The following is a 56,607-nucleotide window of genomic DNA, read 5'->3' on the forward strand; positions in this document are numbered from 1 at the left end:
CGCGCGCAGCAGACCGCTCAGATCGTGGTGACCGCGGATCCGAAGCAGTGCTCGTTCCAGGGCAGCCCGATCGCCCGCGAGATCGACTTCCGCAGCTCGTGCGATATCGCCAAGCGTACCCTGGCCCAGTCGTCCGCCAGCTATGAGGTGGTGGAAGCCCCGGCCGGCACGATGGCGACGGTCAAGATCGGCGACAAGGAAATCAAGGCCTTCGACGCCAAGCTGGCCAATGGCCACAGCTTCGACGACGCCAGCAAGGCGCAGATCGCGGCGTTCAAGAAGGAGGTGAGCGGCGCGATGTCCGCCGCCGGCTACCCGGCCAAGGCCGACCCGGCGCAGATGAACACGATCATGGTGCTGGTGATCCTGGTCATCCTGGTCATCTACGTGACCATGGTCTACGGCCCGATCGCCGCCATGCTGGTGGAGCTGTTCCCGACGCGCATCCGCTATACCTCGATGTCGCTGCCCTACCATATCGGCAACGGCTGGTTCGGCGGCCTGCTGCCCACCATCTCGTTCGCGCTGGTGGCCCAGAACGGCAATATCTACTACGGCCTGTGGTACCCGATCATCATCGCGGCCATCACCTTCGTGATCGGTGCGCTGTTCGTGCGGGAAACCAAGGACGTGGATATCTACGCCCACGACTGAACGGTCGACGGGACGAAACCGTGACCACGACGGCAGGCCGCCCGGCCTGCCGTTTTTTCATGGGTGCTGGTGTCCCGAAAAAACTTCGCACGGGGGTGTTGACAGTGCCGAAAGCCCCTGTATAATCTCAGTCTTCGTTGGCGAATTAGCTCAGTCGGTTAGAGCGACGGAATCATAATCCGCAGGTCCGGGGTTCGAGTCCCTGATTCGCCACCATCTATTTGAAAAGCCGCGTTCTCGCAAGAGAACGCGGCTTTTTGCTTTGGATTGCCAGGCGCGCTGCCGGCACCTCTCGATGCCGGAAGCGTCACGCCCTACGGCTGCGTCAACAGGAACTCATGCCGGCTGGTATCGAGCCGCGACACGCGGTACTCGATCCGCTCGTCGTGGTAGGACGAGGCCACGCGCAGGATCTTCAGCAACGGACTGCCCACGGCAACGCCCAGCAGCTGGTGGTCATCTTCGTCCGCCAGCGCGGAGCGCAGCCGCTCTTCGGTGCGGATGATGTTGATGCCGAAGCTATCCTGGTAGAAGTTGTAGAGCGTATTGGGCCGCTCGCGCAATTGCTTCTCCGTCAGGCCCTTGAAGCGCTCTTCCGGCACGGTGATGGCATCGATCATCATCGGCGTGCCTTCCAGCGACAGGACGTTGGCGAAGCGGAACACGGGTTCACCGACGGCCAGCCCCAGGGCGGCCGCCTCGTCCTTGTCGGCCTTCGCGCGCCGGAACCTGGCCAGGCGTACGGTCGGATATTCGCGATGGCCATCCTGGCGCACGATACGGAAGAAGCGGAAGAAGTGATCCTCCTGCCGGTGCGTGGCGACGAAGGTGCCGCGTCCCTGGTGCCGGATCATGATGCCTTCGGCCACCAGTTCGTCGATCGCCTTGCGCAACGTGCCGATCGACACGCCAAAGCGCTCGATCAGCTTGCGCTCGGACGGAATGGCTTCTCCCGGCTTCCACTCGCCCTCCGCCAGCGCGGAGAGAATGGCCTGCTTGACGTCCTTGTACAGGACGCCGCCGATCGCACTGGCGGCATCAAATCTGGCACCCACGTTGAAATCCCTGTTCGCTGGCCCGCGCCGCCTTGACGGCTGTGCACAGGCCGATTCATCTAGATAAGCCAGATCATACCGGAGGCCATCTTGTGCCTATCGGCGCTGTCGCGGCCAGCCGGTGCTATTCGGCGCGGATGTGTTTCTCTTCGATCAGCCTTGCCCATCGCGTCACCTCGCCGTTGAAGTATTCGGCGAAGGGGCCGCTGGTCTGCGGCGCCGGGCTGAAGCCGGCCGCCACAATGCGCTCGCGCATCGCGTCGGACTGCAGCATGCGCGCCACCGACGCGGCAACCTTGTCGACGATCGGCCTGGGCGTCCCCGCCGGCATCATCAGGCCGGTCCAGTTCTCGACGATCAGGTCGGGATAGCCCGCCTCGGCCACGGTCGGCACGTCGGGCAGCAGCGGATGCCGTTCACGCGTGGTCACCGCCAGCGCGCGCAGCTTGCCGCCCTTCACATAGGCCAGCGACTCCGGAAAATTGGAGAACACCACATCGATCTGGCCGCCGATCAGGTCGGTCATCGAAGGCGCCCCGCCCTTGTACGGCACATGGGTCAGGTTGGCGCCGGTCAGGCTTTCGAACAGCGCCAGCGTCAGGTGCGGCGGCGTACCGTTGCCGCTGGAGCCGGCATTGAGCTTGCCCTTCTGCGCCGCGGCGGCCAGGTCCTTCAGCGACTTGACCGGAGAACTGGCCGGCACCACCACCAGCATCGGCGACGAGGCGATGCGCGCTACCGGCACCAGGTCTTTCTGCATGCTGAACGGCAGCTTGGGGAACAGCGTCACATTGGAGGCATGCGTCAGCGTGACCGCGAGCCAGGTATAGCCGTCGGCGGGTGCCTTCGCGACCTGGTCGGCGCCGATGTTCGCGTTGCCGCCGGGCTTGTTGTCGACCACCACGGGCCGCTTCCACTCTTCCGCGAGCTGGTGCCCGACCAGCCGCGCCATGATGTCCGTCAGGCCACCGGCCGCGAACGGCACCACGTAGCGGATCGGCTTGCCGGGATAGTCATGGGCGGGCACCGACGCCTGCGCCGTGCCCTGTGCGGCGGCCGGCGCCGAAGCCAGGCCGGTGAGCGTGGCTACTGCGGACAACGCGACAAGCGCGCCGGCCCCATACCTGAGCGCGGTGCGAATCAAACCTCGATACATGGTGTGTCTCCGTTTTGTGGTCGCTGGCCCGTTCTTTGCCGGGTCCGGTTTCGTGGTGGGAATCGAATCGAAAACGCTAGGCCTTGCCCTCCTGCACCTCTTCCGCCAGTTCGCCCGCCAGTTCGCGCAGCTCACTTAGCAGGGCCTCGGGGATGTCTATGCCATGGGCCTGCGCGTCGGCCTGCGCGGCATCGCGCCGCGCGCCTGGCAGGCGCGTGCCCTCGTCATCCAGCATTGCCTGCAACAGGGCTTCGACACGTCCGTCATAGGCGTCGGAGCCCGCGAACGCGCCCGGGTCCAGCGCCATGAAGAGCTGGCCGATGCGCGGCCGGTTGCCGGCGTCCGTGAAAAAGGAATCCGCTTCGGCGCCGAAGCTGGCACCTGCCAGCGAGGTCACCAGCAGCTCGACCATCAACGCCAGCATCGCGCCCTTGACGCCGCCGGCGGGCAGCATCGAGCCGCGCAACGCGGCCTGCGCATCGGTCGTCGGCTGGCCGGCTTCGTCCAAAGCCCAACCCAGGGGAATCGGCTTGCCCTGCTTCGCCGCCACCATGATCTTGCCGCGTGCGACTTCGGACAACGACAGGTCGATCACGATCGGCGCGTGGCCCCGGCGCGGAAACACCGCGGCAATGGGATTGGTGCCGAACAGCGGGCGCCGTCCTCCCCAGGCAGGCATTGCTGCGGGCGAGTTGCCCATGGCGATGCCCACCATGCCCGCGCGCGCCACCGGATCGAGCGGCAGCGCGGCCGCGCCGAAGTGGTAGCTATTGGTGACTGCCGCGACACCGACACCGGTCTCATAGGCCCGGCCCATTGCCTCGGCAATCGCCAGGTCGCATGCCGGGAAGGCGAAGCCGCACCCCGCATCGACCAGCGCCGCGCTGGCGCGTGCGCGCCGCACCGTGGGCGTCGCGCGGCCGTCGACACGATCCGCGCGCAGGTGCGCCACATACATGGGTACCCGCGATACACCGTGCGACGCCAGCCCCGCCGCATCGGCACGCACCAGCGCCGCGGCCGTTGCGTCGGCCTGCAGCTGGCTCGCGCCCGCACGCCGAAGCGCGGCGTTGGCGATCCGCTCCACTTGCGTCATCGGCACCCGGGTCATGTCATGTCCTCCAGCGTCTGCCGCACTTGTTGCGCGATCATCATCGATACCCGTGCATTGGCCTCCTGCGTCACGCCGCCGATATGCGGCGTCAGGATCAGGTTGGGCACGTCGGCGAGCACGCTGCCTGCGGGCAAGGGCTCGTGCTCGAAGACGTCAAGCGCGGCGCCACCGAGATGTCCGTCGCGCAGCGCCTGCGCCAGCGCGGCCTCGTCGACCACGCCGCCGCGGGCAGTGTTGATCAGCACCGCGCCACGCTTCATGCCGGCGATCCGCTGCGCGTCGAGCAGGTGCCGCGTGGCGGCGACCAGCGGCACATGCAGGCTGACCGCATCGGACTGCGCCAGCAGCGTGTCGAGCGCGACGCTGCGCACGCCGGTCCGGGCCCAGACCGGGTCGTCCGCGGCCAGCATCGGGTCGAATGCCGCCACCTGCATGCCGAACGCCTGCGCCAGCGCGGCGGCCTGCCTGCCAATGTCGCCGAAGCCCACCAGCCCCAGCGTCTTGCCCAGAGCTTCCCTGCCCTCCGACAGGCGTGCGCGCGGCCACTGCCCCGCGGCCACTTGCGCGCTGCTGCCATAGGCGCCGCGCAGCAGCAGCGCCGCGGTGGTGACCACATACTCGGCCACCGAGCGCGCATTGGCCCCGGCCGCGGGGATCACGCGGATGCCGCGCTCGCGGCAGGCCTCAACATCGATATTGTCGAGGCCGACCCCGAGCCGCCCGACCACGCGCAGCGACGGCGCACCGGCCAGCAGCGCCGCGTCGACCTGCGTGCGGTTGCGCACGATCAACGCCTGCGCGCCGGGCAGCGCATCGAGCAGTTCGGCGCGGCGGTCGACCCAGCCCGGCTCGTAGCGCAGGTCGAAGCCCGCGCGCAGCGCCTGCACCGCGGCATCGTCCATGAACTCGCTGATGCAGATGCGCTTCATCATGCCGACTCGTGGATGCGGGTCAGCACGAATTCGCGGTGGCCGAGCGCCTCAGCCGCGGTCCAGCGCCCGTTGACCGTGGCCAGCATGCACTCGAGCAGCTTGTCGCCGGTCTGGTCCAGCGTCAGCTCGCGCTGCAGCAGGCCCGAGCAATCGACATCCATATGCTCGCTCATCAGCCGCACCGTGCGCGGGTTGGCACACAGCTTGATCACCGGCACGATGGGGTTGCCGATCACGTTGCCCTGCCCGGTCGGGAAGAAATGCACCACATAGCCGGCGGCGGCGCACAGCGTGACCATCTCCGCCGCGGCCGACGACGAATCCATGAACCACAGGCCCGGGTGAGTCGGCTCCTCGGCCTTGTCGAGCACGCCGTCGACCGTGCACTTCTTGCCGATCTTCTGGATATTGCCCAGCGCCTTCTCCTCGATCGTGGTGAGGCCGCCGGCGATATTGCCCTTGGTCGGCTGCGACTCCGACAGGTCCGAGGTCTTCCAGCGGTCGATCATGCCCTGGTAGCGCTCGAACATGGCCATGAACTGGTGGCGTACTTCGTCGTTGGCGCAGCGCGCCGCCACGATATGTTCGCCGCCGGTCAGCTCGGAGGTCTCGCCGAAAACCAGCGTGGTGCCGAGCGGGTGCAGCTTGTCGAAGGCATTGCCGACGGTCGGGTTGGCGCCGCAGCCGGACGTGGTATCCGACTCGCCGCACTTGGTCGACACCCACAGCTCGCTGATCGGGCATTCCACCCGGTGCAGCGCGGTGGCGTACTGCACGTACTCCTTAGCCGCCTTCGACGCCCGCATGATGGTGTCGTGGTCGCCATGGCCCTCGATGCCGAAGCCGACCACCGGCTTGCCGGTCTTGGCGATGCCGTCGACCACCTTCTTGGTCCAGCCGTCCTCGATGCCGATCACCACCACGGCGGCGACATTGGGGTTGCTGCCCGCGCCGATCAGCGTGCGGAAGTGCAGGTCCAGGTCCGGCCCGAACTGCAGGCGGCCATACGGGTGGGGAATCGCCATGGTGCCCTTGATGGCGACGGCAACCGCCTCGGCGGCGGCGTTGGACAGGTCGTCCAGCGGCAGGATGATGACGTGGTTGCGCACGCCGACGCGGCCGTTGTCGCGGCGGTAGCCCCAGAAGGTGGTGTTTTGATCGATCACGGACATGGCTTGGGTCTCGGGTATGAGTGGGGAGATGAGTGGCGGACGGGGCGTGGCTTACCAGCGCTTGGTCTTGATGTTGTGAACGTGGGCGTGTTCGCCTGCCTTGATCGGCGCCACCACCTTGCCGATGTCGATGCCGTACTTGTAGACGGTGTCATCGGGATCCATGTCGCACAGCGCTACCTTGTGGCCGATGGGGATCGGCTGCTGCGCGGTCACGGTCACGATCTTGTCCTCATCCATGATCCAGGCGTTCAGCCTGGTGCCAGCCTGGATCCCTTCCACCACGGCCACCGCCACGGTGTCCTTGGCGTCGTGCAGCACTACGTGAATCATCGTTGTCTCCTCTGTGGGTCGGTTGTGCGGGTTGTCGGTGAAACCATCTTAGGCAAGCTAAAGATCCATGTCAACTAACTCATATATATCACTTAGTTGAATGTGAATCGGCGCATGAGGGACGCTGGGGACCGCAGCAGATCATTGGCGACCTGCGGCTCGTCTTGCGGCAGTGCTAAGGGGGAGGAGTTGCTGGCGCTGCGACGGCCTGTTCAAGGCCGCCGCCAGGGGCATCGACGTGCCCGGTCAACTAATCAGTCGCCGGCGGTGACGACCTGCCGGGGGGTTACCAGTAGCGTACCCGGCCCGTATCCAGGTGTACGAATTGCTCGCCCTGGTAAAAACCGACACCCCCGCCCTTCAACGTCTTCGCGGCATCGCGCAGGTCACCGAGCGGCACGCCGGCGACGCGGATGTCGATGGCCTTGCCGTCCATGTGGAGGCTGTGCCTGGCGACCCCGCCGCCACGCGAGGTTCGCAGGCGCGAATTTGTGGCCGGACTGCGATAGCCCGAGATGACCTGGAACGGTTCGTTGGTACCGAGTTCTCGGCGCAGCTGGTACAGCAGGTCGAACAGCTGCGGATCGATCACTCCAACCTGGCCCGAATAATGGTCGCGCAGGAAACCATTGAGCGAAGTAAGTGCCTCGGGCACAAAACTGTCGCCCACGGCATAGACGAGCTTGATGCGCTCACCCGTATGAGTGTGGTCAAAGGCCAGTGTGCGCGCATCGGGCAGGCTGGCAAGCGCCTGGCGCGGCGCCAGGGGCATCAGTCCGGCAGCCAGCGCCAGGCCTCCGGTGGTATGTAGAAAGCGGCGGCGTGCCTTGCGCGTCGCATCATTCATGGTACTTCCTCTGCTTGTGCTGGGCGCGCCTCACTGCCTGGCAGCAGCGCGCGCGATGGCTGGCGGCGAGGGGCGCCCGGTGCGTTGCCGCAGCGCCTTGTCCAGCAGTTTGTCGTGACCGTAGATGTCAGGCAGGAAGGATACACGACCATCGGCCCGGGCGATGACCGTGCCATAGGCCAGCACCACCGGCAGCGGTTGCTGCAGCCGCACCGTGTTCGACTTCCCGCGCGCCATCGCCTCGCGGATACGCGCCTCGTTCCAGTCTGGCATATCCTGCAGCACGAACTGAGCCAGTGCCACTGGGGATTCCACGCGGATGCAGCCGTGGCTGAAGTCGCGCCGGTCGCGCTTGAACAGCTGCGGCGTCGGGGTGTGGTGCAGGTAGATGTTTTCGTTGTTGGGGAACATGAACTTGATGTCGCCCAGCGCGTTCATGGGGCCGGGGCGCTGCCGGATGCGCATGCGGCCATTGAGCACGGCTTCCAGGTTGTCCTCGGACAGCGTGGTCACGGCCTTGCCGTCGCCGGTCACGAACTCGAAGCCCTGCTGGTTGAAATACGCCGGATCGCGTCGCAGCCGGGGCACCGTCTCGCGCTTGGCGATCGACGGCGGCACGTTCCAGTACGGACTGAACTCGATGTAGCGCATATCTTCCTCGAACAACGGCGTGCGCGTATCCAGCGCCTTGCCGACGATCACCTTCATCTCCAGCTTGATGTCGAGCTTGCCGTCGCGGATCTCGTAGGCGCGCAGCATGAACTCCGGCACGTTGACCACGATCATGCGCGGGCCATCGAGCGGGGTCCAGCGCATCCGCTCCATGGTCAGTTCGATCTGCCGCACCCGGCTGGCCATGGGCAGATTAAGTTGCGCCAGCGTCCCGGTGCCGATCACGCCGTCGGCCTGGAGCCCGTGCCGCGACTGGAACGCCTTGACGCCATTGACGAGTGCGCCTTCATAGCGCGCCGGCGGCTTCGTGCCTGCCGGCAGGTCGCCCAGTGCCACCAGGCGCGCCGTCAGCGCCGCAGTGCCCGCCCACGGCTGCCCCGGCGTCAGCTTGCCCGCGGGCAGCGCCGGCAGCGGCTGCACCCAGACCGGCAGCGCGGCGATCTCGCGGTAGCGGGCCAATGCCTCGCGCAGCGTGCCATACAGGGGGAAAGTGGGCGCGGCCTGGCGCACCGCGTCCGGCAGGCGGTGTTGCGCGACCGCCTCGCGCAGCACCGTGGCGGCGTCATACGGGCGTTCTTCCTGTGGCGCGAAATCGGCGCGGACCGCACGGGGATTGATACGGCCGCCGTGCAGGTCGGCCAGCATGCGCTCCATCGCGGCGGTCAGCGCGGCGTCAAGACGGGCGGCGGCATCCGTTGCGAGCACCGGCCCGGTGGCCGCCTGGTGCACTGCCTGACGCAGCGCCTCGGCATCGTAGTCGCCCGGATCGAGTCCATCCGCAGCCGCGTTGGACAGCGCGTCGACCGCCTGCCTGGCTTCCGGTACGGGCCTGCCCTGGGCGAACCATAGTGGTCCCTGAGGTGCCGGAGCGGCTTGTGGCGCCGACGCTTGTGGCGCTGGTGGCGCTGGTGGAGTCTGGGTCGTCTGAGGCGCCTGGGCCAGGACCGGGGCTCCGGCGGCGCCCGCCAGCAACAGTGCGGCGAGCGCTAGCTTCATTTTGCCGGGACGGTGGCCGCTGACGTGACGCGCGGCCAGGCAAAGCGCAAGGAGAGCAGCCTTGCCTGCGGCAAGACTGGCGCCGGTCAGGCGCATGGCGGCTGTCGGGAACGAAGGCATCGTGGGGATGGGCTCGTTTCGTGGCACACGCCCACAGTCTACCCGTGTTGGGGAAGCGGCGTCAGGACCGCACAGCGGGCCGCTTCGCGACCGCCAGACCACATCGAACAACGCAAGTCACGGGTCCGGCAAGGTCACCAGGCAAATTCGGCCGATTCACGCAGCTTGCTCGGAAGTTTCACACGGTGGGCGTATCGCCATATTCCTACACTGGGCCCCGTTCACAAGGCAATTCCGATGTCCGGATGCAGCCGCTGCCTTGGAACACTTGCGTGCCACGGCAATCGTGCGGGCACGTCTTCCACAACCAAGAGACCCAACATGAAATTCGCATTTGCACCGGTGGTAATTGCCGCCGGCATCGTCTTCGCGTCGCAATCCGCGCATGCCGCCGACGGCACCATTACGTTCAACGGCAACATCTCCCCCACCTCGTGCGAGATCAATGGCAACGGCACCGGCTCGAAGTCGTTCACCGTCACGCTGCCGACCGTGTCGGCAAAGACGCTGAACACCGCTGGTGCGCGCGCCGGCCGCACCCCGTTCACCATTGCACTGAGCTGCGATGCGGATACCGGCGCGGTCCATACCTACTTCGAACCGGGACCGACCACCGACGCCAGCACCGGCAACCTGGTGATCAACAGCGGCACCGGCACGGCAAGCAATGTGCAGATCGGGCTGCTCAATGCCGACTTCTCCCAGATCAAGGCCGGCTTTGCGGACAGCGCCCAGAACTCGCTGCCCATGCAGCTGACCGGCGGCACGGCCACCCTGTCCTACTTTGCCGAATACGTCGCCACCGGCCAGGCCACCTCGGGCGTGGCCAATTCCAGCGTGATGTACACCATCGCGTATCCGTGACGCCAGCGCGTTCCTGAGATTTCCCTGAAGGGCAAATCCGATTCCGGACCTGGCGCTCACGTGGCGCAGTCCGGTGCGTCGGCACGCGCCATGTTGGCGGCGCGTGCCGCCTCGTTTCCCCCTGCTGTGCTTGCCGGTCCTGCCGACTGGTTCTTCAAGCCCTGTTTTACGGCCTCAACATGCTGTCCACATCCCTGCGAAACTTGCTGGCTGCCCCCATGGCCGCGCTGGCACTGTCTTGCGTATTGCCCGCCAACGCCTCCGTCATCGTCGGCGGCACGCGCGTGGTCTACCGCGCCGCGGACAAGGAAGTCACGCTAAAACTGACCAACGAAGGGCAATCGCCCGCGCTCACCCAGGCGTGGGTCGATGCCGGGACGGCGACCCCGACGCCGACCTCGATCGAAGTGCCCTTCACGATCACCCCGCCGATCGCGCGCATCGACCCGGGCAAGGGCCAGACGCTACGCATTCTCTATACCGGCGAGCCGCTGCCGCAAGACAAGGAGTCGCTGTTCTGGCTCAACGTGCTTGAAATCCCGCCGAAGCCGTCCGCCGATGAAGCTGGCGTCAACTCGCTGCAAATGGCATTCCGTTCGCGCTTCAAGCTGTTCTTCCGCCCCGCCGGCCTGCCGGGCAGCGCCACGGAGGCGCCGGCTGCGTTGCGCTGGGAACTTGGCAGCCGCGACGGCAAACCCGTGCTGCTGGCGCATAACCCAACGCCATACCATGTGTCGCCGGTCAGCGTCGAGGTCATTGCCGGCGAGCACCTCGCCAAGGCGACAGACCCGGACATGATTGCGCCTGGCGCCACTGCAACCTTCCACCTGGACAGCGAAGTCCGCAACCCTGCCGGCGCCACGGTGCGTGTGCACTGCATCAACGACTTCGGCGGCAGAGACAAATTCGGCGCGCCGCTGAACGCCTCCGGCTCTCGCTAGCCCTCTTCACTCTTCAACCCACGGTCCGTTACGCCCTTCGGCAGCCGCCGGCTGCCGATGCCTGCGTGCGGCCATCGTCGACACGCCGGTCCCATGCTGACACTCTCTCCCCGTCACGTCCCGTTTCGCCTGCGCCCGCTTTATGCCGTGTTGCTGACCTTGTTCGCCAGCAACGCAGGCGCAGCCGGGCAACCCGACGTCGGCCCGATGCCTGTCCGCTCCGCGCAGGACGTGGAGTTCAGCGATATCTTCCTGCAGGGTACGGCGGGCGGCGTTGCGGACCTGAGCCGCTTCAGCAAGGGCAATCCGGCGCTGCCCGGCCACTACCGTGCCGAGTTGTATGTCAACGAAATCTGGCTGGGTCGCGCCGGCGTGGAGCTGCGCCAGTCCGGCGACCCCGCCGCCCCGGCGGTGCCGTGCTTCGATCGCAGCCTGCTGGAGCGCATCGGCGTCGACCTGGCCAGGCTGACGGCCGCCGCATCGCTGGACGGCGACGGCTGCCAGCCGCTGCCAGCGCTGATCGCCGATGCCACCGCGAGCTTCGACAACGGCGAGCAGCGGCTCGACATCAGCGTGCCGCAGGCCGCGATGGTGCGCCGCGCACGTGGTTACGTCAGCCCCGAGAACTGGGACAACGGTGTTCCGGCGGCGCGCTTGCAGTACAACGCCAACGTCTATCACTCCGACGCATCCAGCCTGTCGACCACGCAGGCCTATGTGGGCTTGAACGCCGGCCTCAACCTGGGACCATGGCGCTTCAGCCACCAGGGCAGCCTGAACCACGATGAACGGCAGGGCACGCGCTACCAGAGCGTACTCACCAACCTGCAGCGCGCCATTGCGCCCTGGAAAAGCCAGTTGGTAATCGGCGATGCGTTTACCGACGGCACGCTGTTCGACAGCATCGGCTTTCGTGGCGTGCGCCTGGCCAGCGACGAGCGGATGTATCCCGAATCGCTGCGCGGCTATGCCCCGATCGTGCGCGGTATCGCGCGCAGCAATGCCCGCGTGCAAGTCCGCCAGCAAGGCAACATCCTCTACGAAACCACGGTGGCACCCGGGCCGTTCGAGATCGATGACCTGTACCCCACCGGCTACGGCGGCGACATCGAAGTCGTGGTTACCGAGGCGGATGGCAGCGTGCACGTATCGACGATGCCCTACGCCGCCGCGGTGAACGCCTTGCGCGCCGGTCAGAGCCGCTACAGCGTCACCGCGGGCCAGTACCGCAACACGGTACTGCAAGGCTCGACGCTGCTGCTGCAGGGCACTTACCTGCACGGTTTCAGCAACACCGTCACCGGCTACGGCGGCTTTGTGGCCGCGCAAGGCTATGGGGCAATCGCCGCTGGTGCCGCGCTGAATACCGACCTGGGTGCCTTTGGCGCCGACATCACGCATGCCAGCACGCGGCTGCAGGGTCAACCGGACCGCAGCGGCCAGAGCGTGCGGCTGAGCTACAGCAAGCTGGTTGCACCAACCAATACCAATTTCTCGGTTGCGGCATACCGCTACTCCAGCCGGGGCTACCTCGGCCTCGCCGATGCCATGTCCTGGCTCGCGCTGGACCAGGCGGGACGGCTGCCAAGCCTGCCCACCGCGCGCGGCAAGCTGCAGCTGAGCATCAACCAGGCCCTGCCGGCCGGCTATGGCAACTTCTACCTGACCGGCTCGGTGCAGAGGTACTGGCAGGGCGGCAGCACCGTCAGCCAGTTCCAGGCCGGCTACAACAATACTTACCGCGCCATCGCCTATGGGGTGTCGGCGTCGCGGCAACTGAATGTCGCCACGAGCAAGTGGGACACGCGCGTGATGCTGACCGTCGGCCTGCCGCTGGGCAAGTCGCCACGGGCACCCTACTCGCTGACCAGCGTCCAGCGCGGCTCCGACGGTTCCTTCACGGCACAGGAGACCGTGACCGGCACGCTCGGCAGCGACAATGCCTTCAGCTATGCCCTCAATGCTGGACATACCGGCGGCGGGTCCGGCAGCGCCAACAGTATCGGTGGCAGCGTCTCCTATATCTCGCCGTTTGCGACGATGACCGCCAACGCGTCCAGGAGTACCGCATATACGCAGGCCGGCGCGGGCATTTCCGGCGGCATCGTGGCCTACGCGGATGGCGTGGCGTTCTCGCCGTCCCTTGGCGATACCGTCGCTGTGGTCGAGGCCAAAGACGCCGCAGGCGCGCGCCTGGCCAACGGCGCCGGGCTGCGTGTCGACCCGTGGGGCCATGCCGTGGTCTCGAACCTGGTGCCGTTCGCGCGGAACGAAATCGAGCTCGATCCGCAGGGCCTGCCGCTGGAAGTCACTCTCAAGTCGACGCAGCAGCGGATCGCGCCCACCGCGGGCGCGGTGGTGCGGGTGCGCTTCGAAACCGAGAATCCCGGCCGCGCGGCAATCCTGCGCACGCGCCTGCCGGATGGCGCGCCAGTGCCGTTCGGCGCCGAAGTGTTCAGTGCAGACGGCAAGCCGGTCGGGACCGTGGCGCAGGCAGGCCGCGTGCTAGTACGCGGGCTGGCAACGGACGCCGGCACGCTGACGGCACGGTGGAGCCAGGCCAGTGGCGATGCCTGCACGCTGCACTATGACCTCGGCAAGCCTGGCAACCAGGCGGCGGCAATGGTGGCCAGCGATGCACCGTGCACGCGCTGATGCAGCCGTTCACCACACCAGCTGGTGGCGACGCGCATAGTCGACCATCTCCACCAGCGAGCCGACATTGAGCTTGGCCATGATGTTGGCCTTGTGCGTGCTGACCGTCTTGCTGCTGATCAGCAGCTCCGCGGCGATCGCCTTGTTGGAATGACCGCGCGCCAGGTATTGCAGGATGGTGATTTCGCGATTGCTGAGCCGCGGGATGCCGGAGTCGAGCGCTTCGCCGAGCTGGCGCGCGGCTTCCAGCGTGTACATGGGGAACACCAGGTAGCCGCTCAGCACGCCGCGCGCGGCCTGCAGCACCTCGGGCACGCCGCGATGCTTGACCACGAAGCCGTGCGCGCCGGCGCGCAGCGCCCGCACCGGGGCGGCGGTGGCGTCGGTGCAGGACAGCACCAGCACATGTACCGTGGGAAAGGTTGCCGACACGCGCCGGACGAAATCGACGCCGGGATTGCCGAAATACTCGACATCGACCAGCACCAGCCCGGGGCGGTGATCGCGCACCAGCCGGAACGCATCGCGCACGCCGTCGGCTTCCAGCACTTCGGCGGCCTCCAAGGCCGCCGCCAGTTGACCGGACAGCGTAGTGCGGAACCGGGAAGGCTCGTCGACGATCAACGCGTGTTGCAATTGGAACTCCTTGACAGCTTGGGGGAACTGCCAAGATTAAGGGCCATGCTGCGTGCTGAAGCGCGGAATACTCGCTGCGCGGGAGCAGCAGAATCTGCGCGGCGGCCGGGCAATTCCGCAGGGGTGCACAGCCAGGCGTAGCCGGGCCGGCCTGCGCGTCAGGACCTGGCGGCGTCCAGCACTTCAGTCAGTTTGCGGCTGGCGTCCAGCGCCGCTGGGAAACCGCAGTAGACGGCGCTGTGCACCATCAGTTCGCGCAGTTCCTCGGGCGTGACGCCGTTGGCCAGCGCGCCGCGCAGGTGGCCGGCCAGTTCCTGCGGCCGGTTCAGCGCGATCAGCATCGATACCGTGGCCTGGCTGCGCTGCTTGCGATCCAGCCCTTCGCGGGTCCACACCGTGCCCCATGCAAACTCGGTGACCAGCTGCTGCAGGCTGGTGTCGCCCTGCTGTGCGGCGGCATCGAGCGCGCGCTGCACGTGCGTCGGGCCAAGGACCTCGGTGCGGACTTCGAGGCCGGTGGCGAACGCGGGGGTGGGCGTGTAGTCGGCATTCTGGCTGGGTTCGGCCATGGCATCTGTCTCCGGTATCAGGTGGTGACAGATCTTAGCCGAACCGGCCGCTCACTCCGTGCCGGCGGGCAGGAAGCGCGGCGCCGGCGCCGAGCGTGGCACCTCGCGCTCGCCCTGCCGGAACATCCGGTAGGTGCCGCGCGCCTGGTTGTGCGGATGGCAGGCGGCCTCTTCCAGAGTCAGCACGCGCGCGAAGCAGACATCGGTGCCGCCCAGCAATGCCTCCCAGTGCTTGCTCGGCTGGGCGGCGATGCACGCGGCGATGCGCGCCTTCAGGGCGGGCCACTGGGCGCGGTCGTATTGCGTGGCGGGATCGACGTCGGTCAGTTCCAGCCGTTCGAGCAGTTCGCGGTAGAACTGCGGCTCGAGTGCGCCCAGCGTGATGGCGCGGCCGTCGGCGCAGCGGTAGACGTCATAGAACGGCGAGTCGTGGAACGGGCTGGGCTGGGGTCCGCCGAGCGTGCCGGCGGCCCGCGATACCTGCACCAGCGAGCCGAGCATGGCAACGATGTCGGTGATCGCCGCATCGACCACGCAGCCCTGGCCGCTGGCACGCGCGCTCAGGATGGCGCTGGTCAGGCCGAAGGCCAGCCCGAGCGCGCCGGTGGCGTCGCCCATCACGGTCGGCGGCACCATCGGCAGCGCATCGTCGCGCGCGGCCATCGACAGCAGGCCGGTCAGCGCGATGTAGTTCAGGTCATGACCGGCGCTCTGCGCCAGCGGGCCGCTCTGCCCCCAGCCGGTCATGCGGCCGTACACCAGGCGCGGATTGCGGGCATGGCAGGCCTTGGGGCCCAGGCCGAGCCGCTCCATCGCGCCGGGGCGCAGCCCTTCGATCAGCGCATCGGCGCCTGCCACGAGGTCGAGCGCCGCGGCGACGCCATCGGGCGCCTTCAGGTTCAGCTGCACCACCTGCTTGCCGTGCTCCAGCTCCATCTCCGGCGGCACGGCCTGGCCGCGCAAGATGCGGCGCGCGTCAGGGGCGACCGGGCGGGTCACCAGCGTTACCTCGGCGCCGAGGCCCGCCAGCATGGCCCCGCACAGCGGGCCGGGGCCGATGCCTTCAAATTCCACCACCTTGATGCCGCGCAGGGGCAGCAGCTTGCCATGCTCACTCATTTGCTTGTCTCCGGTTGCCGTGCGCCGGGGTCCGAGGTCGGGATCCGGGCCAGCCTGGGTGGGATATGTAGTGCGCCGCGTCAGTACGGCCTCCTGCCGGCCTGTCACGGCGCTCGCGAGCCATGCTACGCGCCACGGCGCCTGGGCGGCAATGGCCGAAACAGCCAGCCGGGTTGACGGATTTGCCATGCGGCCGGTTATCGCACGCGAGGCCGTGGTGGCATCGTAGTTTTCCGAACCAACTTGATCTAAATCGGGTCACAGCGGGAAACTTGCTGCGATGATGGTTTCAGATGGCGCCGGCGCCCCGCGGCGGCAGCGTCAGGAGGTGTTCTTCAACCTGGCTCGTCCCGACAATCCCCAACGACAGCCCCCAATCCAGGAGATTCCCGTCATGACCAATATCGTGCTCGCCACCGATGGCTCGGCCTTCAGCGATGCCGCGGCGCGCTTTGTTGCCGAAGGCAAGCTGCTGCAGACCGGCTTTACCGTGCATGTCGTGCATGTGGCCCCGGAAGTGAGCGGCCAGGTGCGCGCCTTTGTCAGCAAGGAAACCATCGACGACTGGCACAAGGAGGCCAGTGACAAGGCGATGGCGGGTGTCAGCGAGATCCTCAAGACGGCCGGCGTGCCGTTCGAGCAGCATGCGCTGCACGGTTTTGCGCCGGAACGCATCGTGGCCTATGCGCGTTCGGTGAATGCCGAAGCCATCGTGATGGGCACGCATGGCCGCGGTTCCTTCTTCGATGCGGTGATCGGTTCGGTGGCCGGACGCGTGCTGGCGCAGGCGGATTGCCCGGTGCTGCTGGTCAAGGCGCCGGAAAAGAAGGGGTAACTGAACAAAAGAGCCGGCAGGCTAACGTTTGAGGTGCTCCCAAGCCACCCCGAGCTAGCCTAAGCAAGGTGTTCTCCCTCTCCCGCAAGCGGCAGAGGGGAGTTGCAGCAGCCGTCAAGCGCCCCACAGGGGCGCTTCGTCCATCAGGGCCACCTGTTCGCGCAGTTCAAGAATGCGATCCTGCCAATAGCGCGCGGTGCCGAACCACGGGAACGCGGCCGGGAAGGCAGGGTCGGCCCAGCGGCTGGCCAGCCAGGCGCTGTAGTGCAGCAGGCGCAGGGTGCGCAGCGCCTCCACCAGCCACAGTTCGCGCGTGCGGAATTCGGCGAAGTCCTCATAGCCGGCCACAATGTCGGCCAGCTGGTCCTGCATTGCCGCGCGGTCGCCCTCCAGCAGCATCCAGATGTCCTGGATCGCCGGCGCCATGCGGCTGTCGTCGAAATCCACAAAGTGCGGGCCGGGCGCTCCGAGGCTGCCGCCGCGCGCATCGTCTTCGTCGATCCACAGCACGTTGCCGCGGTGGCAGTCGCCATGCACGCGCAGCAGCGGCACGTCGCCGGCGCGTTCGTAACAGCGGCGCACGCCGTCCAGCGCGAGCTCGGCGACCGACTGCCACGCCGGCAGCAGGTCGACGGGGATGCAGCCGCTGGCCAGCAGCCAGTCGCGCGGGGCAATGCCGAAGGTGTCGATATCCAGCGCGGGCCGGGCCTGGTAAGGCTGTGCCGCGCCGGTGGCGTGGATACGGCCGATAAAGCGGCCGAGCCAGGTCAGCGTGTCCTTGCGGTCGAGCGCGGGCTCACGGCCGCCGCAGCGCGGGAACACCGCAAAGCGAAAGCCGGCGTGGTAGCGCAGCGTGCCGGCATCCGGCGCACCGGCCGGCAAGAACAGCGCGGGCACGGCCGGGATCTCGGCATCGGCCAACTGCTGCACGAAGGCGTGTTCTTCCAGGATGGCCGCGTCGGTCCAGCGGCCGGGGCGGTAGAACTTGGCGATGACCGGCGCGGCGTCCTCGATGCCGGCCTGCCACACCCGGTTCTCATAGCTGTTGAGTGCCAGCAGCCGCCCGTCGGGGCGCAGGCCCGCGCTTTCGAGCGCGTCCAGCATCCGCTCAGGCGTCAGGCCGGCATAGGGAATACCGGAATCGGCCGGGGCGGTGAACGCTGTCATGGTGTCAGTCGCGGTTGCGGTTGCCGCCGAGCAGTGCGGCCTGCGGCGCCGGGCGGCGGTTGCGCACGGGGGCCGGGGCCGCATCGTGCTGCTGGCGCGCCGGCTGGGCGGCGCGTTGCTGGCCGCGTGCCGGCTCCTGGCTGCCCTGGCGCGGTGCGCCGCCGCGTGCGCCGCCATTGCTGCCACCATTGCCGCCACCATTGCCGCCGGCGTTGCCATTGCCGTTGCCGCCGCCGCGGCGCTGGCCGCCTTCGGCCTGCCGCTGGCGCGGTTGGCCGCCCTGGCCCTGGCGCGGTGCATCGTGGGCCTGGCGCGGCGCGCGCGCGCGTTGTGCCGGCTCGCCGTCGGCGTTGGCCGGGCGTGCCTGGCTGCGGCCGCGGCCCTGCCCTTGCCCCTGCCCCTGCCCGCCGCCGCGTTGCTGGCGGCCCTTCTGGATCGGCTCGGGTGCGATGCTCGGGTCGACTTCAAACCCCGGCAGCACGGTCTGCTCGATCTTGCGCTTGATCAGGCGTTCGATATCGCGCAGCAGCGCATGCTCGTCCACGCAGACCAGCGAGATCGCCTCGCCCTCGGCGCCGGCGCGGCCGGTACGGCCGATGCGGTGCACGTAGTCCTCGGGCACGTTGGGCAGGTCGAAGTTGACCACGTGCGGGAGCTGGTCGATATCGATGCCGCGCGCGGCGATATCGGTCGCCACCAGCAGCCGCAGCGTGCCGGCCTTGAACTCGGAGAGCGCGCGCGTGCGCGCCGACTGGCTCTTGTTGCCGTGGATCGCCAGCGCCGACAGGCCGTCCTTGGTCAACTGCTCGGCCAGGCGGTTGGCGCCGTGCTTGGTGCGGGTGAACACCAGCACCTGGTGCCAGTCGTGCTGGCGCACCAGGTGCGCCAGCAATTCGCGCTTGCGTTCGCGGTCGACCGGGTAGACGCGCTGGTCGACGGTCTCGGCGGTGGTGTTGCGCCGCGCCACCTCGATCGAGGCGGGGTTGTTCAGCAGGCGGTCGGCCAGCGCGCGGATATCGTCCGAGAACGTCGCCGAGAACAGCAGGTTCTGGCGCTTGGCCGGCAGCACGTTGAGGATCTTGCGGATATCGTGGATGAAGCCCATGTCGAGCATGCGGTCGGCTTCATCGAGCACCAGCAGCTCTACCTGCGACAGGTCGACGGTGCGCTGGGCCACGTGGTCGAGCAGGCGGCCCGGCGTGGCCACCACGATATCGACGCCGCGCTTGAGCTGCTCGATCTGCGGGTTGATGCCGACGCCGCCGAACATCACCATGGAGCGCAGGCGCAAATACTTACCGTAGTTGCGCACGCTTTCCTCGACCTGCGCGGCCAGTTCGCGAGTGGGCGTCAGCACCAGCGCGCGTACCGGCGGCTTGCCGGCGCGCGGCGCATTGCCGGCGGCTCGGGCCGCGGCGGACTCGGACAGCAGGTGCAGCATCGGCAGGGTGAAGCCGGCGGTCTTGCCGGTGCCGGTCTGGGCGCCGGCGAGCAGGTCACCGCCCTTGAGGACGGCCGGGATCGCCTGCGCCTGGATGGGAGTCGGTGAGGTGTAGCCCTGTTCGGCCACCGCACGCACAATCTTTTCGGACAAGCCGAGTTCGGAGAAAGACATGAATTGCTGCTTTGGCCATCCCTGCGCACGCGGTGCGCGGATCGCGGGATGGCTCGTGTAATCGATGTTCGGTATCGGTAACAGGAGCGGCCGGAAGGCCGGCCCGGCAGGCCAGTGGCCCGCCCGCGGGAAAGGTCGCTAGTGTACCAGTCCGTCGCGAGCCGGTTCTGCACATGCGGCAGCGCCGCATGCGCGACAGCACACATCGGCGCGGCCAGGTGACGCTGCGCTATCATGAATGGCTCCGCAGGCGGCCCGCCCTCAAGGCGCCGCAGTGGCGCCTGCCCATCCTGACTGCCCCGGCCCCCTGCTGCGCCCCGGAGCCCGCCATGCGCTTGCGTTTCCTCGAAGACCAGGAAGTCACCCTGTTTGCGGCCATCCCGGTCGGCATCGTGGCGGCCATTGCGACCACGCTGTTCAAGGAGGCGCTGGAAGGTGCCGGCGTGGTGCTTTTTTCCAGCCATGCCGACGTGGTGGTCGTCTTTGCCGCACTGGCGCTGGGCTGGCGCGTGGTGGTACCCGCGGTGGGCGGTGCGCTGGCCGGCGCGCTGCTGGTCCTGTCCAACCGGCTGGCCAGCAGCCACAGCGGCGCAACCGACTATATGGAAGCGGTGGCAAATGGCAGCGGCCGGCTGCCGGTGCGGATCACGCTGCTGCGGGCCATGTCCTCGTTCTTCTCCATCGTCAGCGGCAGCTCGGTCGGCAAGGAAGGCGCGATGATCCAGCTGGCGGCGCTGTGCGGCTCGCTGTTTCCGACCACCCGGCTGGAGCGCGGCGGCGGCTCGAACATGCGCCGGATGCTGACCGCCTGCGCCGCCGCGGCGGGCCTGGCGACCGTCTATCACACCCCTTTTTCCGCCGCCGTTTTCGTCGCTGAAGTGGTGTTTGGCGCACTGGCAGTGCAGCGGCTGATGCCCCTGTTCCTTGCGTCGGTAGCCGGCGCCATGGTCAGCCAGTGGCATGGCGGACTGCAGCCGCTGTATCCGGGCCTGGTTATCGCGCCGGACCTCCGCCCGCATATCCTGCTGGCGGCAGCCGGACTCGGCGTGGCGGCCGGCATCGTCGGCGCGCTGTTCCTGCGCGCATCTGGGTTCGCCCGCAGCCGCTTCGCCGCGGTGCCGGGCGGGCCGGTGGCGCGGCTGGCGCTGGGCGGCGCGCTGGTGGGAGTGCTGGCGATGGCAGTGCCCGAGGTCGTGGGCAACGGCTACCACACCATCCAGACCATCCTGCAGGAACAGCCGCTGAGCGTGCCGGTGGCCGGGGTGCTGCTGGCCAAGCTGGTGGCCACGGTGATCAGCATGGGCTCCGGCGCGGTCGGCGGGGTGTTCACCCCGTCGCTGTTCGTCGGCGCGGCGCTGGGGCAACTGCTGGCGCTGGCCATGCATGGCGTCGCCGACGGTGCCACGCCGCTGCTGCCGCTGGTCGGCATGAGCGCGTTCCTGGCGGCGACCAGCCAGGCGCCGCTGATGTCGGTGCTGATGGTGTTCGAAATGACGCTGGCGCCGGCATTGCTGCTGCCGTCGATGATCGGCGCGGTGGCGGCGTACTACACGGCATCGCGCTGCCAGACGCTGTCGCTGTACAGCGTGATCGCCGAGCGCGCACAGGCGTCGGCCGCGGCCGAGCACGCCCGCACCATGACGCTGGCGGGGCTGTGCGACCCGACCGCCACCGTGCTCGACCCCAACGCCAGCCTGGCCGAGGCCGCCGACAAATTCGCCGAGACCGGTACCCGCTATCTCTACCTGGTGCAGTTCGACGGGCGCCTGCTGGGCGCACTGTCGATCCACGCCGTGCAACGCGCCCAGCGCGAAGGCTCGCAGCAAGGCGTGCTGGAGCTGGCCGAGCGCGACTTCCCGTCGCTAACGCCCGATTCGCGCCTGCGCGATGCGCTCGAGGTGTTCGCCGAACACGGCATCAACCGGATCCCGCTGGTGCGGGACAGGGTCGACCGTGAGCTGATCGGTACCGTGTCGAAGCAACGTGTGCTGCAAGAGGCATCCTGCCTGTTCTGAATGCCATCTCGCCGGGCCGCCCCGGGGAGGCGCCAAACGAGTAAAATGCCCGGTTGCGCCCGCTCCGGGCCATCCCACCCACGCTTCGCCTTACTTGACGGAGTTTCCCCATGCCAGCAGGTCGTGATATGCGCCGCGAGGCGCCGGAAGTTGCCAGTTCCTTGCGCGGGCGGTTGCCGTGGCTGGCGGGCGTAACGGTGGCGGTGACGGTAACGGCCCTGCTGCTCGGCGCGGCCGCCGCCTCGGCCCAGCCGGTGCGGGTGATCCCTGAAGACGCGTCGGCAGCCAGGCTGGTGCTCGCCGCTCCGTCGGCCTCCGCGCCGCAGACCGCCACGCTGGACGGCAAGACCGTGGGCGTGGCACCGGGCTTGCGCCTGTTCGGGACCGACAACCAGTTGCTGGCCACGGCCGCGGTGGCAGGCCAGAAGCTGCCGGTGCGGTACAAGCTCGACCTCTACGGCCAGTTGCTGACCGCCTGGGTGCTGAACGAGCCGGAGCAGAAGGCGCTGAAACAGAAATCGTAGTCCCCCGAAAGAGCGCGGCGTGCCCCACGCGACCGCGCGTTGTTGCAACACCCTGATGCCCCCAGGTCAACCACTGAGATCGGCATATGAAGAAAGTTTTCGTCAAGACGTACGGCTGCCAGATGAACGAGTATGACTCGGACAAGATGGTCGACGTCCTCAACGCCAGCCAGGGGCTGGAACCCACCGACAACGTCGAAGATGCCGACGTGATCCTGTTCAACACCTGCTCGGTGCGCGAGAAAGCGCAGGAGAAGGTGTTTTCCGAGCTGGGCCGGATGAAGGCGCTGAAGGCGGTCAAGCCCGACCTGGTGATCGGCGTGGGCGGCTGCGTGGCCAGCCAGGAAGGGGCCAGCATCGTCTCGCGCGCGCCGTACGTCGACGTGGTGTTCGGCCCGCAGACGCTGCACCGCCTGCCCGACCTGATCTCGCGCCGCCAGCGCACCGGCCAGTCGCAGGTGGACATCTCCTTCCCCGAGATCGAGAAGTTCGACCACCTGCCGCCGGCGCGCGTGGAAGGCCCGAGCGCCTTCGTCTCGATCATGGAGGGCTGCTCCAAGTACTGCAGCTACTGCGTGGTGCCCTACACCCGCGGCGAGGAAGTCTCGCGCCCGTTCGAGGACGTGCTGGCCGAAGTGGCCGGCCTGGCCGAGCAAGGCGTGCGCGAAGTCACGCTGCTGGGCCAGAACGTCAACGCCTACCGCGGCAAGATGGGCGACACCACCGAGATCGCCGACTTTGCGCTGCTGATCGAATACGTGGCCGAGATCCCCGGCATCGAGCGCATCCGTTACACCACCAGCCACCCGAAGGAATTCACCTCGCGGCTGGTCGAGCTCTATGGCCGATGCGACAAGCTGGTCAACCACCTGCATCTGCCCGTGCAGCATGCTTCGGACCGCATCCTGATGGCGATGAAGCGCGGCTACAGCGTGCTGGAATACAAGAGCATCATCCGCAAGCTGCGCGCGCTGCGCCCGCAGATGTCGATGTCGTCGGACTTTATCGTCGGCTTCCCCGGCGAGACCGATGCCGACTTCGAGAAGCTGATGGCGATGATCGAGGAGATCGGCTACGACACGTCGTTCTCGTTCATCTTCAGCCCGCGCCCGGGCACGCCCGCGGCCAACCTGCACGACGACACCCCCCACGAGGTCAAGCTGCGCCGGCTGCAGCGCCTGCAGGCCACCATCGAGGAAAACGTGCAGCGCATCAGCCAGGGCATGGTCGGCACGGTGCAGCGCATCCTGGTGGAAGGCCCCGCGCGCAAGGATCCGACCGAGCTGCATGGCCGCACCGAGAACAACCGCGTGGTCAACTTTGCGCTGCCCGGTGTGCCCCAGGCGGGCCGCGACCGGCTGGTCGGCCAGATGGTCGATGTCAGCATCACGCAGGCGTTCCCGCACTCGCTGCGCGGCGAGATCGTGGTGCGCCAGTAATCCTGCAGGCAACCCCACTACATGAAGATCCCTTCCGCAGAATTCGTCGCTCCCAAGGACGACAACGCCCGGCTGCAGAACCTGTGCGGGCCGCTCGACGAGAACCTGCGCCAGATCGAGCAGGCGCTGGATGTGACCATCCAGCGCCGCGGCCACCGCATGACAGTGCGCGGCGCCAATGCGCAGGACGCCACGGCCGCGCTGGAGCGCTTCTACAACCAGGCGCGCACGGCGCTGTCGATCGACGACGTGCAGCTCGGGCTGGTGGAAACGCGCCAGCTCTCCGCGCATGGTGCCTACCTGCCCGGCAACGACAGCGCCGAGGACGAGCGCGAGTACGAAGACGAATCGCCGGTGCTGCACACCCGCCGTACCGGCCTGCAGGGCCGCACCGTGGCGCAGCGCGAGTACCTGCGCAATATCCTGTCGCACGACCTGACCATGGGCATCGGCCCGGCCGGCACCGGCAAGACCTACCTGGCGGTGGCGTGCGCGGTCGACGCGCTGGAGCGCGACGCGGTCAAGCGCATCGTGCTGACGCGCCCGGCGGTGGAAGCCGGCGAGCGCCTGGGCTTCCTGCCCGGCGACCTGGCACAGAAGGTCGATCCTTACCTGCGCCCGCTGTATGACGCGCTGTACGACCTGCTCGGCTTCGACCGCACGCAGAAGATGTTCGAGCGCCAGATGATCGAGATCGCGCCGCTGGCCTATATGCGCGGGCGCACGCTGAACCACGCCTTCATCATCCTGGACGAGGCGCAGAACACCACGCCCGAGCAGATGAAGATGTTCCTGACCCGGATCGGCTTCGGCTCCAAGGCGGTGATCACCGGCGACATCACGCAGATCGACCTGCCCAAGGGCCAGAAGAGCGGGCTGGTGGAGGCGCAGCATGTGCTGCGAGACGTGCGCGGCGTCGCCTTTACCCGCTTTTCCAGCATCGATGTGGTGCGCCACCCGCTGGTGGCGCGCATCGTCGATGCCTATGACGAATACCACGCCCAGCACAAGGACGCGTAATTGAAATCCCCGAAAGACCAGAAATCCAAGGCCCCCGGCGTCAGCCTGACCCTGTTCGATGGCGATGGCCGCGCGCGCAAGAGCGCCGCGCATGCGCTGCGCGTGCAGCTGCCGGATGGCCGCAGCCTGACGCTGGACCTGTCGCAGGCCGCCGACGGCGTGGTCGCGCTGCTGGCCGAGCATACCGACACCAACCAGCAGGCCGGCCTGCTGGTGCGCCCGGACAACCATGACTCGCTGTCCGTGGCCGTGACCGCCACGCCGGTCGTGACCACCACCGGCACCCCGGCCACGCCGCCGGCGCTGGAGCTGGAGATCCAGCAGGGCGACGGCATCGGCAGGCAGGACGGCCTGCCGCCGCGCAGGAAGATCGAAACCTGGGTCAAGTCGGCGCTGTATGCCGATGCCGCGCTGACGATCCGCTTCGTCGGCGAGGAGGAAGGCCGGCTGCTCAACCGCACCTACCGCGGCAAGGACTACGCCACCAATGTGCTGACCTTTGCCTATGCGGAGAACGAGGACGACCCCGTGACCGGCGATATCGTGCTGTGCTGCCCGGTGGTCGAGGCCGAGGCGCGCGAGCAGCGCAAGCCGCTGGAAGCGCACTATGCGCACCTGATCGTGCACGGCGTGCTGCATGCCCAGGGCTACGAGCACGAGGAAGACGCCGAAGCCGAGGAAATGGAGGCGATCGAGACCGAGACGCTGCAGGCGCTGGGCTACGCGGATCCCTATCTCGCCGAGCGCACCGGCACCGCGTGATTGGCGGCGCACCGGCGGCACCGGACATGGTGCCGCCGGCATCACATCCAGCAGCCGCCAACCCCCGGCTGTCACGGGACCGACAGCCTTTTGGTGTATCCTTCAGTCGATCTCCACCACGCGCTCGCCGCGAAATGAACGACCCCTATCCCAGTTCGAAGCCCGCCTACCTGAAGCAGGTCGATCGCCCCAGATCGCTTCTCGAACGCCTGTCAGACCTGATCTCCCCCGAGCCGGACACCCGCGCAGAACTGCTCGAAGTGCTCCAGGACGCGCATGAGCGCAACCTGATCGACGCCGATTCGCTGTCGATGATCGAGGGCGTGTTCCAGGTCTCCGAACTGACCGCAGGCGACATCATGGTGCCGAGCGCGCAGATGGATATGGTCAATATCGTCGACGCGCCGGAGACCTTCATCCCGTTCATGCAGCAGACCGCGCACTCGCGCTTCCCGGTCTACGAAGGCAGCCGTGACAACATCATCGGCATCCTGCTGGCCAAGGACCTGCTGCGCTACTACACCGATCCCGCCTTCGACCTGCGCGAGACGCTGCGCCCGGCGGTATTCATCCCCGAATCCAAGCGCCTGAACATCCTGCTGCGCGAGTTCCGCATCAACCGCAACCATATCGCCATCGTCGTCGACGAATACGGCGGCGTGGCCGGGCTGGTGACGATCGAGGACGTGCTCGAGCAGATCGTCGGCGATATCGAGGATGAATTCGACCTGGACGAAGACCAGGACAATATCCTGCCGATGCCCGACGGCAGCTGGCGCGTGCATGGGCTGACCGAGATCTCCCAGTTCAACGAGGCCTTCGGCACCGGCTTTTCCGACCACGACGTCGACACCGTGGGCGGACTGCTGTCCAACCACGTGGGCCACGTGCCCCACCGCGGCGAGGTCATCACCCTGCCGCCGATCCGCTTCGAAGTGCTGCGCGCCGACGCGCGGCAGGTGCACCTGCTGCAGGTGCGCCGCGAATCCCTGCCTGACAGCGCGAGCGCTGCCGGCGCATGAAGCATCCCGCCCCGATCCCCAACGGCGCCGCTGCTGCCAACGCCGGTGCTGGCAGCGTGCCCGGCGCGCGGTCGCGCGCCGCCGCGATGGCTCGGCTGCTGCTCGCTGGCGTGCTCGGCATTGCCCACACCCAGGCCTTCGCCCCGCACGACTGGTGGTGGCTGCAGATCCTGTCGCTGGCCGGCCTGGCCGCGCTGATGGCCGACGCGCCGCGCGCGCGCATCGCCGCGGCCACCGGCTATGCCTTCGGCCTGGGCTGGTTCTTGTCCGGCATCTGGTGGCTCTATATCAGCATGCACGTCTACGGCGAGATGCCGGCGTGGATGGCGGCGCTGGCGGTGGTGCTGTTCTCGGGCTACCTGGCGCTGTGGCCGGCGCTGGCGGGCGCGCTGTGGCACCGGCTGACGGCACGGCTGCGCGCAGGCACATGGGCCGCGGCGCTGCTCGCGCCGCTGGCGTTTGGTGCCGCGTGGGGCCTGTCGGAGTGGCTGCGCGGCGTCGTGTTCACCGGTTTCCCGTGGCTGTCGGGCGGCTATGCCCATACCGACGGGCCGCTTGCCGGCTTTGCGCCGCTGGTCGGCGTCTATGGCATCGGGGCGCTGGCGGCCGCTGTCGCGGCCTTGCTGGCCGGGGCCGTGCGCGGGCTGGGGCACGGTGCGCGCACGCCTGCCGTCGTGTCACTGGCGCTGGCGCTGCTGCTGCCGGCACTTGGCGCAACGCTGTCGCCGCTGGCCTGGACCACGCCAGCCGGCAAGCCGCTGACGGTGCGGCTGCTGCAGGGCAACGTGCCTCAGGACATCAAGTTCGAGGCCGCCGGCATCCAGCGCTCGATCGCGCTCTACCGCGACATGATCACCGCCGAGCCCGCCGACCTGGTGGTGACGCCCGAAACCGCCTTCCCGGTGATCCTGCAGGATCTGCCGGTCGACGTCGCCGTGGCGGTGCGCGACTACGCGCTGCAGAGCGGCACCACGGTGCTGTTCGGCGCGGCCGGCGCCGATTCGCCGGTCGATTTCACCAACAGCGTGTTCGGGCTGGGGCCGCTGACCGAGCGGCTGTACCGCTACAACAAGCACCACCTGGTGCCGTTCGGCGAGTTCATCCCGCTGGGCTTCCGCTGGTTCGTCGACATGATGAAGATGCCGCTGGGCGATTTCCGCCGTGGCGGGCTCGACCAGCCTTCGCTGCCGGTGCGCGGCGTGCGCGTGGCGCCCAATATCTGCTACGAGGATCTGTTCGGCGAGGAGATCGCGCAGACGCTGCGCCAGCAGCCCGCGCCCGCCAACGTGCTGGCCAACCTGACCAACCTGGCCTGGTTCGGCGACACCATCGCGCTGGACCAGCACCTGCAGATATCGCGCATGCGCGCGCTGGAAACGCGCCGCCCGATGCTGCGCTCGACCAATACCGGCATGACCGCGGTGGTGCGCCCGGACGGCACCGTGCAGGCGCGCCTGCCCACCTTCACGGTCGGCACGCTGGTGGCCGAGGTGCAGGGCATGCAGGGGCTGACCCCATATATCCGCTGGGGGAACGCGCCGGTGCTGGCGCTGTTTGCGCTGCTGCTGGGCACAGCTGCCTGGCGCTCGCGGCGCGCAGGCTGAAGCCCGGCCTGGCGCTGCTGGCGCGCCGGGCTTCCCGCCGCTGATCGCACTGATCGCACTGATCGCACTGATCGCGATAATCCGCGGCATCCGTGGCGCGCCAGGCGCGCGCCGGCTGCGCTATTTCAGCAGCCCGGTCGCGACCGACACGACGGCCGCGGCGATCATGACCGCGATTGCGACCAAGTAAGGTTTGCGAGAAAGGAGTGTCATGATCCCAAGTCCCCAACGTTAATTTCCTACCGGCAGGACGGCCAAGCCTGCCAACCGCAACGCTCTCAAGCGGGTTGCTTACTCATACTGTATACAAAAACGTTATCGGCTAGCGTTCCCGCAACTTGAAAACAGGGTCGGTATTTTCCCCATGCGTTGCGAAAGCCCGACATCCGCCGGCACCCCCGCGCGCCAGCCGCCACCCCGCCAATGGGGGCGTGCGGCCAAAAAGCCGATAGAATTCAGGGTTTGGCAAAATCCGTATGCGGCGGCCCCGGCACGCGCTGCGCCGCCAGCCCGCCGGGCGGCGCAAGTTCGCCCCAAGCCGACCGATCAGCCACTACCTAGTCTTCATATGCTGACCTTCCAACAAATGATTCTGACCCTGCAGGCCTACTGGGACCGGCAGGGTTGCGCGCTGTTGCAACCCATCGATCTGGAGGTCGGCGCCGGCACTTCCCACGTGCATACCTTCCTGCGCGCGATCGGCCCCGAGCCGTGGCGCGCCGCCTACGTCCAGCCGTCGCGGCGGCCGAAGGACGGCCGCTATGGCGAGAATCCCAACCGCCTGCAGCACTATTACCAGTATCAGGTCGTGCTCAAGCCCGCGCCGGAGAATATCCTCGAGCTGTACCTGGGCTCGCTGGAAGCGCTGGGCCTGGACCTGAAGCAGAACGACATCCGCTTTGTCGAGGACGACTGGGAGAACCCTACGCTGGGCGCGTGGGGCCTGGGCTGGGAAGTCTGGCTCAACGGCATGGAAGTGACCCAGTTCACCTACTTCCAGCAGGTCGGCGGCATCGACTGCAAGCCGATCACGGGCGAGATCACCTACGGCATCGAACGCCTGGCGATGTACCTGCAGAAGGTCGAGAACGTCTACGACCTCATCTGGACCGAATGGGTCGAGAACGGCGAGACGCGCCGCCTCACCTACGGCGACGTGTACCACCAGAACGAGGTCGAGCAGTCGACCTACAACTTCGAGCACAGCAACACCGAAATCCTGTTCCGCCATTTCGCCGAGCACGAGGGCGAGGCCAAGCGGCTGATGGGCAATGCCGAAGGCGCCGAGGGCACCGACGGCAGCCAGGCCGGCACGCGCCTGGCGCTGCCCGCCTATGAGCAGGTGCTGAAGGCAGCGCACACGTTCAACCTGCTGGACGCCCGCGGCGCCATCTCGGTGACCGAGCGCGCCGCCTATATCGGCCGCATCCGCAACCTGTCGCGCCAGGTGGCGCAGGCCTACTACGATTCGCGCGAGGCCCTCGGCTTCCCGATGTGCGGCAACGGCGGAGCCCGGGCATGACGCAACTGGCGCGCAGCGCGCTGTGCTGCGCCTTGGCCATCGCCACGCTGTCTGCCGCCGGCAATGCCGCCGCCGCGCGCGCCGAGGCCGCCCCGGCGCCGCAGGCGCTACTGCTGCCGGCCGAACTCAGCAATGTGTGCGAGGCCGATCCGCAGGCGCTGCAGCTGGCCATGTCGCGCCACTGGCGCCCGTCGCTGAACGCGCTCGACCAGTGGACGCAGCTGGTGCGCTCGTTCGCCTGCGACCTGTCGGGCCAGCGCGACCTGGGCTGGCACCGCGTGCCGCTGCGCGCCTATGAAAGCGCGATCCGCTACCCGCTGACCTGGGTGGAGGTGGAAACCACCAACGGCCGCACCCGGCGCAAGACCAAGACCTATTACTCGGCGGCCCAGCTGCCGCCGAAGATCGATTTCTGGGTGGGCGGGCGCATCGACGAGATCCGCTACGACAAGCGCCTGCGCCGCATCGACGCGCGCTTCCCCGCCGCGGGCAGCCGCGGCGGCAGCAACGGCGCCGCCAGCGCCGCGGCGGCCGCGCAATGCGCCTTCACCACGCTGCAATTCCGGCAACAGAACGGCCTGTGGCTGCTGTCCGGAGTGGAACCTAATCATTCGCCGCGCTGCTGACAGCGGCGCGCGCCACAACCTGTTGGATACGATTCATGTCGCAACCCATGACCGACTCGCTGCTGATCGAACTGTTCACCGAAGAGCTGCCGCCCAAGGCGCTGGCGCGTCTGGGCGACGCCTTCGCGCAGGGCCTGTTCGCCGGCCTGGGCGAGCGCGACCTGCTTGAGCCGGGCGCCACTGTGACGCCGTTCGCCACGCCGCGCCGGCTCGCCGCGCTGGTGTCGGGCGTGCGCCGCAGCGCGCCCGACCGCGAGCAGCGCGAGAAGGTCCTGCCGCTGTCGGTGGCGCTTGGCGCCAACGGCGAGCCCACCCCGCCGCTGGCCAAGAAGCTGGCCGCGCTGGCCAAGTCGGTCGGCGTCGCCGAGATCGACTGGCAGTCGCTGGAGCGCGCCTCGGACGGCAAGGCCGAGGCCTTCTTCTACCGCTACACCGCACGCGGCGCCGAACTGGCCGCCGGGCTGCAGGCCGCGCTGGAGGACACCATTGCCAAGTTGCCCATCCCCAAGGTGATGAGCTACCAGCGCCCTGACGGCAGCACCGTGCATTTCGTGCGCCCGGCGCACAGCCTGATCGCGCTGTTCGGCAGCGAGATCCTGCCGGTGTCGGTGCTGGGCCTGCAGGCCAGCAACGTGACGCAGGGCCACCGCTTCCTGTCGCACGGCACGATCGAGATCGCGCATGCCAACGACTACGCGAAGCAGCTCGAATCGGCCGGCCGCGTGCTGGCCAGCTATGGCGAACGCCGCGAGCGCATGCGTGCCGCGCTGCTGGCCGAGGCCGGCGCCGACCAGGTGATCATGCCCGAGTCGCTGCTCGATGAAGTCAATTCGCTGGTGGAATGGCCGGTGGTCTACGCCTGCCACTTCGAAGAAGCCTTCCTGGCGGTGCCGCAGGAATGCCTGATCCTGACCATGCAGACCAACCAGAAGTACTTTGCGCTGACGGATGCCGACGGCCATCTGCGCAACCGCTTCCTGATCGTGTCGAACCTGGCCACCGAGACGCCGCAGTCGATCATCACCGGCAACGAGCGCGTGGTGCGTCCGCGCCTGGCCGATGCCAAGTTCTTCTTTGACCAGGATCGCAAGAAGACGCTGGCCTCGCGCGTGCCGCAGCTGGCCGGCGTGGTCTACCACAACAAGATCGGCACGCAGCTGGACCGCGTGCAGCGCCTGCAGCAGATCGCCGGCCATGTCGCCGATGCGCTCAACGCCGCCGGCGTGGCCACCGACAAGGCGGCCGCGATGCGCGGCGCGGAGCTGGCCAAGGCCGATCTGCTGACCGACATGGTCGGCGAGTTCCCCGAGCTGCAGGGCACCATGGGCACGTACTACGCGCGCCACGACGACGAAGCCGAGGACGTGGCGCTGGCCTGCTCCGAACACTACCGCCCGCGCTTCGCCGGCGATGCGCTGCCCGAAGGCTCGGTCAGCACCGCCGTCGCGCTGGCCGACAAGCTGGAAACGCTGGTCGGCATCTGGGGCATCGGCCTGCAGCCGACTGGCGAAAAGGACCCGTTCGCGCTGCGCCGCCATGCGCTCGGCATCCTGCGCATGCTGATCGAGAAGCCGCTGGCGCTGTCGGTCACGTCGCTGCTGGCGCTGACGCAGCAGACATTCGCCGGCATTGCCGCGGTCAAGCCGGCGCCGGACGCCATCGCCGACTTCCTGTACGACCGCGTGCGCGGCTACCTGAAGGAAAAGGGCTACACCACCAACGAGGTCGAGGCCGTGGTCAGCCTGCGCCCGGACCAGCTGCACGACGTGCTGGGCCGCATGGAAGCGGTGCGCACCTTCGCCGCGCTGCCCGAGGCCGAGGCCCTGGCCGCCGCCAACAAGCGCATCACCAACATCCTGCGCAAGAACACCGAGCCGGTCGGCGCGGTGAACCCTGCGCTGTTCCAGGAAGAGGCCGAAGGCGCGCTGCACGCGGCGATCGAGAAGGTGCGCCCGGCCGTCGAAGCCGCCTTCGCCAGCGGCGATTTCACCGCCGCGCTGCGCGACCTGGCCCAGCTGCGCGATGCCGTCGACCGCTTCTTCAACGACGTGATGGTGATGGCCGAGGACGCGCAGCTGCGCGCCAACCGCCTGGCGCTGCTGGCCTCGCTGCATGCGCTGGCCAACCGCGTGGCCGACATCTCCAAGCTGGCCGCCTGAGCGCCGCCAGCACGCGATACCGGAGCCGCACATGCCGCAGACGCCCCCCAAGTTTGTCATCCTGGACCGCGACGGGGTGGTCAACCTCGACAGCGACCAGTTCATCAAGTCGCCCGACGAGTGGATCCCCATCGACGGCAGCCTGGAAGCCATCGCCGCGCTGAACCAGGCCGGCTATCGCGTGGTGATCGCCAGCAACCAGTCCGGCATCGGCCGCGGCCTGTTCGAGATGAGCGCGCTCAACGCCATGCACGAGAAGATGTACGCGGCGCTGGCACGCCTGGGCGGGCGCGTCGAGGCCGTGTTCTTCTGCCCGCATACCGCCGCGGACGGCTGCGACTGCCGCAAGCCCAAGTCCGGCATGCTCGAGCAGATCAGCGAGCGTTTCGGCATCGAGCTGCGCGGCGTGCCGATCGTCGGCGATTCGCTGCGCGACCTGGAGGCCGGTGTCGCGGTCGGCTGCGCGCCGCACCTGGTGCGCAGCGGCAAGGGCATGAAGACGCTGGACAAAGGCGGCCTGCCGCCCGGCACGCAGGTGCATGACGACCTGCGCGCCTTTGCGCGCTGGCTGACCGGCAACGACGGCGGCAACGACAGCGGCAACCACAGCGCCACCCGCGAGTCCGCACAATAAGCCATTGCCGACGCTGGCTCCGACCCTCTTTTTTGCGCCCCCACGCATGACGTTTCTCCGTTCCCTGCTGTTTGCGCTGTACCTGCTGGTGCTGACGCCCCCCTACGCCTGCGCCTGCTTCGTAGTGTTTCCCTTCATGAATGCCGACCAGCGCTTCCGCTTCGTGCGCGGCTGGCCGCGGCTGGTGATCTGGGCCGCCCGCGGCATCTGCGGCATCCAGTACCGCATCGAAGGCCATGAGCATATGGATAGCATGCTCGACAAGCCGGTGGTGCTGCTGTCCAAGCACCAGTCGGCGTGGGAGACGGTGGCTTACGTGGCGCTGATGCCCAGGCCGCTTTGCTTCGTGTTCAAGCGCGAGCTGCTGCTGGTGCCTTTCTTCGGCTGGGCGCTGGGCATGCTGAAGATGGTCCATATCAACCGCAGGGAAGGCACCCGCGCCTTCGCCTCGGCCGTGCGCCAGGGCCGCGAGCGGCTCTCCGAAGGCGCCTGGATCATCATGTTCCCGGAAGGCACGCGCACGCCGTCGGGTCTGGAAAAGCCGCGCTACAAGAGCGGCGGCGCGCGCCTGGCGGTCGAGACCGGTGCCTGGGTGCTGCCGATGGCGGTCAACTCGGGCCGGGTGTGGCCGCGCAACAAGTTCCTCAAGTACCCGGGCATGGTGACGATCTCGGTCGGCCCGCCGATCGCCTCGGCCAACAAGACCGCCGACCAGCTCAACCAGGAAGTGGCCGACTGGATCGAGCGCGACATGCGCCGCATCGACGCGGACAGCTACCGCAGCGAAGCACGGGTAGAGCCGGCCGCATGAAGCTGCTGCGCCCCGCCTCCGAAGCCGACGGCGCGCAGCTGGAACTGCCGCTGGCAGAAGCCGCTCCCATAGTCCATGCACCGGCGGCGCCGCTGGTGCCGGAGCAGCCGGCATGGCCGGTACCGCAGCCCAATGCCCGGCTGCTGCACGTGGGCGAGCGCGCGCTGCACTATACGCTCAAGCGCTCGTCGCGGCGCACCATCGGCTTCACCATCGACGACCGCGGCCTGTCGATCACCGCGCCGCGCTGGGTCACGCTGGCCGACATCGAATCGGCCATCCTGGAGAAGCAGCGCTGGATCTTCAACAAGATGGGCGAATGGCGCCACCGCGAGGCACGCCGCGTGCTGCCCACGGTGCAGTGGCGCGACGGCGCCAGCCTGCCCTTCCTGGGCCAGCCGCTGACGCTGTCGCTGGAGTCGCCGATCGGCGCGCTGCTGTTCGATGCCGACAGCCGCGTGCTGCACCTGGCGCTGCCTGCGCACGCCGACGAGCAGCAGATCAAGGACCGCGTGCAGGGCTGGCTGCAGCAGCAGGCGCGCCGGCTGCTGGCCGAGCGGCTCGACGTCTATGCCGGCAAACTGGGCGTGCGCCATACCGGCTTTGCGCTGACTTCGGCGGCCACGCGCTGGGGCAGCTGCACCGCGGACGGCAAGATCCGGCTGAACTGGCGCCTGATGCATTTCCCGCTGTCGATGATCGACTACGTCGCGGCGCACGAACTCGCCCACCTGAAGGAAATGAACCACGGCCCGCGCTTCTGGCAGACCGTGGAATCGATCTTCCCGGAATTCCGCGACGCCCGCGCGCAGCTGCGCGCGCATCCGCCCGAGCTGCTGCCGAGCTTTTAAGCCACGCTTCCAAGCCACTTCCAAGCGGCCGGTGCGTTTCGGCTAAACGCACTAAAATGGCGCCTTCGAATACCTAAAACAGTTGAAGGCCCTCAAATGCGACTCCTCCACACCATGCTGCGCGTCGGCGACATGCAGCGCTCCATCGATTTCTATACCCGCATTCTCGGCATGCAGCTGCTGCGCGAGAGCGACAACCCCGAGTACAAGTACCGCCTGGCCTTCGTCGGCTACGGCCCCGAAAGCGAGACCGCGGTGCTGGAGCTGACCTACAACTACGGCGTCGACCAGTATGACCTGGGCACCGCCTACGGCCATATCGCGCTGGAGACCGACAACGCCGCGGCGGCATGCGAGCGCATCCGCGCGGCCGGCGGCAAGGTCACCCGAGAAGCCGGCCCGGTCAAGGGCGGCACCACCGTGATCGCCTTCGTCGAAGACCCGGACGGCTACAAGATCGAGCTGATCGAGCGCCATTCCACCCGCGACGCCAGCCGCCCGTAACGCGTCCATCGGCCGCGACCGTGGACGCGCAAACCCTGAGCCGCCGGCCGCTGGACGGCATGGCGGTGGGCCTGATGGTGGTGCTGTGCGCCGCCTGGGGCCTGCAACAGGTGGTGATCAAGGTGACCGCGCCGCTGATGGGCGCGGTGCTGCAGGCCGGCGTGCGCTCGGCGGTGGCGGCGTTGCTGGTGTTCGGCTTTGCCGCCTGGCGCGGCACGCCGATCTGGCGCCGCGACGGCACGCTCAACGCGGGCCTGCTGGCGGGGCTGCTGTTCGGCGCCGAGTTCTTCTGCATCTTCGTCGGGCTGGGCCACACCACGGCCTCGCGCATGGCGGTGTTCCTGTACACCGCGCCGATCTTCACCGCGCTGGGGCTGCATTTCGTGGTCCCGGGCGAACGGCTGCACGCCGGGCAATGGCTCGGCGTGGCGCTGGCGTTCGTGGGCATGGCACTGGCGTTCGCCGATGGCATCGCGGCGCCGTCGCCCCATGGCAGCACGCTGCTGGGCGATGCGCTGGGCATTGTGGCCGGGGCGCTGTGGGCCGCCACCACCGTGGTGGTGCGCGCCAGTCCGCTGGCAACCGCGCCGGCCAGCAAGACGCTGCTGTACCAGCTGGCGGTATCGGCGGTGCTGCTGCTGGCGATGGCCATGGCAGCGGGCCAGACCGCGACCGTGCAGATCGACGGCGTGGTGCTGGCGAGCCTGTTCTACCAGTCGGTGCTGATCGCGTTTGCCAGCTACCTGGCGTGGTTCTGGCTGCTGCGGCGCTACCTGGCGTCACGGCTGTCGGTGTTTTCCTTCCTGACGCCGCTGTTCGGGGTGGCTTTCGGCGTGGTGCTGATGCACGACGTGGTGGGGCCGCGCTTTGCGGTGGCGGCGGTGTTGGTGCTGGCGGGGATTGTGCTGGTGAATCGGCGGGCGTAGGCCTCTGGCGCGGCTCGCTCACCATGGGCGCCGAACGTAGCAGCTATCCCTTGTGAACGTTCCCCTCTCCCGCCGCACGGGAGAGGGGAACAAACCGCCGACGTGCGACGGCATGCTGTTCAATCAGCGGCGCGCCTCGAACGAGAACATCCCCAGCGCGTCGCGCACTTCCTCCAGCGTCTGCTGGGTCAGTTCGCGTGCCTTCTGCGTGCCCTGGCGCAGCACATCGAACACATAGTCCGGGTTCTTGGCCAGCTCTTCGCGGCGGGCGCGGATCGGCGCCAGCATGTCCTGCAGGATGCCTTCGATGCGGCGCTTGAGCACCATGTCGCCCAGGCCGCCCTTGCGATAGTGTTCCTTCAGCGCTTCGACTTCCTCGGTGTTCGGGTCGAACGCATCCAGGTACGTGAACACGACGTTGCCCTCGACCTGGCCCGGATCCGACACCTTCAGGTGGTTCGGGTCGGTGTACATGCTGTGCACCGCGGCCTTGATCTGCTCCGGCGACGCGCCCAGCGCGATTGCGTTGCCCATCGACTTGCTCATCTTGGCCTTGCCGTCGACGCCGGGCAGGCGGCCGAACTTGGGGATCAGCGCCTTGCACTCCGGCAGCACGTCCCGGCCGACCTGGTTGTTGATGCGGCGCACGATCTCGTTGGTCTGCTCGATCAGCGGGGCCTGGTCTTCGCCCACCGGCACCACCTGGGCCTTGAAGGCGGTGATGTCCGCGGCCTGCGCGGCCGGGTAGCACAGGAAGCCGGCCGGGATATCGCGGCCGAAGCCGCGCGCCTGGATCTCTTCCTTGATGGTCGGGTTGCGCTCCAGCCGCGATACCGTGACAAAGTTCAGGTACATCAGCGTCAGCTCGGCCAGCGCCGGCAGGTGCGACTGCACGGTGATGGTGGTCTTGGCCGGGTCGATGCCGACCGCCAGGTAGTCCAGCGCCACTTCCAGCACGTTGCGGCGCACCTTGTCGGGATCGTGCGCGTTGTCGGTCATGGCCTGGGTGTCGGCCAGCAGCAGGTATTGCTCATGCGAATCCTGCAGCGCCACGCGGCTCTGCAGCGAGCCGACGAAGTGGCCGAGGTGCAGCGGGCCGGTGGGACGGTCGCCGGTCAGGATCACGGGACGCCGGTTGGTTTGGCTGGTTTGGGCTGTCATGGAACGGTCTTGCACGAAATAAGTCGCGGAAATTCGGAATTCGTTGATCTGGGGCTTCAGGCGGCCTGCCCCGCAGCGCCGCCGCCGAGGCGGCGGGCCAGCTCGACATACTCGCCAACGGGCACTTCCTCGGCGCGGCGGCCAAGGTCGAAGCCCATCGCGTCGAAGTCGACCTGGTCGCGCAGGAACGACAGCGTATTGCGCAGCACCTTGCGCCGCTGCGAAAACGCCGCGGTGACCACGTCGCCGAGCACGGTGATGTCGCAATCGGCATGCGGCGAGCGCAGGCGGCCGTCGTGATGGCGCGGCCACGGGATCATCCGCACCACGGCCGAATCGACCTTGGGCGGCGGGTTGAAACTGCCCGGCGGCACGTCCAGCACATGCTCCATGTAGTAGCGCACCTGCAGCATGATCGACAGCCGGCCGAAGGCCTTGCTGCCGGGCTCGGCCACCATGCGCTCGACCACTTCCTTCTGCAGCATGAAGTGCTGGTCGCGCACCCGGTCGGCGAACTGCATCAGGTGGAACAGCAGCGGGCTGGAAATGTTGTACGGCAGGTTGCCGACGATGCGCAGCGGCCTGCCCGGCACTTCCAGCTTACCGAAGTCGAAGTCCAGCGCGTCGCCGGCATGGACCTGCAGGCGCTCGCCGTAGCGGCGGCGCAGCCGCTCGACCAGGTCGCGGTCGAGCTCGACCACCTGCATCTGCGGGATGCGTTCGAGCAGCGGGCTGGTCAGCGCGCCGAGTCCCGGCCCGATCTCGACCAGCACGTCTTCGGCTTGCGGACTGATGGCATTGACGATGCCGTGGATGATGGTGTCGTCGACCAGGAAGTTCTGCCCGAATCGCTTGCGGGCCACATGGCCCTGGTGCACGTTGGAACGCATGGTTCGATGTTGCAGCATGAGGTCCGGCTTCAGCAAGGCGGCTGCAAGCCAGGATTGGGATGGCCCGGATGGCTGGCGCCGGCGCCATCGGGATGGCGGCCGTTGGCATGGCCGGCCATGGTGACCGCACTGCGGATGGCCTCGATCATGCTGCCATGCTCTGCCTGGCCGGTGCCAGCCAGGTCCAGCGCGGTGCCGTGGTCCACCGAAGTGCGGATGAAGGGCAGCCCCAGCGTGATGTTCACGCCGTGGCCGAAGGTGCCGTATTTCAGCGGCGCCAGCCCCTGGTCATGGTACATCGCCAGCACGCAGTCGGCATCGCGCAGGTGGCGCGGCTGGAACAGCGTGTCGGCCGGGAAGGGGCCGCGCGCATCGATGCCGGCATCCTTGGCCTGCGCCAGCGCGGGCACGATCACGTCGATCTCTTCGCGGCCCATGTGCCCGCTTTCGCCGGCGTGCGGGTTCAGGCCCGTGACCAGGATGCGCGGGCGCGCGATGCCGAAGTAGCGGCGCAGGTCGGCATCGATGATGGTCAGGGTCTGCAACAGCAGCGGGACGGAAAGCGCGTCGGGCACCGCACGCAGCGGCAGGTGGGTGGTCGCCAGCGCCACGCGCAGCATGGCGTGGTCGTGCGCGGGCTGCGGGCCGGCCAGCATCATCACCACGCGCGGCACGCCGGCACTGTCGGCCAGGTATTCGGTGTGGCCGGTGAACGGCACGCCGGCGTCGTTGATGGTGCTCTTCTGCACCGGTGCCGTGACCATGGCCGCAAAGCGCGGCGCGGCGCGGCCATGCGGGCGGCAGCCGGCGATGGCGGCATCGAGCAGCCCCAGCACGTACCGGCCATTGCGCGCGTCCAGCCGGCCCGGTTCGCACGCGACCGCCAGCGGGATATCCTCGATCACCACGTCGCCGTCGGCGATGCGCCGCTCCCAGGCGTGCGTCACGCCCAGCGCCGCGGCGCGATCGGCCAGCAGGCGGGCATCGCCCAGCACATGGAAGCGGTAGTGCCCGCTGCCGCCGTTGTTGCCATGGTTGGCGCCGGCGAGCTGCAGCAACGCCCCGATGGTGATATCGGGGCCGATGCCGGCGGGTTCGCCGGTGGAAATGGCCAGGGATAGCGGGTCAGGCATGTCGGCGTGGGCGAGTCGGCGGCGCGTGCGCGTATCAGCGCTGCCGGTTGATGCGGTACTCGACGTACGCCTGCGAGCGCAGCTGGCGCACCCAGTCATCATACGCGGCCCGCAGCTTCTGTTCGCGGACCTCGGCTCGGGCAAAGTCGCGCTGCTTCTCGGGCGACAGCTCGGTCTCGCGGCGGTTCAGCACCTGGATCAGGTGCACGCCGAACTGCGTGACCACCGGCTCGGAGATCTCGTTCGTGCGCAGGCGGCTCATGGCCTGCTCGAACTCGGGCACCAGCTCGCCCGGCGAAACCCAGCCTAGGTCGCCGCCGTTCTGTGCCGAGCCGTCCTGCGAGAAGCGCTTGGCCGCGTCGGCAAAGTCGCCGCCGTGGGTGATGCGGTCGCGCAGCGTGCTGAGCTGGCGGCGCGCCTCGGCTTCTGGCATGTTGGGGCCGGTGCGGATCAGGATATGGCGCACCTGCGTCTGCGTGATCTTGCCTGCCGCGGCCGTGCCGGATGCCGGGGCGGCGCGCTTGGCCACCAGCTTGACCACATGGAAGCCCGCGGCGCTTTCCACCACCTGGGGCGCCACGGCGCCAGGCTGGAGGTCGACCACCGAGTTGGCGAACAGCGCCGGCAGGCGGCCGATCTCGCGGAAGCCCATGGCGCCGCCCTGCGCGGCTTCCGGGCCTTCCGAATTGGCTTGCGCCAGCTGCGCAAAATCCGCGCCGCCCTGGGCCTGCTTCAGCAGCCCCTCGGCCTTGGCGCGCTGCGCCTGCTTCTGCGCCTCCGAGGCATTCTCGGGCACGCGCACGAGGATCTGCGCCACGTTGTATTCGGTCGGGCCGGTAGCGCCGGCCTGGCCGCCGCGGGCAGCCAGGAAGTTGTCGATCTCGCCGTCGTAGACCTGAACCTTGGAATCGACCTCGCGCTCGCGCAGGCGAATCACCTGGACCTGCTTGCGCAGTTCGTCGCGGTACTTGGTCCAGGTCATGCCGCTGGCTTCCACGCGGCGGCGCAGCTCGGTGGCGTTCATGCGGTTCTGCTGCGCCACCGATTCGATGGCGCGGTCGATCTCCTGGTCGGTCACGCGGATGCCGGCTTCCTGCGCGGCCTGGGTCTGCACGCGTTCCATCACCAGGCGTTCCAGCACCTCGCCGAGCAGGTCCGCGCGCGGCGGGACCGGACGGCCGGCGGCGCGCAGCTGGCCTTCGATCTCGTCGGCGCGGTCGAGCAGCTCGCGGCGCGTGATCACGCTGTTGTTGACCACGGCAACCACCTCGTCGACCAGCTGCGAGCGCTTCTGGTCACCGGGCTGCGGCACGCCGAGCTTGGGCTGGCTCGCCGGCGCGGTGACGTCGGACGACTGCGGCACGAAGATGCCGGTGGCACGTCCCGCGCCCGGCGCCTTCAGCTGCGCGGCGGCCGGCACGGCGATCGCGGCCAGCACGGCCGGCAGCAGCAGGCGGTGCCACGACGTCATAAGAAAGGAAAACACGGCGAATTCTTGACGTTTCATCTTAATCCGTCATTCATAGTGATCGTACTGGGTCGTCGGCACCGGCTTGGCGGACACAGGCTCGTAGCCCGGCACGTTCAGGCGCAGGATGTTCAGCGGATTGGACCCGATCTTGGAAAGGCCACGGAACTCCACCTGCAGGAAGACCCGCCCGGTATAGCCCTGCGTGGTGTTGCGGAAACGCTGGTAGACCACGCGGCCGACCCAGCAATCCGCGGCGTATTCGACGCCGGCCAGCGTATCGACCATCTGGCTCGCGCTCAGGTCGAAGGCAAAGCGGGCGATGGCGTAGGCGCGCCGCGTGATCGGCCACTGGCCCGACAGCTCGAACTGGTCGATCGCGGTGTTGTCGGTCACGGCGGTCGGACGGCGGTAGCGGTAGCCGGCGTTGAAGACCTTGCGCGGCTCGGGGCGGTATGAAAACGCCACGTTGCCGTAGTTGACCCGGTCGGTATCCAGGTTGTACTGCAAGCCCATGTCCAGGTAATAGCCCCGGAACATCTGGATGGTGGTCGCGGCAAGCAGGTCGGAGGCGCCGGGCTTGGGGTCCGCCAGCGTGCCATTGAGCTGCACGCGCTGCCCGGTGAAGTCGTAGCGCTGCGCGATGGTGCCGCGGAAGCGCTCGATGCCGGAGTCGGACTCGATCAGGCGCGTGGTCAGGCCACCGGTGATCTTGTTGTTGTCGGCGATGCGGTCGTAGCCGGTGAACGGGTTCTCGCTGAAGATCTGGCCGTAGCCGAAATCGGACTGGACCGTGTCGAACAGCGGGAACAGGCTCTGGTCGCGGAACGGCGTGTACACGTAGAACAGGCGCGGCTCCAGCGTCTGCAGGTAGTTCACGCCGAACAGCCGGCTCATGGTCGGCGCCTCGCGCTCGAACGTCATGCCCGAATCCAGGCTGACGGTGGGCAGCACGCGCGAGAAATTGGTCTGCGCGTTGGGCGTATTGTCCTGCGACTCCATCTGGTACTGGGTCGCGTTGAACGTGACCTTCGGCGTCACGTACCAGCCGGCGCGCACGATCGGGTAGCTGATGCTGGGCTGGATGAACATGCGCTCGCCCTGCGGCTGCTGGAAGCCCGTGGACGTCAGCGGGATGCGGAAGCGGGTGTAGTCGGCCTCCACCTGCACGTCGAAGCCGCCCAGGTCATAGCGGATGTACTTGCCGTTGAGCTGCGGCACGCGCTCGTACGATGGCTCGCTGGGGCGCAGTGTCTGGAACTTCTGCACCCGCGCCATCAGGAAGAAATCCTGCCAGTTGTAGGTGACGCCGCCTTCCTGCACGTACTGGCGCTGCGCGGACTGCGCCACGCTGCGGTTGAAGTCGTCCGGGTACTGGTCGTCCGAGACCCGGTTGACGTTCAGGTAGGCGTTCAGCCCCTTGGCCAGGTTCTGGTTGTGCTGGATCGAGTAGGCCCAGCGGTTCGAGTTGGTCTTCTGGTCGTCAGGCAGGAACTCGGCGCGGATGCGGCCGGAGTAGCCCTGCCCCAGGTAGCGGTACTCGCCGCCCAGCTGCAGGCCCCGCTCCGTCATCAGGCGCGGGTAGATGGTCAGGTCGCGGTTCGGCGCGATGTTGAAGTAGTACGGCATGGTCAGGTCGAAACCCGAGCGCGAGCCGTAACCCATCAACGGCGCCAGGAAGCCGCTGCGGCGATCATCGTTCAACGGAAAACTGAATGCCGGCGCTGCCGCGATCGGCACCCCGAAGAAATTCAGCACGCCGCCATAGGCAACGCCCACCTGGCGGTCGCTGTCGAGGTCAATCTGGTTGGCGCTGAAATACCAGTCCGCATTGTCCGGCGAGCAGGTGGTGTACGACGCCCGCTTGATGGTGCTGCGGTCCTTGTCCAGGAAGTCGATGCGCTCGGCCTTGCCGGCGCCGCCGGTCTGCTGGAAGTAGTAGTCGGGCGACAGCATGTAGCCTTCGTTGGCCTCGACCTTAAGCTTCGCCTCCGGCCCCACTGCCAGCGTGCCGCTGCGCGACAGCCGCACGTTGCCCTCGGCATGGGCCTCGTCCGTATCCTGGTCGTAGCTCAGCTTGTCGCCCTTGACCACGCCGCCGTCGCGACGCAGTTCGGCATGGCCCTCGAGCTCGACGCCGCGCTCGCTGTAGCCGGTCATGCGGTCGCCCTCGATGAACGTCGGCGCGCCGGAATCAGGCTCGCTGGTCTTGGGAGGCTCGGCCAGCCGCGGCACCAGTTCGCCCGAGACCGCGGGCAGCTCGGGCACCTGCGGTGCGGCTTCGAACACCGGCTCGACCTGGTCCAGGTCCGGAATCGCCGAGCCAGACATCTGCGCCTGCGCGCCGGCCGACAGCCCGGCCATGGCCAGCACTAGCGGGCGCAGCCGGCCCGCGTTCAGGCGGCCGGCGCGCCTGGCGCGGGCGGCGGCGCCAGAGGGGGCAGGCGAAAGCAAGGCCTTGTTATTCGGTGTTCGTCGTTGTTCGGTCATTCGCACGGGTTGTCAGTCTCGGCGTGGGCTGCGGCCGCCTGCAAGCCGCCAACCCCTGCCAGAACAGGCTGCGGGGCAACGAAGGCCCCTCCCGGGGGCCGCCCGGCGCCCGGGTCTGGTCGGGTATTATACGGGGCATCCAAACCTGCCCTTGCGGCCGGCTTGCCCCGCTCCACGATATTTTTCCGCGCCCTTCCTGTATGGCAGCTCTTCCCCACGACCCGCGCCTGGACCAGCTCAAGGCCTGGGTGTCCGGCCTTGGCCCGGCATGGTCCGCCGATCCCGACTCCTGCGTGCCCGCATCGGCCGATGCCAGCTTCCGGCGCTATTTCCGCGTGCGCACCGGCAACCCGGCGCACCCGACCGCCATCGTCATGGACGCGCCGCCGGCGCACGAGGACTGCCGCCCCTTTATCCACGTCTGTCAGCTGTTCGGCGCGGCCGGCGTGACCGTGCCGACCGTGCTGGCGCAGGACCTGGCACAGGGTTTCCTGCTGCTCGCGGACCTGGGCAGCCAGACTTACCTGTCACAGCTGGACGACTCCACGGCGCATGGCATGTATGCCGACGCCGCCGCGGCGCTGGTCCGTATCCAGGCCGCCACCCGCCCCGGCGAACTGCCCGCCTACGACCGCGCGCTGCTGCAGCGCGAGCTCGACCTGTTCCCGCAGTGGTACGTGGCCAAACACCTTGGCGCCACACTGGGCGACGCCCAGCAGGCCGACCTGCGTGAAGTGATGGATACACTGCTTGCCAACAACCTGGCGCAGCCGCAGGTCTACGTGCACCGCGACTACCACTCGCGCAACCTGATGGTGCTGGACGGCGGCGCCAATCCTGGCGTGCTGGATTTCCAGGACGCGGTGATCGGCCCGATCACCTATGACGCGGTCTCGCTGTGGCGCGACGCCTATATCGAATGGGATGAGGAACAGCAGCTCGACTGGCTGATCCGCTACTGGGAGCGCGCGCGCAAGGCCGGCCTGCCGGTCAATGCCGATTTTGGCGAGTTCTACCGCGATTTCGAATGGATGGGCCTGCAGCGCCACCTGAAGGTGCTGGGCATCTTCGCCCGCCTGTACCACCGCGACGGCAAGGACGGCTACCTCGCCAACCTGCCGCTGGTGCTGAAGTACACCCGCAACGTTGCCGGCCGCTATACCGAGCTGCGCAAGCTGATCCGCCTGCTGGATGCGCTGGAAGGCGCGGCCAGCCCGGCCGGCTATACCTTCTGACGACGTGCCTGACGCCAACGACCCGGCCCGGCCGCACGCCGCCCACGCCAGCGCCGCCATTACCGCCCTCGGCGAATGGCTGGCCGGCGCGCGCGCGCTCGCGCCGATGCTGCTTGGCGTGGTGCCGTTTGGCCTGATCTACGGCGTGCTGGCCGTCGGCGCCGGCATGCCGGCGTGGCTGGCCTGTGCCATGAGCGCGATCGTATTCGGCGGCGCCTCGCAGATGATCCTGACCCAGTTGTGGACCGCCGGCACGCCCGCGGTGGTGATCACGCTGACGGTGGCCATGGTCAACCTGCGCCACGCCCTGTATTCCGCGACGATCGCGCCCACGCTGGCCCACCTGCCGCGCCGCTGGAAGGCGCTGATCGCCTACCTGCTGACCGACGAGGCCTTCGCCGCGATGACGCACCGGCTGGACGATACCGGCCCGCGCGCGCAATACCGCCACTGGTACTACTTCGGCGGCGGCTTCGCGCTGTGGGCCAGCTGGCAGGTGTCGACGCTGGCCGGCGTGCTGGTCGGCGCCCAGGTGCCGCGCGACTGGCCGCTCGATTTCTTCCTGCCGCTGACGTTCATCGGCATCATCGTGCCCGGTCTCAAGCACCGCTCGCACGTGGCCGCTGCGGTGGCCGCCAGCATACTGGCGGTGGCCTGCTACGGCCTGCCGCACAAGCTCGGGCTGATGGTGGCGGCGCTGGGCGGCATCGCCGCCGGCATGCTGGTACTGGGCCGCGGCAACCGCCCCGGCGCGCGCCGGGCCGGCGCGGCGGATCGGGCCGGCTCGGTCGGCAAGGAGGCCGCATGAATGCGCTGACCTTGCTATGGGTCTTCCTGGCCGCCGGCCTGGCGACCTTCCTGATCCGCCTGTCATTCATTGCCGTGGAAGGCCGCGTGCGGCTGCCGGCGTGGTTCCGGACCGCGCTGCAGTTCGTCCCGGCCGCCATGCTGTCCGCGCTGATCGCCCCCGACCTGCTGATGCAGGGCGGCGAGCTCGCGCTCACCCCTACCAATGCGCGGCTGGTGGCCGGCGTGGTCGCCATCCTGATCGCCGCGCGTACCCGCAGCGTCGGCTGGACCATTGCCGGCGGCATGGCCGCGCTGCTTGCCCTGGAGGCCCTGTTCTGATGAAGGTCATGATCTTCGCCGCCGGCCGCGGCGACCGCATGCGCCCGCTGACCGATACCTGCCCCAAGCCGCTGCTGGCCGTGGGCGGCAAGCCGCTGATCGTCTGGAAGATCGAAGCGCTGGCGCGCGCCGGCCTGCGCGACATCGTCATCAACCATGCGTGGCTGGGCGAGCAGATCGAAGCCGCGCTCGGCGACGGCAGCCGCTTCGGCGTGCGCATCGCGTACTCGCCCGAAACCGAGGCGCTGGAAACCGCCGGCGGCATCGCCAAGGCCCTGCCGCTGCTGTCGCACGACCCGGCCCGCGGCGAGATCTTCCTGGCCGTGTCGGGCGACATCTTCTGCGACTACGACTTCCGCAAGCTCCTGCCCCGCGCCGTCGCGATAGCCGGCGCCGCCGAGCCGCGCATGCACCTGGTCATGGTGCCCAACCCCGCGTTCCATCCGCGTGGCGACTTCGGAATGGACGCGCAAGGGCGGCTATCGCTGGAGGAGCACCCGATCCACGGCGAGCGCCTCACCTTCGGCAATATCGGCCTGTACGATACGCGCCTGTTCGCCGGCATCGCGACTGGCACGCGGGTCGCCATGACACCCTTCTACCGCGCCGCGATCGCCGCCGGCACCGCCAGCGGAGAACGTTTCGACGGGCGCTGGGAAAACGTTGGGACGCCGGCGCAGCTGGCAGAGCTGGACGCCAGTATTGCGCCTGTGCCGGTCGCCTCCGTGGGGCGTTGAATCAGGGGTATGGAAGCGCGCCATGGCAGTGGCGCGACGCGCCTTTTGCAGCACCGCCGCTGCAACGCGCCCGGCGGCGTTAGAATCGGCCTGATCCTCCTCTTCCCCAGGCCACACCATGTCCGCACCCGACAACGCCCTCCTCGCCGCCTGCCGCGAACGCCGCGCCCGTGTGCTGCAGCACCTGCGCGCCGGCGGCGGTGGCGTGGCGATCCTGCCTACGGCGCCGGAAGCGATGCGCAACCGCGACAGCGACTATCCGTACCGCCACGACAGCTATTTCTATTACCTGACCGGCTTCACCGAGCCCGAGGCCGTGCTGGTGCTGGTGGCCGGCGCGCCGGGCGACCCGGCCGATGCCGACCGCAGCATCCTGTTCTGCCGCCCCAAGCACGAGGAGCGCGAGATCTGGGACGGCTTCCGCTACGGCCCCGAAGGGGCGCGCGCCGCGTTCGGCTTCGACGAGGCGCATTCGTTCGAAGAGATCGATGCGACGCTACCGCCGCTGCTGGCCAATCGCGCGCAGGTCGCTTACCCGCTGGCCGAGTCGACCCGCACCGACGTGCAGATGCGCCGCTGGCTCGACGCCGTGCGCATGCAGGGCCGTGCCGGGGTGTCGGCGCCGTCGGTAGCGATCGATATCCGCACGCTGCTTGACGAGATGCGGCTGTTCAAGGACGCGGGCGAGCTGGCCATCATGCGCCGCGCGGGCGAAATCTCCGCCGGCGCCCATGTGCGCGCGATGCACGCCACGCGCCCGGGCCTGCGCGAATACCACCTCGAAGCCGAGCTGCTCTATGAATTCCGCCGCCACGGCGCGCAGAGCGTGGCCTACAACTCGATCGTCGCCGCCGGCCCCAACGCCTGCGTGCTGCACTACCGCGCCGGCCCGGCCGAACTGAAGGATGGCGACCTGTGCCTGATCGACGCCGGCTGCGAGCTCGACGGCTACGCTTCGGACATCACCCGTACCTTCCCGGTGTCGGGGCGCTTTTCGCCCGCGCAGCGCGAGCTGTATGACCTGGTGGTGGCGGCGCAGGAAGCTGCGATCGCCGAAACCCGCGCCGGCGTGCCCTACAACGTGCCGCACGATGCCGCCGTGCGCGTGCTGGCGCAAGGCATGCTCGATACCGGCCTGCTCGACCGCAACAAGGAAGGCACGCTCGACGACGTGCTGGCCAGCGGCAGCTACCGCCGCTTCTACATGCACCGCACCGGGCACTGGCTCGGCATGGACGTGCACGACGTGGGCGAATACCGCGTCGCCAGCCACACCGGCGAAGGCGAGCGCCCGTGGCGGCCGCTGCAGCCGGGCATGGTGCTGACCGTCGAGCCCGGCATCTACGTGCGACCGGCGCAGGACGTGCCGGAGCGCTACTGGCATATCGGCATCCGCATCGAGGATGACGCCGTGGTGACCGATGGCGACTGCGAGCTGATCACCCGCGGCGTGCCGGTGCATGCCGACGAGATCGAAGCGCTGATGCGCGATGCCGGAGGCCGGCGATGATCGGTTGGCTGCGCAGACTCTTTCCCGGCCAGGGCAGCACCCAGGCTGCGGCCGCAAAACCGCGCAACCCGTCGGAACCGTTCATCATCAACCTGTTCGACGACCGCGTCGTGGTGCACCGCCCCGATGGGCAGCGCGAGGAAATCGCATGGGATACGCTGGAACGCGTCGTGGTGCGCGTCTCCAACCGCGAACCCTGGGCGGGCGCTGCCTGGCTGATCCTGGTCGGCGCGCCCGACAGCGGCCAGGGCTGTGTGGTCCCGGCCGATGCCGCCAACTATGCCGCGCTGCTCGAGCAATTGCGCGCGCTGCCCGGCTTCAGCCAGCAGAAGCTCGACAATGCGCTGCGCGACGCTGCGGCCGGCAAGTCGCGCACTGACGCGATCTGCTGGAAGCGCGGGGCCGGCGAGACTGGCATCGGCGGCAGCGATGGCACCGGCGGCAATGCAGGAGGCAGTGACGATGCCGGCCGCGCCAGCTGATATCCAGGACATCGCCATCGTCGGCGGCGGCCCGGTGGGACTGGCGCTGGCCTGCCAGCTGCTGCGCACCACCGACTGGCGCATCGCGCTGATCGATGCGGCCACGCCGGCGCGCGCCGCGCGCGACCCGCGCGCGATCGCGCTGTCGCACGGCAGCCGCCAGCTGCTCGAGCAGATCGGCGCGTGGCCCGTGCCCGGCAGCCCGATCGAGCATATCCACGTGTCGCAGCGCGGCCGCTTCGGCCATGTCCGGCTGCACCATGACGACTACGGCGTGCCGGCATTGGGCTATGTGGTCCGCTATGGCGAGCTGTGCGATGTGCTCGAACGCGCCCTCGCGCGCGCCGCGCAGGCTTGCCCCGCCGACCGGCTGCAGCGCGTATTCGAGACCCGCATCGACCAGATCGAGCAGGCGCCATCCGCCGGCACTGGCGACGATCCCGACGGCGGCACGGTGCGGCTGACTGGCACCGCCCATGACGGGCAGGTCGCGCGCTTTACCGCCAGGGTGGCGATACAGGCCGAGGGCGGCCTGTTTCACGAGCAGGCCCGGCACCAGGGCCGCGGCGCGCGCACGCGCGACTACGGGCAGACCGCCGTGATCGCCCATGTGGCCTGCTCGCGGCCGCAGCCGGGCTGGGCCTGGGAGCGCTTTACCGACGAAGGCCCGCTGGCGCTGCTGCCCCACGACGAACATGGCGTTGCCGGCTACGCGCTGGTGTGGTGCTGCCCGCCCGAACAGGCCGCGCGACGGCTGGCGCTGCCCGACGCGGAGTTCGCGCTGGAGCTTGGCCATGCCTTCGGCGACCGCATGGGCTACTTCACGCTGGCGGGCAAGCGCCATGCCTTCCCGCTGGGGCTGAACGCCGCGCCGGTCACGGTCAGCGGCCGCGTCGCTGCGGTCGGCAATGCGGCGCAGACGCTGCACCCGGTGGCGGGCCAGGGCCTCAACCTGGGCCTGCGCGACGCCTTCGCGCTGGCCGATTCGCTGCGTGCCGCCTGCACGCCGCAGGCGCTGCAGGCCTTTGCCAGCCGGCATCGGCTCGACCGCGCGGTCACCATCGGCGTCACCGACCTGCTGCCGCGCCTGTTCGGCGTGCCCTACCCGCTTGCCGCGCATGCCCGCGGGGCGTCGCTGGCGGCACTGGCCTGCCTGCCGCCGCTGCGGCACGCGCTGGCGCGCCACATGATGTTCGGCATGCGCCGCTGAAAACTGGCATCGGGGATCTGTGGCGCGTGCGCCACGCGCCACAGATCCCGCTACAGATTGCGCCATCGATGCTCAATTCTTGGGCAGTCACTCCCGTTTGGCGGTAGAATCTCGGCCTCGCACATGTCCCGATCCATCGCCGGCAGCAGTTTCGGCAGGGGCATGTTTTTCCGTTTCGTCTCTGTTTCGCCCGATCGCCACAAGTGCTCCCGAGCCAGAGCAGGCCATCCCGATCCCGTCGGCGGCGCGCGCGCCGCCAGGGCGGCAGGGCCCCCAGCAGAACCCGCGCTATCGTCGCTCTATCGTGCAGATCGGACCTCACCAACTCCGCAACAACCTGTTTGTCGCCCCCATGGCGGGCGTGACGGACCGGCCGTTCCGCCAGCTGTGCAAGCAGCTCGGCGCCGGCTATGCGGTGTCGGAAATGGTGGCGTCCAACGCACAGCTGTGGAAAAGCGAAAAGACCATGCGCCGCGCCAACCACGCCGGCGAGGTCGAGCCCATCTCCGTGCAGATCGCCGGTGCCGAGCCGTCGATGATGGCCGAGGCGGCGCGCTACAACGTCGACCGGGGCGCGCAGATCATCGATATCAACATGGGCTGCCCGGCCAAGAAGGTGTGCAACGTGGCCGCCGGCTCTGCGCTCCTGCAGAACGAGCCGCTGGTGGTGCGCATCGTCGAGGCGGTGGTCGCCGCCGTCGGCGAGCGCGTGCCGGTCACGCTGAAGATCCGCACCGGGTGGAACCGCGAGAACCGCAATGCGCTGCGCATCGCGCGCATGGTCGAGGACGCGGGCATCAGCATGCTCACCATCCACGGGCGCACCCGCGCCGACCTGTACCACGGCGACGCCGAGTACGAGACCATTGCCGCGGTCAAGGCAGCGATCTCGATTCCGGTGGTCGCCAACGGCGACATCACCACGCCGCAGAAGGCAAAGCAGGTGCTGGCGCTGACCGGCGCGGACGCGATCATGATCGGCCGCGCGGCGCAGGGCCGGCCGTGGCTGTTCCGTGAAATCGAGCACTTCCTGAAGACCGGCGAAATGCTGCCGTCGCCGGAGGTGGCCGAGATCCGCGCGATCATGAACGCGCACCTGGAAGACCACTACGCCTTCTACGGCGAGTTCACCGGCGTGCGCACCGCGCGCAAGCATATTGCCTGGTACACGCGCGGCCTGCGCGGCGCGAACCTGTTCCGGCACCGGATGAACACGCTGGAATCCACCACCGAGCAACTGGCAGCGGTCAACGCCTTCTTCGACGAGCAGGCGCAGTACTCGGACCGGCTGGTGTACGTGGACGACGAGCAGGGCAAACAAGATAAAGACGAAGCGAACAACAACAATAACGGGGAGTTGCTTGCCGCATGAGCCGCAACGCTATCGACCAGTGCATCCGGGATAGCCTGGACACGTATTTTCGCGACCTGGACGGTGAAGAGCCGTCCAATATGTACAACATGGTGCTCGAGGCCGTCGAACGGCCGCTGCTGGAAGCCGTGATGGTGCGCGCCGAGCGCAACCAGTCGCTGGCGGCCGCCTATCTGGGCATCAATCGCAACACGCTGCGCAAGAAGCTGCAGCAGCACGGTTTACTTTGAATTTGAAGCGTTTCCCACAGCCATGATCAAGCAAGCCCTCCTTTCCGTATCCGACAAGACCGGCATCGTCGAATTCGCGCGCGAACTGAACGCGCTCGGCGTGACGCTGCTTTCCACCGGCGGCACCGCCAAGCTGCTGGCCGACAGCGGCCTGCCCGTGACGGAGGTGGCCGACTACACCGGCTTCCCGGAAATGCTCGACGGCCGCGTCAAGACGCTGCACCCGAAGGTCCACGGCGGCATCCTGGCGCGCCGCGACCTGCCCGAGCACATGGCCGCGCTGGCCGAGCACAACATCCCCACGATCGACCTGCTGGTGGTGAACCTGTACCCGTTCCAGCAGACCGTGGCCAAGGATGACTGCACGCTGCCGGACGCGATCGAGAACATCGACATCGGCGGCCCGACCATGCTGCGCTCGGCGGCCAAGAACCACCGCGACGTGACCGTGATCGTCGATCCGGCCGACTACGCCGTGGTGCTCGACGAAATGCGTGCCAACGGCAATGCGGTTGGCTATGACACCAACTTCCGCCTGGCGACCAAGGTGTTCGCGCACACGGCGCAGTACGACGGTGCCATCACCAACTACCTGACCAGCCTGGGTGCCGACAAGTCGCACCAGGCCCGCAGCGCCTACCCGCAGACGCTGAACCTGGCGTTCGACAAGGTCCAGGAAATGCGCTACGGCGAGAACCCGCATCAATCGGCGGCGTTCTACCGGGACCTGAAGGCGGTGGATGGCGCGCTGGCCAACTACGTGCAGCTGCAGGGCAAGGAGCTGTCGTACAACAACATCGCCGACGCCGATGCGGCGTGGGAATGCGTGAAGTCGTTCGATGCGGCCAATGGGGCTGCCTGCGTCATCATCAAGCACGCCAATCCGTGCGGCGTGGCGCTGGGTGCCAACGCGCTGGAAGCGTATGAGAAAGCGTTCAAGACCGATTCGACCTCGGCCTTCGGCGGCATCATCGCTTTCAACGTGGAGCTGGACGAAGCCGCTGCGCAGGCGGTGGCCAAGCAGTTCGTCGAAGTGCTGATCGCGCCGTCGTTCAGCGCCGCCGCGCGCGCAGTGTTCGCGGCCAAGCAGAACGTGCGGCTGCTGGAGATTCCGCTGGGCAAGGGCATCAACCAGTTCGACTTCAAGCGTGTTGGCGGCGGCCTGCTGGTGCAGAGCCCGGATGCCAAGAATGTGCAGCCTTCGGAGTTGCGCGTGGTGACGCGCCGTCATCCGACGCCGAAGGAAATGGATGACCTGATGTTTGCGTGGCGGGTGGCGAAGTTCGTCAAGTCCAATGCCATCGTGTTCTGTGGTGGTGGCATGACGCTGGGTGTTGGTGCCGGGCAGATGAGCCGTGTGGATTCGGCTCGGATTGCCAGCATCAAGGCGCAGAATGCCGGGCTGACGCTGGCTGGTTCCGCGGTGGCATCGGATGCGTTTTTCCCGTTCCGTGATGGGTTGGATGTTGTTGTGGATGCGGGTGCTACCTGCGTGATTCAGCCGGGTGGGTCGGTGCGGGATGATGAGGTGATTGCTGCGGCGGATGAGCGGGGGATTGCGATGGTGCTGACTGGGACGCGGCATTTCAGGCATTAAGCGGTTTTGTTTTGTTTGACGGCTGGGCTGGTCGCTGTTGGTGACATGCTGTCGGCCGTTGAAGCTGCTTTGTCGCTGTTGATGACATGCTGTCGGCCGTTGAACCGCCTGGTTCCGCCCTCCTGGGCGGGTCACTTTTTGTCCGAGCGACAAAAAGTAACCAAAAAACGCGTCGCCTGAGCGGCTGGCTATCAATTCATCGGCGTGGGTGGTTCGGGTGGTGGTGATTTCCGTTCGATGGGGGCTGGTGGTTCGAACCTGCTACGCCAGGTGAGTCTGGGATAGTGGCTGCGTCGACCCACTATTGAACGATCCCCATGCCGGGCGTAGGCCGCCTGCTGCCGGTGTCAACGCGGGGACGCCTACGGCTGCGCTGCGCGCCGGCAGTATCCGGGATTTAGGGCTCGGGCACGGAGTGCGTCGCTGCGCTCGTACAGCGCCGTCGTGAAAGACGCCGGGCCCGAAGCCCAGGCGAGAACGTGGGCGGCAGCCCTGCCCTTAGGACCGGCGCGCAGCGCAGCCGTAGGCGTTCCTACGTCGCCGCCGGCAGCAGGGGCCACGCCCAGCTCTGGGCTCGTCCAAACATCGCTTCAACGCCGAGCCACCGTGGCGCACCACGGCGTCAGCCAGTCCTGCTCTGCAACGAAGCAAAGCCCCGTACGAAAACCGCCGCATACTACGATAAGAGTGCCCGCCCGCAGGGCCGTAAACGCGCTTTTTGGTTACTTTTTGTCGCTCGGACAAAAAGTGACCCGCCCAGGAGGGCGGAACCAGGCGGTTCAACGGCCGACAGCATGTCACCAACAGCGACCACAGCGCCAAAACCGAACACCAATTCAACCCAAAATGCGAATCCTAGGCATCGACCCCGGCCTCCGCACCACCGGCTTTGGCGTGATCGAGAAACAAGGCAACAAGCTTGCCTACATCGCCTCGGGCACGATCAAGAGCAACGGCAACGAGAGCCTGCCGGAACGGCTGAAGACGCTTTACGACGGCATCAGCGAGATCTCCCGCACTTATGCCCCCGACTGCGCCGCGATCGAAAAGGTCTTCGTCAACGTCAACCCGCAATCCACGCTGCTGCTCGGGCAGGCCCGCGGCGCAGCGATCTGCGGGCTGGTCGGCTACGGCCTGCCGGTATTCGAATACACCGCGCTGCAGCTGAAGGTCGCAGTGGTCGGCTACGGCCGCGCCAACAAGGCGCAGGTCCAGGAGATGGTGACCCGCCTGCTGATGCTGCCAGGCCAGCCCGGCAGCGACGCGGCCGATGCGCTGGGCGTGGCCATTTGCCATGCCAACGGCGGCAATACGCTGGGCACACTGGCCGGCATGGCCCCGGAACTGGCGCGCAAGGGCATGCGTGTGCGACGCGGCCGGCTGGTCGGCTGAGCCAGCATCCCGAGTCTCTTACAATCAGGCATTCGACTTCCCGCAGGAATACTGAATGCCCACCCAGATTGATGTCCTCGTCCGCCCCGTAATGCTTGCCTTGCGGCGCTGGCGGATCCCGGTCACCGCGGCCGCTGCCGGCGCCATGCTGGTCGCCGGCTGTGTCACCGCGCCCCGGCCGAAACCCCATGCGCCGCCGGCGCCGGCCCCGGCAACAGGCACGCCGCAGCAACCCCCCGCCGCGGAGAAACCGAAGGCGCTGGTCGTCGCCCATCGCGGCGCCAGCGCGCTGCGCCCCGAACACACGCTGGCCGCCTACACCAAGGCGATCGAGGACGGCGCCGATGCGATCGAGCCCGACCTCGTCATGACCCGCGACGGCGTACTGGTGGCCCGCCACGAAAACGACATCACCGGCACCACCAATGTCGCCGACGTGGCGCAATTCGCCGACCGCAAGCGCACCAAGGTCATCGACGGCGAGCGCCTGACCGGCTGGTTCACCGAAGACTTCACGCTGGCCGAACTCAAGACGCTGCGCGCGCGCGAGCGCATCCCGCGCCTGCGCCCGGCCAATGCGCGGCTGAACGACCAGTTCGAGATTCCCACCTTCGATGAGATTGTTCGCCTTGCCGAGCAGGCATCGCTTCGCACCGGCAAACCCATCGGCATCTACGCCGAGCTGAAGCATCCGAGCTATTTCCGCGGCATCGGCCTGCCCATGGAAGACAAGCTCGCCGCCGCGGTGCGCGCCCAGCCTTACCTCCGCCAGGCACCGCTGTTCATCCAGTGCTTCGAAGGCGGCAGCTTGCGCGCGCTGCGCCGCACGTTCGGGCATGCGCAGCCCAACGTCAGGCTGGTGCAACTGGTCGGCAACCCGCGCAAGAGTCCCGCCGACTGGAAGCTCGCCGGCGACAACCGCACCTTCGGCGACATGCTGAATACGACTGGCCTGCGGGAGGTGGCGTCCTACGCCGACGGCATCGGCCCGGAGAAAAGCAGCGTCGTGCCGCGCGACGCCCAGGGCGCGCTCGCCGCGCCGACCGCGTTGGTCCGCCAGGCCCATGCCGCCAGCCTGTTCGTCCATCCCTACACGTTCCGCCCGGAGAACAGCTTCCTGCCCAAGGCGCTGCAGACCGGCGGCGACGAGGCCACGCGCAGCCCGTCGGGCATGGTGCGGGAGCTGGAAGCGTTCATCGCGGCCGGCGTCGATGGCTTCTTCACCGACGACCCGGCGCTGGGGCGCCGCGCGGTCGATGCAAATCGCTGAGGCGGCAAGATGGCAGCAATGCGGCCGCGAGGTACACTTGCGGCCGCTTCATCCCCTACCCAACAAGCCCAGACATGATCGGACGCATCGCCGGCACCCTCATCGAGAAGAATCCCCCGCACCTGCTGGTCGACTGCCATGGCGTCGGCTATGAGGTCGACGTACCGATGAGCACCTTCTATAACCTGCCGGCGTCGGGCCAGCCGGTCACGCTGCTGACCCAGCTGATCGTGCGCGAGGACGCGCACCTGCTGTACGGCTTCGGCACGGCGGCCGAGCGCAATACCTTCCGCGAGCTGATCAAGATCAGCGGCATCGGCGCGCGCATGGCGCTGGCGGTACTGTCGGGCATGTCGGTATCCGAGCTGGCGCAGGCGATCACGCTGCAGGAAGCGGGCCGGCTGACGCGCGTGCCGGGCATCGGCAAGAAGACCGCCGAGCGGCTGCTGCTCGAGCTCAAGGGCAAGCTGGGCGCGGAACTGGGGCATGCGCCCGGCGCCGCGGCGGTGCCCGACAGCGCCGTCGATGTGCTCAACGCGCTGCTTGCGCTGGGCTACTCGGAAAAGGAAGCCGCCTCGGCAATCAAGCAGGTGCCGGCTGGCACCGGCGTGTCCGAGGGCATCAAGCTGGCGCTCAAGGCCTTGTCCAAGGGCTGAGGCGTAGAATGGCGGGGTGTTTTCCGGGGTATCCCCCATCAGCGCCATGATCGAGACCGACAAGCTTTCCGCCCCCGCCCGCGTAATTTCCGCCACCCCCGCCTCGTCGCAGGAGGAGGCGTTCGAGCGCGCGCTGCGGCCCAAGCTGCTGGACGAGTACGTCGGCCAGGAAAAGGTGCGCGGGCAGCTCGATATCTTCATGCACGCCGCGCGCAAGCGGCGCGAGGCGCTCGACCACGTGCTGCTGTTCGGCCCGCCGGGGCTGGGCAAGACCACGCTGGCCCATATCATCGCGCGCGAGATGGGCGTGGGCCTGCGCCAAACGTCTGGGCCGGTGCTGGAGCGCCCGGGCGACCTGGCGGCGCTGCTGACCAACCTGGAAGCCAACGACGTGCTCTTCATCGACGAGATCCACCGGCTGTCTCCGGTCGTCGAGGAGATCCTGTACCCGGCGCTGGAGGACTACCAGATCGACATCATGATCGGCGAAGGCCCGGCGGCCCGTTCGGTCAAGCTCGACCTGCAGCCGTTCACGCTGGTGGGCGCCACCACGCGCGCCGGCATGCTGACCAATCCGCTGCGCGACCGCTTCGGCATCGTGGCGCGGCTGGAGTTCTACAACGCCGAGGAACTGGCGCGCATCGTCACGCGTTCGGCGCAGTTGCTGCACGCCAGCATCGATCCGCTGGGCGCGCTGGAGATCGCGCGGCGCGCGCGCGGCACCCCGCGTATCGCCAACCGGCTGCTGCGCCGCGTGCGCGACTATGCCGAGGTC

52 protein-coding genes and 1 tRNA gene (2 of these 53 running past the window's edge) are annotated in these 56,607 nt (G+C 68.1%); 35 read left to right on the forward strand and 18 right to left on the reverse strand.

What is annotated here, in order from left to right:
- Both ACAD63_RS19450 and ACAD63_RS19455 read left to right on the forward strand, forming a co-directional pair.
- Positions 1-654, forward strand: partial view of an MFS transporter gene (locus ACAD63_RS19450; RefSeq protein WP_434033175.1) — the end only. Its footprint begins 1,044 nt before the window's first position; 654 of the gene's 1,698 nt are visible here — the last part of the coding sequence; its start codon lies off the left edge, out of view; it ends in the stop codon at positions 652-654.
- Between the two features lie 139 nt (positions 655-793).
- Positions 794-870, forward strand: a tRNA-Met gene (locus ACAD63_RS19455).
- A gap of 98 nt (positions 871-968) precedes the next feature.
- On the opposite strand, the gene ACAD63_RS19460 is transcribed toward ACAD63_RS19455, so the two are convergent.
- The 8 genes from ACAD63_RS19460 to ACAD63_RS19495 all read right to left on the reverse strand — a co-directional run bounded on the left by ACAD63_RS19460 (position 969) and on the right by ACAD63_RS19495 (position 8,931).
- The gene (locus ACAD63_RS19460) at positions 969-1,709 is read right to left on the reverse strand and encodes a GntR family transcriptional regulator (RefSeq protein WP_135704512.1); all 741 of its coding nucleotides are present in this window, start codon (positions 1,707-1,709) and stop codon (positions 969-971) included.
- 124 nt (positions 1,710-1,833) lie between these two features.
- A complete protein-coding gene (locus ACAD63_RS19465; RefSeq protein ID WP_434033176.1) occupies positions 1,834-2,865 on the reverse strand; it encodes a Bug family tripartite tricarboxylate transporter substrate binding protein in 1,032 nt (343 codons plus the stop codon).
- Between the two features lie 76 nt (positions 2,866-2,941).
- Positions 2,942-3,976 carry an Ldh family oxidoreductase gene (locus tag ACAD63_RS19470; protein WP_151071156.1) on the reverse strand — a complete coding sequence of 345 codons (1,035 nt, stop codon included), beginning with the start codon at positions 3,974-3,976 and terminating at the stop codon, positions 2,942-2,944.
- The gene (locus ACAD63_RS19475; protein ID WP_135706210.1) at positions 3,973-4,908 is read right to left on the reverse strand and encodes a hydroxyacid dehydrogenase; all 936 of its coding nucleotides are present in this window, start codon (positions 4,906-4,908) and stop codon (positions 3,973-3,975) included. Before ACAD63_RS19475 ends, ACAD63_RS19470 begins: the two co-directional genes overlap by 4 nt.
- Positions 4,908-6,083 carry a UxaA family hydrolase gene (locus ACAD63_RS19480; protein WP_029048820.1) on the reverse strand — a complete coding sequence of 392 codons (1,176 nt, stop codon included), beginning with the start codon at positions 6,081-6,083 and terminating at the stop codon, positions 4,908-4,910. Before ACAD63_RS19480 ends, ACAD63_RS19475 begins: the two co-directional genes overlap by 1 nt.
- 51 nt (positions 6,084-6,134) lie before the next feature.
- Complete coding sequence (locus ACAD63_RS19485) at positions 6,135-6,416, reverse strand: UxaA family hydrolase (RefSeq protein WP_434033177.1); 282 nt, start codon at positions 6,414-6,416, stop codon at positions 6,135-6,137.
- A 286-nt stretch (positions 6,417-6,702) separates the two neighbouring features.
- Entirely contained in the window at positions 6,703-7,263 is a 561-nt protein-coding gene (locus tag ACAD63_RS19490) for a YcbK family protein (RefSeq protein WP_135704504.1), read from the reverse strand.
- A gap of 30 nt (positions 7,264-7,293) precedes the next feature.
- The gene (locus tag ACAD63_RS19495; RefSeq protein ID WP_434033178.1) at positions 7,294-8,931 is read right to left on the reverse strand and encodes a L,D-transpeptidase family protein; all 1,638 of its coding nucleotides are present in this window, start codon (positions 8,929-8,931) and stop codon (positions 7,294-7,296) included.
- Between the two features lie 441 nt (positions 8,932-9,372).
- Between ACAD63_RS19495 and ACAD63_RS19500 the strand changes: the two genes are divergently transcribed.
- The 3 genes from ACAD63_RS19500 (at position 9,373) to ACAD63_RS19510 (ending at position 13,511) form a co-directional block, all read left to right on the forward strand.
- Positions 9,373-9,915, forward strand: coding sequence for a fimbrial protein (locus ACAD63_RS19500; RefSeq protein WP_434033179.1), 543 nt, complete (start codon positions 9,373-9,375; stop codon positions 9,913-9,915).
- A 218-nt stretch (positions 9,916-10,133) separates the two neighbouring features.
- The gene (locus ACAD63_RS19505; protein WP_434033180.1) at positions 10,134-10,856 is read left to right on the forward strand and encodes a fimbria/pilus periplasmic chaperone; all 723 of its coding nucleotides are present in this window, start codon (positions 10,134-10,136) and stop codon (positions 10,854-10,856) included.
- A 207-nt stretch (positions 10,857-11,063) separates the two neighbouring features.
- Positions 11,064-13,511, forward strand: a complete 2,448-nt coding sequence (locus ACAD63_RS19510) for a fimbria/pilus outer membrane usher protein (RefSeq protein ID WP_434033181.1) — start codon at positions 11,064-11,066, stop codon at positions 13,509-13,511.
- 9 nt (positions 13,512-13,520) lie between these two features.
- Here ACAD63_RS19510 and ACAD63_RS19515 read toward each other — a convergent pair whose 3' ends face one another.
- From ACAD63_RS19515 to ACAD63_RS19525, 3 genes are all read right to left on the reverse strand, one after another.
- Positions 13,521-14,147: a response regulator transcription factor gene (locus ACAD63_RS19515; protein WP_133093769.1), complete on the reverse strand. Its 627-nt coding sequence runs from the start codon at positions 14,145-14,147 to the stop codon at positions 13,521-13,523.
- Positions 14,148-14,305: 158 nt separating this feature from the next.
- Entirely contained in the window at positions 14,306-14,716 is a 411-nt protein-coding gene (locus ACAD63_RS19520) for a carboxymuconolactone decarboxylase family protein (RefSeq protein WP_434033182.1), read from the reverse strand.
- A 51-nt stretch (positions 14,717-14,767) separates the two neighbouring features.
- Positions 14,768-15,835, reverse strand: coding sequence for a CaiB/BaiF CoA transferase family protein (locus ACAD63_RS19525; protein ID WP_135704496.1), 1,068 nt, complete (start codon positions 15,833-15,835; stop codon positions 14,768-14,770).
- 394 nt (positions 15,836-16,229) lie between these two features.
- On the opposite strand from ACAD63_RS19525, the gene ACAD63_RS19530 reads away from it, so the two are divergent.
- Complete coding sequence (locus tag ACAD63_RS19530) at positions 16,230-16,670, forward strand: universal stress protein (RefSeq protein ID WP_135704494.1); 441 nt, start codon at positions 16,230-16,232, stop codon at positions 16,668-16,670.
- 114 nt (positions 16,671-16,784) lie between these two features.
- Here the strand turns inward: ACAD63_RS19530 and ACAD63_RS19535 are convergent, their stop codons facing one another.
- A complete protein-coding gene (locus ACAD63_RS19535; RefSeq protein WP_434033183.1) occupies positions 16,785-17,837 on the reverse strand; it encodes a serine/threonine protein kinase in 1,053 nt (350 codons plus the stop codon).
- Between the two features lie 4 nt (positions 17,838-17,841).
- Entirely contained in the window at positions 17,842-19,452 is a 1,611-nt protein-coding gene (locus tag ACAD63_RS19540) for a DEAD/DEAH box helicase (RefSeq protein WP_135704490.1), read from the reverse strand.
- A 329-nt stretch (positions 19,453-19,781) separates the two neighbouring features.
- On the opposite strand from ACAD63_RS19540, the gene ACAD63_RS19545 reads away from it, so the two are divergent.
- The 15 genes from ACAD63_RS19545 (at position 19,782) to ACAD63_RS19615 (ending at position 35,871) form a co-directional block, all read left to right on the forward strand.
- Positions 19,782-21,467 carry a ClcB-like voltage-gated chloride channel protein gene (locus ACAD63_RS19545; protein WP_135704488.1) on the forward strand — a complete coding sequence of 562 codons (1,686 nt, stop codon included), beginning with the start codon at positions 19,782-19,784 and terminating at the stop codon, positions 21,465-21,467.
- Positions 21,468-21,577: 110 nt separating this feature from the next.
- A complete protein-coding gene (locus ACAD63_RS19550) occupies positions 21,578-21,991 on the forward strand; it encodes a hypothetical protein (RefSeq protein WP_434033184.1) in 414 nt (137 codons plus the stop codon).
- 86 nt (positions 21,992-22,077) lie between these two features.
- Positions 22,078-23,430, forward strand: coding sequence for a tRNA (N6-isopentenyl adenosine(37)-C2)-methylthiotransferase MiaB (miaB, locus tag ACAD63_RS19555; protein WP_133093761.1), 1,353 nt, complete (start codon positions 22,078-22,080; stop codon positions 23,428-23,430).
- 21 nt (positions 23,431-23,451) lie between these two features.
- Positions 23,452-24,450, forward strand: a complete 999-nt coding sequence (locus ACAD63_RS19560; protein WP_133093760.1) for a PhoH family protein — start codon at positions 23,452-23,454, stop codon at positions 24,448-24,450.
- Positions 24,451-25,212 (forward strand): rRNA maturation RNase YbeY, encoded by a 762-nt coding sequence (gene ybeY / locus ACAD63_RS19565; protein WP_135704484.1) that lies wholly within the window; start codon positions 24,451-24,453, stop codon positions 25,210-25,212.
- A 134-nt stretch (positions 25,213-25,346) separates the two neighbouring features.
- Positions 25,347-26,234: an HlyC/CorC family transporter gene (locus tag ACAD63_RS19570; protein ID WP_135704482.1), complete on the forward strand. Its 888-nt coding sequence runs from the start codon at positions 25,347-25,349 to the stop codon at positions 26,232-26,234.
- The gene (lnt, locus tag ACAD63_RS19575; RefSeq protein WP_133093757.1) at positions 26,231-27,838 is read left to right on the forward strand and encodes an apolipoprotein N-acyltransferase; all 1,608 of its coding nucleotides are present in this window, start codon (positions 26,231-26,233) and stop codon (positions 27,836-27,838) included. The genes ACAD63_RS19570 and lnt overlap by 4 nt, the downstream gene beginning before the upstream one ends.
- A gap of 568 nt (positions 27,839-28,406) precedes the next feature.
- Positions 28,407-29,360, forward strand: a complete 954-nt coding sequence (gene glyQ, locus ACAD63_RS19580) for a glycine--tRNA ligase subunit alpha (protein WP_135704480.1) — start codon at positions 28,407-28,409, stop codon at positions 29,358-29,360.
- A complete protein-coding gene (locus ACAD63_RS19585) occupies positions 29,357-29,986 on the forward strand; it encodes a hypothetical protein (RefSeq protein ID WP_133093755.1) in 630 nt (209 codons plus the stop codon). The genes glyQ and ACAD63_RS19585 overlap by 4 nt, the downstream gene beginning before the upstream one ends.
- A gap of 35 nt (positions 29,987-30,021) precedes the next feature.
- On the forward strand, positions 30,022-32,145 hold the full coding sequence (gene glyS, locus ACAD63_RS19590; RefSeq protein WP_133093754.1) for a glycine--tRNA ligase subunit beta: 2,124 nt from the start codon (positions 30,022-30,024) through the stop codon (positions 32,143-32,145).
- A gap of 31 nt (positions 32,146-32,176) precedes the next feature.
- Complete coding sequence (gene gmhB / locus ACAD63_RS19595; protein WP_133093753.1) at positions 32,177-32,779, forward strand: D-glycero-beta-D-manno-heptose 1,7-bisphosphate 7-phosphatase; 603 nt, start codon at positions 32,177-32,179, stop codon at positions 32,777-32,779.
- A gap of 46 nt (positions 32,780-32,825) precedes the next feature.
- The gene (locus ACAD63_RS19600; RefSeq protein ID WP_135704478.1) at positions 32,826-33,590 is read left to right on the forward strand and encodes a lysophospholipid acyltransferase family protein; all 765 of its coding nucleotides are present in this window, start codon (positions 32,826-32,828) and stop codon (positions 33,588-33,590) included.
- Positions 33,587-34,441, forward strand: a complete 855-nt coding sequence (locus ACAD63_RS19605; protein WP_133093751.1) for a M48 family metallopeptidase — start codon at positions 33,587-33,589, stop codon at positions 34,439-34,441. Before ACAD63_RS19600 ends, ACAD63_RS19605 begins: the two co-directional genes overlap by 4 nt.
- 96 nt (positions 34,442-34,537) lie before the next feature.
- Positions 34,538-34,945, forward strand: coding sequence for a lactoylglutathione lyase (gene gloA / locus ACAD63_RS19610; RefSeq protein ID WP_029048797.1), 408 nt, complete (start codon positions 34,538-34,540; stop codon positions 34,943-34,945).
- Positions 34,946-35,004: 59 nt separating this feature from the next.
- A complete protein-coding gene (locus tag ACAD63_RS19615) occupies positions 35,005-35,871 on the forward strand; it encodes a DMT family transporter (protein ID WP_195430696.1) in 867 nt (288 codons plus the stop codon).
- A 123-nt stretch (positions 35,872-35,994) separates the two neighbouring features.
- Here the strand turns inward: ACAD63_RS19615 and trpS are convergent, their stop codons facing one another.
- From trpS to ACAD63_RS19640, 5 genes are read right to left on the reverse strand one after another with little or no spacing between them, the layout of a single operon-like run.
- Entirely contained in the window at positions 35,995-37,032 is a 1,038-nt protein-coding gene (gene trpS / locus ACAD63_RS19620; RefSeq protein WP_133093748.1) for a tryptophan--tRNA ligase, read from the reverse strand.
- 56 nt (positions 37,033-37,088) lie between these two features.
- Positions 37,089-37,922: a 16S rRNA (adenine(1518)-N(6)/adenine(1519)-N(6))-dimethyltransferase RsmA gene (gene rsmA, locus ACAD63_RS19625; protein WP_133094207.1), complete on the reverse strand. Its 834-nt coding sequence runs from the start codon at positions 37,920-37,922 to the stop codon at positions 37,089-37,091.
- Positions 37,923-37,951: 29 nt separating this feature from the next.
- Positions 37,952-39,055 carry a 4-hydroxythreonine-4-phosphate dehydrogenase PdxA gene (gene pdxA / locus ACAD63_RS19630; RefSeq protein WP_434033185.1) on the reverse strand — a complete coding sequence of 368 codons (1,104 nt, stop codon included), beginning with the start codon at positions 39,053-39,055 and terminating at the stop codon, positions 37,952-37,954.
- A 34-nt stretch (positions 39,056-39,089) separates the two neighbouring features.
- Positions 39,090-40,562: a peptidylprolyl isomerase gene (locus tag ACAD63_RS19635; protein WP_133093746.1), complete on the reverse strand. Its 1,473-nt coding sequence runs from the start codon at positions 40,560-40,562 to the stop codon at positions 39,090-39,092.
- 9 nt (positions 40,563-40,571) lie between these two features.
- Positions 40,572-43,013, reverse strand: a complete 2,442-nt coding sequence (locus ACAD63_RS19640) for an LPS-assembly protein LptD (protein WP_434033186.1) — start codon at positions 43,011-43,013, stop codon at positions 40,572-40,574.
- Positions 43,014-43,213: 200 nt separating this feature from the next.
- Between ACAD63_RS19640 and ACAD63_RS19645 the strand changes: the two genes are divergently transcribed.
- From ACAD63_RS19645 to ruvB, 14 genes are all read left to right on the forward strand, one after another.
- On the forward strand, positions 43,214-44,248 hold the full coding sequence (locus ACAD63_RS19645; RefSeq protein WP_434033187.1) for an aminoglycoside phosphotransferase family protein: 1,035 nt from the start codon (positions 43,214-43,216) through the stop codon (positions 44,246-44,248).
- A 106-nt stretch (positions 44,249-44,354) separates the two neighbouring features.
- Positions 44,355-45,056 (forward strand): AzlC family ABC transporter permease, encoded by a 702-nt coding sequence (locus ACAD63_RS19650; RefSeq protein WP_434034024.1) that lies wholly within the window; start codon positions 44,355-44,357, stop codon positions 45,054-45,056.
- Positions 45,053-45,376 (forward strand): AzlD domain-containing protein, encoded by a 324-nt coding sequence (locus tag ACAD63_RS19655; protein WP_133093742.1) that lies wholly within the window; start codon positions 45,053-45,055, stop codon positions 45,374-45,376. The genes ACAD63_RS19650 and ACAD63_RS19655 overlap by 4 nt, the downstream gene beginning before the upstream one ends.
- On the forward strand, positions 45,376-46,113 hold the full coding sequence (murU, locus tag ACAD63_RS19660; protein ID WP_135704470.1) for an N-acetylmuramate alpha-1-phosphate uridylyltransferase MurU: 738 nt from the start codon (positions 45,376-45,378) through the stop codon (positions 46,111-46,113). The genes ACAD63_RS19655 and murU overlap by 1 nt, the downstream gene beginning before the upstream one ends.
- A 118-nt stretch (positions 46,114-46,231) precedes the next feature.
- Positions 46,232-47,623: an aminopeptidase P N-terminal domain-containing protein gene (locus tag ACAD63_RS19665; RefSeq protein WP_434033188.1), complete on the forward strand. Its 1,392-nt coding sequence runs from the start codon at positions 46,232-46,234 to the stop codon at positions 47,621-47,623.
- Positions 47,620-48,105, forward strand: a complete 486-nt coding sequence (locus tag ACAD63_RS19670) for a hypothetical protein (RefSeq protein ID WP_135704466.1) — start codon at positions 47,620-47,622, stop codon at positions 48,103-48,105. Before ACAD63_RS19665 ends, ACAD63_RS19670 begins: the two co-directional genes overlap by 4 nt.
- Positions 48,086-49,315, forward strand: a complete 1,230-nt coding sequence (locus tag ACAD63_RS19675) for a UbiH/UbiF/VisC/COQ6 family ubiquinone biosynthesis hydroxylase (protein WP_195430599.1) — start codon at positions 48,086-48,088, stop codon at positions 49,313-49,315. The genes ACAD63_RS19670 and ACAD63_RS19675 overlap by 20 nt, the downstream gene beginning before the upstream one ends.
- Positions 49,316-49,619: 304 nt before the next feature.
- On the forward strand, positions 49,620-50,687 hold the full coding sequence (gene dusB, locus ACAD63_RS19680; RefSeq protein ID WP_133093738.1) for a tRNA dihydrouridine synthase DusB: 1,068 nt from the start codon (positions 49,620-49,622) through the stop codon (positions 50,685-50,687).
- Positions 50,684-50,917 (forward strand): Fis family transcriptional regulator, encoded by a 234-nt coding sequence (locus ACAD63_RS19685; protein WP_019447044.1) that lies wholly within the window; start codon positions 50,684-50,686, stop codon positions 50,915-50,917. Before dusB ends, ACAD63_RS19685 begins: the two co-directional genes overlap by 4 nt.
- 22 nt (positions 50,918-50,939) lie before the next feature.
- Positions 50,940-52,514 (forward strand): bifunctional phosphoribosylaminoimidazolecarboxamide formyltransferase/IMP cyclohydrolase, encoded by a 1,575-nt coding sequence (gene purH, locus ACAD63_RS19690; protein WP_063236800.1) that lies wholly within the window; start codon positions 50,940-50,942, stop codon positions 52,512-52,514.
- Positions 52,515-53,360: 846 nt separating this feature from the next.
- Positions 53,361-53,906, forward strand: a complete 546-nt coding sequence (gene ruvC / locus ACAD63_RS19695; RefSeq protein WP_133093737.1) for a crossover junction endodeoxyribonuclease RuvC — start codon at positions 53,361-53,363, stop codon at positions 53,904-53,906.
- Positions 53,907-53,997: 91 nt separating this feature from the next.
- On the forward strand, positions 53,998-55,176 hold the full coding sequence (locus tag ACAD63_RS19700; protein WP_434034025.1) for a glycerophosphodiester phosphodiesterase: 1,179 nt from the start codon (positions 53,998-54,000) through the stop codon (positions 55,174-55,176).
- A 74-nt stretch (positions 55,177-55,250) separates the two neighbouring features.
- Positions 55,251-55,832, forward strand: a complete 582-nt coding sequence (gene ruvA, locus ACAD63_RS19705) for a Holliday junction branch migration protein RuvA (protein ID WP_133093736.1) — start codon at positions 55,251-55,253, stop codon at positions 55,830-55,832.
- Between the two features lie 46 nt (positions 55,833-55,878).
- Positions 55,879-56,607: the 5' portion of a Holliday junction branch migration DNA helicase RuvB gene (gene ruvB, locus ACAD63_RS19710; RefSeq protein ID WP_133093735.1), read on the forward strand. 327 nt of this gene lie beyond the right edge of the window; 729 of the gene's 1,056 nt are visible here — the first part of the coding sequence; the start codon lies at positions 55,879-55,881; the stop codon falls past the right edge of the window.

This window comes from Cupriavidus sp. a3 (assembly GCF_051015765.1).
GTDB lineage: Bacteria > Pseudomonadota > Gammaproteobacteria > Burkholderiales > Burkholderiaceae > Cupriavidus > Cupriavidus oxalaticus_A.

Bases quoted from the DNA above. Each gene is read 5' to 3' on its own strand.
- rsmA (WP_133094207.1), bottom strand. From the start codon at position 37,922: ATGCGTTCCAACGTGCACCAGGGCCATGTGGCCCGCAAGCGATTCGGG.
- ACAD63_RS19640 (WP_434033186.1), bottom strand. From the start codon at position 43,013: ATGACCGAACAACGACGAACACCGAATAACAAGGCCTTGCTTTCGCCT.
- gmhB (WP_133093753.1), top strand. From the start codon at position 32,177: ATGCCGCAGACGCCCCCCAAGTTTGTCATCCTGGACCGCGACGGGGTG.
- ACAD63_RS19605 (WP_133093751.1), top strand. From the start codon at position 33,587: ATGAAGCTGCTGCGCCCCGCCTCCGAAGCCGACGGCGCGCAGCTGGAA.
- ACAD63_RS19540 (WP_135704490.1), bottom strand. From the start codon at position 19,452: ATGTCTTTCTCCGAACTCGGCTTGTCCGAAAAGATTGTGCGTGCGGTG.
- ACAD63_RS19585 (WP_133093755.1), top strand. From the start codon at position 29,357: ATGACGCAACTGGCGCGCAGCGCGCTGTGCTGCGCCTTGGCCATCGCC.
- ACAD63_RS19465 (WP_434033176.1), bottom strand. From the start codon at position 2,865: ATGTATCGAGGTTTGATTCGCACCGCGCTCAGGTATGGGGCCGGCGCG.
- ACAD63_RS19495 (WP_434033178.1), bottom strand. From the start codon at position 8,931: ATGAAGCTAGCGCTCGCCGCACTGTTGCTGGCGGGCGCCGCCGGAGCC.
- ACAD63_RS19505 (WP_434033180.1), top strand. From the start codon at position 10,134: ATGGCCGCGCTGGCACTGTCTTGCGTATTGCCCGCCAACGCCTCCGTC.
- glyQ (WP_135704480.1), top strand. From the start codon at position 28,407: ATGCTGACCTTCCAACAAATGATTCTGACCCTGCAGGCCTACTGGGAC.
- ACAD63_RS19520 (WP_434033182.1), bottom strand. From the start codon at position 14,716: ATGGCCGAACCCAGCCAGAATGCCGACTACACGCCCACCCCCGCGTTC.
- ACAD63_RS19500 (WP_434033179.1), top strand. From the start codon at position 9,373: ATGAAATTCGCATTTGCACCGGTGGTAATTGCCGCCGGCATCGTCTTC.
- lnt (WP_133093757.1), top strand. From the start codon at position 26,231: ATGAAGCATCCCGCCCCGATCCCCAACGGCGCCGCTGCTGCCAACGCC.
- ACAD63_RS19510 (WP_434033181.1), top strand. From the start codon at position 11,064: ATGCCTGTCCGCTCCGCGCAGGACGTGGAGTTCAGCGATATCTTCCTG.
- ACAD63_RS19650 (WP_434034024.1), top strand. From the start codon at position 44,355: ATGCTGCTTGGCGTGGTGCCGTTTGGCCTGATCTACGGCGTGCTGGCC.
- purH (WP_063236800.1), top strand. From the start codon at position 50,940: ATGATCAAGCAAGCCCTCCTTTCCGTATCCGACAAGACCGGCATCGTC.
- gloA (WP_029048797.1), top strand. From the start codon at position 34,538: ATGCGACTCCTCCACACCATGCTGCGCGTCGGCGACATGCAGCGCTCC.
- ACAD63_RS19525 (WP_135704496.1), bottom strand. From the start codon at position 15,835: ATGAGTGAGCATGGCAAGCTGCTGCCCCTGCGCGGCATCAAGGTGGTG.
- ACAD63_RS19665 (WP_434033188.1), top strand. From the start codon at position 46,232: ATGTCCGCACCCGACAACGCCCTCCTCGCCGCCTGCCGCGAACGCCGC.
- ACAD63_RS19560 (WP_133093760.1), top strand. From the start codon at position 23,452: ATGAAGATCCCTTCCGCAGAATTCGTCGCTCCCAAGGACGACAACGCC.
- ACAD63_RS19475 (WP_135706210.1), bottom strand. From the start codon at position 4,908: ATGAAGCGCATCTGCATCAGCGAGTTCATGGACGATGCCGCGGTGCAG.
- pdxA (WP_434033185.1), bottom strand. From the start codon at position 39,055: ATGCCTGACCCGCTATCCCTGGCCATTTCCACCGGCGAACCCGCCGGC.
- ACAD63_RS19645 (WP_434033187.1), top strand. From the start codon at position 43,214: ATGGCAGCTCTTCCCCACGACCCGCGCCTGGACCAGCTCAAGGCCTGG.
- ACAD63_RS19545 (WP_135704488.1), top strand. From the start codon at position 19,782: ATGCGCTTGCGTTTCCTCGAAGACCAGGAAGTCACCCTGTTTGCGGCC.
- miaB (WP_133093761.1), top strand. From the start codon at position 22,078: ATGAAGAAAGTTTTCGTCAAGACGTACGGCTGCCAGATGAACGAGTAT.
- ACAD63_RS19485 (WP_434033177.1), bottom strand. From the start codon at position 6,416: ATGATTCACGTAGTGCTGCACGACGCCAAGGACACCGTGGCGGTGGCC.
- ruvC (WP_133093737.1), top strand. From the start codon at position 53,361: ATGCGAATCCTAGGCATCGACCCCGGCCTCCGCACCACCGGCTTTGGC.
- ACAD63_RS19615 (WP_195430696.1), top strand. From the start codon at position 35,005: ATGGCGGTGGGCCTGATGGTGGTGCTGTGCGCCGCCTGGGGCCTGCAA.
- ACAD63_RS19550 (WP_434033184.1), top strand. From the start codon at position 21,578: ATGCCAGCAGGTCGTGATATGCGCCGCGAGGCGCCGGAAGTTGCCAGT.
- ACAD63_RS19490 (WP_135704504.1), bottom strand. From the start codon at position 7,263: ATGAATGATGCGACGCGCAAGGCACGCCGCCGCTTTCTACATACCACC.
- ACAD63_RS19470 (WP_151071156.1), bottom strand. From the start codon at position 3,976: ATGACCCGGGTGCCGATGACGCAAGTGGAGCGGATCGCCAACGCCGCG.
- ACAD63_RS19635 (WP_133093746.1), bottom strand. From the start codon at position 40,562: ATGAAACGTCAAGAATTCGCCGTGTTTTCCTTTCTTATGACGTCGTGG.
- ACAD63_RS19675 (WP_195430599.1), top strand. From the start codon at position 48,086: ATGCCGGCCGCGCCAGCTGATATCCAGGACATCGCCATCGTCGGCGGC.
- ACAD63_RS19600 (WP_135704478.1), top strand. From the start codon at position 32,826: ATGACGTTTCTCCGTTCCCTGCTGTTTGCGCTGTACCTGCTGGTGCTG.
- ACAD63_RS19535 (WP_434033183.1), bottom strand. From the start codon at position 17,837: ATGACAGCGTTCACCGCCCCGGCCGATTCCGGTATTCCCTATGCCGGC.
- ACAD63_RS19700 (WP_434034025.1), top strand. From the start codon at position 53,998: ATGCTTGCCTTGCGGCGCTGGCGGATCCCGGTCACCGCGGCCGCTGCC.
- murU (WP_135704470.1), top strand. From the start codon at position 45,376: ATGAAGGTCATGATCTTCGCCGCCGGCCGCGGCGACCGCATGCGCCCG.
- glyS (WP_133093754.1), top strand. From the start codon at position 30,022: ATGTCGCAACCCATGACCGACTCGCTGCTGATCGAACTGTTCACCGAA.
- ACAD63_RS19685 (WP_019447044.1), top strand. From the start codon at position 50,684: ATGAGCCGCAACGCTATCGACCAGTGCATCCGGGATAGCCTGGACACG.
- trpS (WP_133093748.1), bottom strand. From the start codon at position 37,032: ATGACAGCCCAAACCAGCCAAACCAACCGGCGTCCCGTGATCCTGACC.
- ACAD63_RS19655 (WP_133093742.1), top strand. From the start codon at position 45,053: ATGAATGCGCTGACCTTGCTATGGGTCTTCCTGGCCGCCGGCCTGGCG.
- ACAD63_RS19670 (WP_135704466.1), top strand. From the start codon at position 47,620: ATGATCGGTTGGCTGCGCAGACTCTTTCCCGGCCAGGGCAGCACCCAG.
- ACAD63_RS19480 (WP_029048820.1), bottom strand. From the start codon at position 6,083: ATGTCCGTGATCGATCAAAACACCACCTTCTGGGGCTACCGCCGCGAC.
- ruvA (WP_133093736.1), top strand. From the start codon at position 55,251: ATGATCGGACGCATCGCCGGCACCCTCATCGAGAAGAATCCCCCGCAC.
- ACAD63_RS19530 (WP_135704494.1), top strand. From the start codon at position 16,230: ATGACCAATATCGTGCTCGCCACCGATGGCTCGGCCTTCAGCGATGCC.
- ACAD63_RS19570 (WP_135704482.1), top strand. From the start codon at position 25,347: ATGAACGACCCCTATCCCAGTTCGAAGCCCGCCTACCTGAAGCAGGTC.